General features: G+C 73.4%; 57 protein-coding genes and 2 pseudogenes (2 of these 59 running past the window's edge). 27 read left to right on the forward strand and 32 right to left on the reverse strand.

Going from position 1 to position 54,212, the window contains the following annotated elements:
* The 6 genes from ACFWMZ_RS06345 to ACFWMZ_RS06370 all read right to left on the reverse strand — a co-directional run.
* Positions 1-31 carry the 5' portion of a glycosyltransferase gene (locus ACFWMZ_RS06345; protein WP_383199767.1) on the reverse strand. Its footprint begins 734 nt before the window's first position, so only the first 31 of its 765 coding nucleotides appear in the window; it begins with the start codon at positions 29-31; its stop codon lies off the left edge, out of view.
* A 43-nt stretch (positions 32-74) separates the two neighbouring features.
* Entirely contained in the window at positions 75-677 is a 603-nt protein-coding gene (locus ACFWMZ_RS06350) for a DUF1707 domain-containing protein (protein WP_383199769.1), read from the reverse strand.
* A gap of 10 nt (positions 678-687) precedes the next feature.
* Positions 688-1,275, reverse strand: coding sequence for a hypothetical protein (locus ACFWMZ_RS06355; RefSeq protein WP_383181412.1), 588 nt, complete (start codon positions 1,273-1,275; stop codon positions 688-690).
* Positions 1,276-1,418: 143 nt separating this feature from the next.
* A complete protein-coding gene (locus ACFWMZ_RS06360) occupies positions 1,419-1,922 on the reverse strand; it encodes a nuclear transport factor 2 family protein (RefSeq protein WP_383181409.1) in 504 nt (167 codons plus the stop codon).
* Between the two features lie 130 nt (positions 1,923-2,052).
* Entirely contained in the window at positions 2,053-3,054 is a 1,002-nt protein-coding gene (locus ACFWMZ_RS06365) for an alpha/beta fold hydrolase (RefSeq protein WP_383181407.1), read from the reverse strand.
* A gap of 268 nt (positions 3,055-3,322) precedes the next feature.
* On the reverse strand, positions 3,323-5,377 hold the full coding sequence (locus tag ACFWMZ_RS06370; protein ID WP_383199771.1) for a BTAD domain-containing putative transcriptional regulator: 2,055 nt from the start codon (positions 5,375-5,377) through the stop codon (positions 3,323-3,325).
* A gap of 204 nt (positions 5,378-5,581) precedes the next feature.
* On the opposite strand from ACFWMZ_RS06370, the gene ACFWMZ_RS06375 reads away from it, so the two are divergent.
* Positions 5,582-6,487 carry an alpha/beta fold hydrolase gene (locus ACFWMZ_RS06375; protein WP_383181404.1) on the forward strand — a complete coding sequence of 302 codons (906 nt, stop codon included), beginning with the start codon at positions 5,582-5,584 and terminating at the stop codon, positions 6,485-6,487.
* Positions 6,488-6,698: 211 nt separating this feature from the next.
* A complete protein-coding gene (locus ACFWMZ_RS06380; protein ID WP_383181401.1) occupies positions 6,699-7,139 on the forward strand; it encodes an SRPBCC family protein in 441 nt (146 codons plus the stop codon).
* 40 nt (positions 7,140-7,179) lie between these two features.
* On the opposite strand, the gene ACFWMZ_RS06385 is transcribed toward ACFWMZ_RS06380, so the two are convergent.
* Entirely contained in the window at positions 7,180-8,046 is an 867-nt protein-coding gene (locus ACFWMZ_RS06385) for an alpha/beta fold hydrolase (protein ID WP_383199773.1), read from the reverse strand.
* 88 nt (positions 8,047-8,134) lie between these two features.
* On the opposite strand from ACFWMZ_RS06385, the gene ACFWMZ_RS06390 reads away from it, so the two are divergent.
* Complete coding sequence (locus ACFWMZ_RS06390; RefSeq protein WP_383181395.1) at positions 8,135-8,638, forward strand: MarR family winged helix-turn-helix transcriptional regulator; 504 nt, start codon at positions 8,135-8,137, stop codon at positions 8,636-8,638.
* 162 nt (positions 8,639-8,800) lie between these two features.
* Here ACFWMZ_RS06390 and ACFWMZ_RS06395 read toward each other — a convergent pair whose 3' ends face one another.
* Complete coding sequence (locus ACFWMZ_RS06395; RefSeq protein ID WP_383181392.1) at positions 8,801-9,013, reverse strand: hypothetical protein; 213 nt, start codon at positions 9,011-9,013, stop codon at positions 8,801-8,803.
* A 162-nt stretch (positions 9,014-9,175) separates the two neighbouring features.
* Between ACFWMZ_RS06395 and ACFWMZ_RS06400 the strand changes: the two genes are divergently transcribed.
* Entirely contained in the window at positions 9,176-9,976 is an 801-nt protein-coding gene (locus ACFWMZ_RS06400) for a hypothetical protein (protein ID WP_383181389.1), read from the forward strand.
* A gap of 29 nt (positions 9,977-10,005) precedes the next feature.
* Here the strand turns inward: ACFWMZ_RS06400 and ACFWMZ_RS06405 are convergent, their stop codons facing one another.
* A complete protein-coding gene (locus ACFWMZ_RS06405; protein WP_383181386.1) occupies positions 10,006-11,268 on the reverse strand; it encodes an aromatic acid exporter family protein in 1,263 nt (420 codons plus the stop codon).
* A 258-nt stretch (positions 11,269-11,526) separates the two neighbouring features.
* A pseudogene (locus ACFWMZ_RS06410) lies at positions 11,527-11,778 on the reverse strand (hypothetical protein); the annotation flags it as partial.
* On the opposite strand from ACFWMZ_RS06410, the pseudogene ACFWMZ_RS06415 reads away from it, so the two are divergent.
* Positions 11,740-11,856: pseudogene (locus tag ACFWMZ_RS06415) on the forward strand (DUF664 domain-containing protein); the annotation flags it as partial. The pseudogenes ACFWMZ_RS06410 and ACFWMZ_RS06415 overlap by 39 nt on opposite strands.
* Positions 11,857-12,110: 254 nt before the next feature.
* On the opposite strand, the gene gdhA reads toward ACFWMZ_RS06415, so the two are convergent.
* From gdhA to ACFWMZ_RS06430, 3 genes are all read right to left on the reverse strand, one after another.
* Complete coding sequence (gene gdhA, locus ACFWMZ_RS06420; protein ID WP_383181383.1) at positions 12,111-13,466, reverse strand: NADP-specific glutamate dehydrogenase; 1,356 nt, start codon at positions 13,464-13,466, stop codon at positions 12,111-12,113.
* Between the two features lie 339 nt (positions 13,467-13,805).
* A complete protein-coding gene (locus tag ACFWMZ_RS06425) occupies positions 13,806-14,024 on the reverse strand; it encodes a DUF397 domain-containing protein (RefSeq protein WP_383181380.1) in 219 nt (72 codons plus the stop codon).
* Positions 14,024-14,896 (reverse strand): helix-turn-helix domain-containing protein, encoded by an 873-nt coding sequence (locus ACFWMZ_RS06430; protein ID WP_383181377.1) that lies wholly within the window; start codon positions 14,894-14,896, stop codon positions 14,024-14,026. The genes ACFWMZ_RS06425 and ACFWMZ_RS06430 overlap by 1 nt, the downstream gene beginning before the upstream one ends.
* 340 nt (positions 14,897-15,236) lie before the next feature.
* On the opposite strand from ACFWMZ_RS06430, the gene ACFWMZ_RS06435 reads away from it, so the two are divergent.
* Together ACFWMZ_RS06435 and ACFWMZ_RS06440 are read left to right on the forward strand one after the other, a co-directional pair.
* Positions 15,237-15,575, forward strand: coding sequence for a hypothetical protein (locus tag ACFWMZ_RS06435; protein ID WP_383199775.1), 339 nt, complete (start codon positions 15,237-15,239; stop codon positions 15,573-15,575).
* On the forward strand, positions 15,572-15,967 hold the full coding sequence (locus tag ACFWMZ_RS06440; protein ID WP_383181371.1) for a DUF6415 family natural product biosynthesis protein: 396 nt from the start codon (positions 15,572-15,574) through the stop codon (positions 15,965-15,967). Before ACFWMZ_RS06435 ends, ACFWMZ_RS06440 begins: the two co-directional genes overlap by 4 nt.
* A gap of 267 nt (positions 15,968-16,234) precedes the next feature.
* Here ACFWMZ_RS06440 and ACFWMZ_RS06445 read toward each other — a convergent pair whose 3' ends face one another.
* Positions 16,235-17,359, reverse strand: coding sequence for a DUF5954 family protein (locus tag ACFWMZ_RS06445; protein WP_383181368.1), 1,125 nt, complete (start codon positions 17,357-17,359; stop codon positions 16,235-16,237).
* Positions 17,360-17,504: 145 nt separating this feature from the next.
* On the opposite strand from ACFWMZ_RS06445, the gene ACFWMZ_RS06450 reads away from it, so the two are divergent.
* From ACFWMZ_RS06450 to pstB, 5 genes are all read left to right on the forward strand, one after another.
* The gene (locus ACFWMZ_RS06450; protein WP_383199777.1) at positions 17,505-17,954 is read left to right on the forward strand and encodes an NUDIX hydrolase; all 450 of its coding nucleotides are present in this window, start codon (positions 17,505-17,507) and stop codon (positions 17,952-17,954) included.
* A gap of 174 nt (positions 17,955-18,128) precedes the next feature.
* Positions 18,129-19,256: a phosphate ABC transporter substrate-binding protein PstS gene (gene pstS, locus ACFWMZ_RS06455; protein ID WP_383181362.1), complete on the forward strand. Its 1,128-nt coding sequence runs from the start codon at positions 18,129-18,131 to the stop codon at positions 19,254-19,256.
* Positions 19,257-19,410: 154 nt separating this feature from the next.
* Entirely contained in the window at positions 19,411-20,499 is a 1,089-nt protein-coding gene (pstC, locus tag ACFWMZ_RS06460) for a phosphate ABC transporter permease subunit PstC (protein WP_383181359.1), read from the forward strand.
* Positions 20,496-21,572: a phosphate ABC transporter permease PstA gene (pstA, locus tag ACFWMZ_RS06465; RefSeq protein ID WP_383181356.1), complete on the forward strand. Its 1,077-nt coding sequence runs from the start codon at positions 20,496-20,498 to the stop codon at positions 21,570-21,572. Before pstC ends, pstA begins: the two co-directional genes overlap by 4 nt.
* 53 nt (positions 21,573-21,625) lie before the next feature.
* Positions 21,626-22,402: a phosphate ABC transporter ATP-binding protein PstB gene (gene pstB / locus ACFWMZ_RS06470; RefSeq protein ID WP_383181353.1), complete on the forward strand. Its 777-nt coding sequence runs from the start codon at positions 21,626-21,628 to the stop codon at positions 22,400-22,402.
* Positions 22,403-22,580: 178 nt separating this feature from the next.
* On the opposite strand, the gene ACFWMZ_RS06475 is transcribed toward pstB, so the two are convergent.
* Both ACFWMZ_RS06475 and ACFWMZ_RS06480 read right to left on the reverse strand, forming a co-directional pair.
* Positions 22,581-23,579: an anion permease gene (locus ACFWMZ_RS06475; protein WP_383181350.1), complete on the reverse strand. Its 999-nt coding sequence runs from the start codon at positions 23,577-23,579 to the stop codon at positions 22,581-22,583.
* Between the two features lie 5 nt (positions 23,580-23,584).
* Positions 23,585-24,205: a DUF47 domain-containing protein gene (locus ACFWMZ_RS06480; RefSeq protein WP_383181347.1), complete on the reverse strand. Its 621-nt coding sequence runs from the start codon at positions 24,203-24,205 to the stop codon at positions 23,585-23,587.
* Between the two features lie 290 nt (positions 24,206-24,495).
* Here ACFWMZ_RS06480 and ACFWMZ_RS06485 point away from each other — a divergent pair, with 290 nt between their 5' ends.
* Positions 24,496-24,948 carry a metal-sensitive transcriptional regulator gene (locus ACFWMZ_RS06485; RefSeq protein WP_383181344.1) on the forward strand — a complete coding sequence of 151 codons (453 nt, stop codon included), beginning with the start codon at positions 24,496-24,498 and terminating at the stop codon, positions 24,946-24,948.
* Between the two features lie 37 nt (positions 24,949-24,985).
* Here ACFWMZ_RS06485 and ACFWMZ_RS06490 read toward each other — a convergent pair whose 3' ends face one another.
* Positions 24,986-25,159, reverse strand: coding sequence for a hypothetical protein (locus ACFWMZ_RS06490; RefSeq protein ID WP_383181341.1), 174 nt, complete (start codon positions 25,157-25,159; stop codon positions 24,986-24,988).
* Positions 25,160-25,582: 423 nt separating this feature from the next.
* On the opposite strand from ACFWMZ_RS06490, the gene ACFWMZ_RS06495 reads away from it, so the two are divergent.
* Positions 25,583-25,738: a hypothetical protein gene (locus ACFWMZ_RS06495; RefSeq protein WP_383181205.1), complete on the forward strand. Its 156-nt coding sequence runs from the start codon at positions 25,583-25,585 to the stop codon at positions 25,736-25,738.
* 9 nt (positions 25,739-25,747) lie between these two features.
* Here the strand turns inward: ACFWMZ_RS06495 and ACFWMZ_RS06500 are convergent, their stop codons facing one another.
* A complete protein-coding gene (locus ACFWMZ_RS06500; RefSeq protein ID WP_383181202.1) occupies positions 25,748-26,494 on the reverse strand; it encodes a phosphatase PAP2 family protein in 747 nt (248 codons plus the stop codon).
* A 297-nt stretch (positions 26,495-26,791) separates the two neighbouring features.
* The gene (locus tag ACFWMZ_RS06505) at positions 26,792-27,958 is read right to left on the reverse strand and encodes an NlpC/P60 family protein (protein ID WP_383181199.1); all 1,167 of its coding nucleotides are present in this window, start codon (positions 27,956-27,958) and stop codon (positions 26,792-26,794) included.
* A 155-nt stretch (positions 27,959-28,113) separates the two neighbouring features.
* Between ACFWMZ_RS06505 and ACFWMZ_RS06510 the strand changes: the two genes are divergently transcribed.
* Positions 28,114-28,620 carry an FBP domain-containing protein gene (locus ACFWMZ_RS06510; RefSeq protein WP_383181195.1) on the forward strand — a complete coding sequence of 169 codons (507 nt, stop codon included), beginning with the start codon at positions 28,114-28,116 and terminating at the stop codon, positions 28,618-28,620.
* A gap of 129 nt (positions 28,621-28,749) precedes the next feature.
* Entirely contained in the window at positions 28,750-29,352 is a 603-nt protein-coding gene (locus ACFWMZ_RS06515) for a DinB family protein (RefSeq protein ID WP_383181192.1), read from the forward strand.
* Between the two features lie 27 nt (positions 29,353-29,379).
* Here the strand turns inward: ACFWMZ_RS06515 and ACFWMZ_RS06520 are convergent, their stop codons facing one another.
* From ACFWMZ_RS06520 to ACFWMZ_RS06530, 3 genes are all read right to left on the reverse strand, one after another.
* The gene (locus ACFWMZ_RS06520) at positions 29,380-30,726 is read right to left on the reverse strand and encodes a S8 family serine peptidase (RefSeq protein ID WP_383181189.1); all 1,347 of its coding nucleotides are present in this window, start codon (positions 30,724-30,726) and stop codon (positions 29,380-29,382) included.
* Positions 30,727-30,963: 237 nt separating this feature from the next.
* Positions 30,964-32,298 (reverse strand): hypothetical protein, encoded by a 1,335-nt coding sequence (locus ACFWMZ_RS06525; protein WP_383199779.1) that lies wholly within the window; start codon positions 32,296-32,298, stop codon positions 30,964-30,966.
* 192 nt (positions 32,299-32,490) lie between these two features.
* On the reverse strand, positions 32,491-33,000 hold the full coding sequence (locus ACFWMZ_RS06530) for a hypothetical protein (protein ID WP_383181183.1): 510 nt from the start codon (positions 32,998-33,000) through the stop codon (positions 32,491-32,493).
* A gap of 79 nt (positions 33,001-33,079) precedes the next feature.
* Between ACFWMZ_RS06530 and ACFWMZ_RS06535 the strand changes: the two genes are divergently transcribed.
* The 3 genes from ACFWMZ_RS06535 to ACFWMZ_RS06545 are packed head-to-tail and all read left to right on the forward strand — an operon-like array spanning position 33,080 to position 34,913.
* A complete protein-coding gene (locus tag ACFWMZ_RS06535) occupies positions 33,080-33,925 on the forward strand; it encodes a helix-turn-helix domain-containing protein (protein ID WP_383199781.1) in 846 nt (281 codons plus the stop codon).
* On the forward strand, positions 33,922-34,167 hold the full coding sequence (locus tag ACFWMZ_RS06540; protein WP_383199783.1) for a DUF397 domain-containing protein: 246 nt from the start codon (positions 33,922-33,924) through the stop codon (positions 34,165-34,167). Before ACFWMZ_RS06535 ends, ACFWMZ_RS06540 begins: the two co-directional genes overlap by 4 nt.
* Positions 34,164-34,913 carry an aminoglycoside adenylyltransferase family protein gene (locus ACFWMZ_RS06545; RefSeq protein WP_383199785.1) on the forward strand — a complete coding sequence of 250 codons (750 nt, stop codon included), beginning with the start codon at positions 34,164-34,166 and terminating at the stop codon, positions 34,911-34,913. Before ACFWMZ_RS06540 ends, ACFWMZ_RS06545 begins: the two co-directional genes overlap by 4 nt.
* Before the next feature lie 5 nt (positions 34,914-34,918).
* On the opposite strand, the gene ACFWMZ_RS06550 is transcribed toward ACFWMZ_RS06545, so the two are convergent.
* Both ACFWMZ_RS06550 and ACFWMZ_RS06555 read right to left on the reverse strand, forming a co-directional pair.
* The gene (locus tag ACFWMZ_RS06550; protein ID WP_383181171.1) at positions 34,919-35,473 is read right to left on the reverse strand and encodes a GNAT family N-acetyltransferase; all 555 of its coding nucleotides are present in this window, start codon (positions 35,471-35,473) and stop codon (positions 34,919-34,921) included.
* 199 nt (positions 35,474-35,672) lie between these two features.
* A complete protein-coding gene (locus ACFWMZ_RS06555; RefSeq protein ID WP_383181168.1) occupies positions 35,673-36,377 on the reverse strand; it encodes a GNAT family N-acetyltransferase in 705 nt (234 codons plus the stop codon).
* 305 nt (positions 36,378-36,682) lie between these two features.
* On the opposite strand from ACFWMZ_RS06555, the gene ACFWMZ_RS06560 reads away from it, so the two are divergent.
* Positions 36,683-38,779 carry a SpoIIE family protein phosphatase gene (locus ACFWMZ_RS06560; protein ID WP_383181165.1) on the forward strand — a complete coding sequence of 699 codons (2,097 nt, stop codon included), beginning with the start codon at positions 36,683-36,685 and terminating at the stop codon, positions 38,777-38,779.
* A 316-nt stretch (positions 38,780-39,095) separates the two neighbouring features.
* Here ACFWMZ_RS06560 and ACFWMZ_RS06565 read toward each other — a convergent pair whose 3' ends face one another.
* Positions 39,096-40,421 (reverse strand): cytochrome P450, encoded by a 1,326-nt coding sequence (locus ACFWMZ_RS06565; RefSeq protein ID WP_383181220.1) that lies wholly within the window; start codon positions 40,419-40,421, stop codon positions 39,096-39,098.
* Positions 40,422-41,247: 826 nt separating this feature from the next.
* Here ACFWMZ_RS06565 and ACFWMZ_RS06570 point away from each other — a divergent pair.
* Positions 41,248-42,210 carry a TIGR03885 family FMN-dependent LLM class oxidoreductase gene (locus ACFWMZ_RS06570; RefSeq protein ID WP_383181162.1) on the forward strand — a complete coding sequence of 321 codons (963 nt, stop codon included), beginning with the start codon at positions 41,248-41,250 and terminating at the stop codon, positions 42,208-42,210.
* A complete protein-coding gene (locus ACFWMZ_RS06575) occupies positions 42,207-44,117 on the forward strand; it encodes a glycoside hydrolase family 15 protein (protein WP_383199787.1) in 1,911 nt (636 codons plus the stop codon). The genes ACFWMZ_RS06570 and ACFWMZ_RS06575 overlap by 4 nt, the downstream gene beginning before the upstream one ends.
* 56 nt (positions 44,118-44,173) lie before the next feature.
* Here the strand turns inward: ACFWMZ_RS06575 and ACFWMZ_RS06580 are convergent, their stop codons facing one another.
* Positions 44,174-44,629 (reverse strand): ArsI/CadI family heavy metal resistance metalloenzyme, encoded by a 456-nt coding sequence (locus ACFWMZ_RS06580; protein WP_383199789.1) that lies wholly within the window; start codon positions 44,627-44,629, stop codon positions 44,174-44,176.
* 161 nt (positions 44,630-44,790) lie between these two features.
* On the opposite strand from ACFWMZ_RS06580, the gene ACFWMZ_RS06585 reads away from it, so the two are divergent.
* Genes ACFWMZ_RS06585 through ACFWMZ_RS06595 form a run of 3 tightly spaced genes read left to right on the forward strand, consistent with a single transcriptional unit; the run spans position 44,791 to position 46,740 of the window.
* Complete coding sequence (locus ACFWMZ_RS06585) at positions 44,791-45,186, forward strand: ArsR/SmtB family transcription factor (protein WP_383181153.1); 396 nt, start codon at positions 44,791-44,793, stop codon at positions 45,184-45,186.
* Positions 45,183-46,289, forward strand: coding sequence for an ACR3 family arsenite efflux transporter (arsB, locus tag ACFWMZ_RS06590; protein ID WP_383181150.1), 1,107 nt, complete (start codon positions 45,183-45,185; stop codon positions 46,287-46,289). The genes ACFWMZ_RS06585 and arsB overlap by 4 nt, the downstream gene beginning before the upstream one ends.
* Entirely contained in the window at positions 46,276-46,740 is a 465-nt protein-coding gene (locus ACFWMZ_RS06595) for an arsenate reductase ArsC (protein ID WP_383181147.1), read from the forward strand. The genes arsB and ACFWMZ_RS06595 overlap by 14 nt, the downstream gene beginning before the upstream one ends.
* A gap of 25 nt (positions 46,741-46,765) precedes the next feature.
* Here ACFWMZ_RS06595 and ACFWMZ_RS06600 read toward each other — a convergent pair whose 3' ends face one another.
* Positions 46,766-47,422, reverse strand: a complete 657-nt coding sequence (locus ACFWMZ_RS06600; protein ID WP_383199791.1) for an SRPBCC family protein — start codon at positions 47,420-47,422, stop codon at positions 46,766-46,768.
* Between the two features lie 169 nt (positions 47,423-47,591).
* On the opposite strand from ACFWMZ_RS06600, the gene ACFWMZ_RS06605 reads away from it, so the two are divergent.
* Positions 47,592-48,170, forward strand: coding sequence for an I66 family serine proteinase inhibitor (locus ACFWMZ_RS06605; RefSeq protein ID WP_383199793.1), 579 nt, complete (start codon positions 47,592-47,594; stop codon positions 48,168-48,170).
* Between the two features lie 81 nt (positions 48,171-48,251).
* Here ACFWMZ_RS06605 and ACFWMZ_RS06610 read toward each other — a convergent pair whose 3' ends face one another.
* Entirely contained in the window at positions 48,252-49,535 is a 1,284-nt protein-coding gene (locus tag ACFWMZ_RS06610) for an adenylosuccinate synthase (RefSeq protein WP_237897137.1), read from the reverse strand.
* A gap of 177 nt (positions 49,536-49,712) precedes the next feature.
* Here ACFWMZ_RS06610 and ACFWMZ_RS06615 point away from each other — a divergent pair, with 177 nt between their 5' ends.
* Complete coding sequence (locus ACFWMZ_RS06615; RefSeq protein WP_383199795.1) at positions 49,713-50,504, forward strand: diacylglycerol kinase; 792 nt, start codon at positions 49,713-49,715, stop codon at positions 50,502-50,504.
* Here ACFWMZ_RS06615 and ACFWMZ_RS06620 read toward each other — a convergent pair.
* The 4 genes from ACFWMZ_RS06620 to ACFWMZ_RS06635 all read right to left on the reverse strand — a co-directional run.
* The gene (locus ACFWMZ_RS06620; protein WP_383199797.1) at positions 50,417-50,935 is read right to left on the reverse strand and encodes a hypothetical protein; all 519 of its coding nucleotides are present in this window, start codon (positions 50,933-50,935) and stop codon (positions 50,417-50,419) included. The genes ACFWMZ_RS06615 and ACFWMZ_RS06620 overlap by 88 nt on opposite strands.
* A gap of 141 nt (positions 50,936-51,076) precedes the next feature.
* Complete coding sequence (locus ACFWMZ_RS06625) at positions 51,077-51,763, reverse strand: response regulator (RefSeq protein WP_383181132.1); 687 nt, start codon at positions 51,761-51,763, stop codon at positions 51,077-51,079.
* A complete protein-coding gene (locus ACFWMZ_RS06630; RefSeq protein ID WP_383181129.1) occupies positions 51,760-53,259 on the reverse strand; it encodes a sensor histidine kinase in 1,500 nt (499 codons plus the stop codon). The genes ACFWMZ_RS06625 and ACFWMZ_RS06630 overlap by 4 nt, the downstream gene beginning before the upstream one ends.
* 298 nt (positions 53,260-53,557) lie before the next feature.
* Positions 53,558-54,212: the 3' portion of an alpha/beta hydrolase gene (locus ACFWMZ_RS06635; protein WP_383199799.1), read on the reverse strand. 203 nt of this gene lie beyond the right edge of the window; the window shows 655 of its 858 coding nt (coding positions 204-858); its start codon lies off the right edge, out of view; its stop codon occupies positions 53,558-53,560.

Genomic DNA, 54,212 nt, shown 5'->3' on the forward strand with positions numbered 1-54,212 from the left:
CCGGCGTCAGCACGTCGACGCACGCCCCCACTCCAGCCTCCCCTTTCCCCGCCCTCCCTCTCCGGCTGCCCCTCCTACTGCCCCTTCTCCAGCCTCCGCCGCTCCAGAAAGTTCGGGTGGCGGACCGTGATGCCCGCCATGCCGCCGGTGCCCGTGATGCGGAGGAGGGGGGTTCCGGGGGTGCGGGTTGCGGGGTGGGTGGTTTTGTCGCGGAGGCCGCCTATGCCGGGGTCGACGGCGTCGGTGTCGACGGTCCAGCCTTCCGGGACGACGACGGTCACGCCGGCCATCTCGCCGTAGGCCTCGATCTCGATCTCGGGGAGGCGGCACTGGACGCGGGTGAAGTCGATGCGGACGCCGCCCATGCCGCCGTGGGCGGTGATCCGGGCGGGGACCTTCCAGCCGCCGGTGCGGGTGGCGCCGTGCATGCCGCCCTTGAGGACCAGGGGCGGGGCGGGGGTCAGGGCCGCCGGGACGGGGAGGTCCGCGGTGAGGGGGGCGAGGTCGCCGTAGGTCTTGGCGGTGAGGGCGCGGCTTACGCGGTCCTCCAGTTCGTCGAGGTCGAGGCGGCCGTCGCCCGCGGCTTCGCGGAGCCGTTCCACGACGGCGTCGCGCTCCTCGTAGGAGGCGCGGAGCTGGTCTCGGGGGACTGGGGTGTTCGAGGCGTCGGCCGTCATGGACCGCATCCTACGGACTGGGGTTCGAGGGGGCGACGCTCTTCCGGCGACGCCCGTGGTCACCGCCGCCGGGGGCCGCGGCGAGGGCCCAGATGATGAAGACGTCCAGGGCGATCACGATGACCGACCAGACGGGCTGGTAGGGGAGGAAGAGGAACTGGGCGACGAGGCTCAGCGCGGCGAAGAGGATGCCGGGCAGCCGGGCCCAGCGGGCGCGCCGGAGGATGCCCGCGCCGGTGGCGGCGACGGCCACGCCCAGGACGAGGTGGATGACGCCCCAGCCGGTGAGGCTGACCCGGTACGTGTAGTCGGCGACGTCCTCGTAGAAGGGGTCGCCGACCAGGCCCGCGATGCCCTGGAGCGCAGCCAGGACGCCCTGGCAGAGCATCAGGACGCCCGCGAAGACCAGGCCCTCGGTACGCCAGGCGCCGCGCGGGCCGGGAGCGGGCGCCGGGGCCGAGGGGCCGTCGAGGCGCTGCCAGGGCTCGTCCTCCTGCTCCAGACCGGCCACGCCGCTGCCGAACTGGGGCGGGGCGGGCGGTACGGGGCGCGGCTGGTCGGGGTCGCTGTGGGCGCCGGGGTCGGGCGGGGCGGGCATGGGGTGGCTCCTCGGCAGGGGCGGGGCCCGGGGCCTGCGGGTCCTGAGCGGGTCCTGTCCTGTGAGCCTTCGGGGTGGCGGGGCCGGGCACGATCTGGCGGGGGCCGTTGGGATGACGCCCGCCGCCGCTGAGCCCCGCTCCCCTACTTCTCGGGCTTCTCGGGCTCGGGCTTCTCGGGCTTCTCGGGCACGAGCCCCGCTTCCACCAGCCCCCGCAGGACCGCCTGGCCGAGCGCCTGGACGGCGGAGTGGGGGCGGACCATGACGGTGATCTCCTTGATCAGGCCCGCCTCGTCGAAGTGGAGCAGGTCCATGCCGTGGATCTCCTTGCCGTCCACGGTCGCGCGGAACAGCAGGACGTCCGCCGGGGAGGCCGGCGCTTCGGGGTCACGGCTGGTGGCCGCCTCGCCCGTGAAGGAGCCGATGTAGCGGAACTCCTCGAAGGTGCGGACGAGGACGCCGAGGAGCCCGAGCACCATCTCCTCGCCGTCGAACGGCTTGAAGGAGACCGGGCTGTACAGGCGGACGTCCGGGCGGAACAGCGGGGCGAAGCCCGTCAGGTCGCCGGTGGTGGTCGCGGTCTCGACGGCGGCGCGGAATCGGGCGGCGGTGGCGGAGGCGAGGGTGGAGGCGGCGGGGTCGGACACGGTGGCTCCTGTCGGCAGGCCCGCGCGGTGCGCGAGGGAGGGTTGCGGGCGTCCCGCGCCGCCCTGGACGCGGGTCGCCCGCATTCTTCGGGACGGGCCGTGCCGGGGACAAGGGCCGGCCGGCGCGCCCTCAGCCGGGCAACCCGTCGAGCCAGGTGGTCAGCAGGCGGTTCACCTCGGCGGGGCGTTCCTGCTGGAGCCAGTGGCCGGTGCCGTCGAGCAGGTGGGAGGCGACCAGCCCCGGCAGGGTGCGGGGGTAGGCGTCGATGGCGTCGGAGAGCCAGGTGGTGGAGGCGTCCAGGGCCCCGCCGAGGAAGAGGGAGGGCTGGGTGATCGGCGCCCCGTCGTACTCGGCGAGCTCCTCCCAGTCGCGGTCCATGTTCCGGTAGCGGTTGAGGCCGCCGGTCAGGCCGGTGCGCTCGAACTCGCCCGCGTAGAAGTCCAGGTCGTCCTCGGTGAGCCAGGCGGGCAGGGGGCCGGACGGGAAGCGGTCGCGCAGGGCGCCGCCCCGGGTGACGAAGTGCGGGTCCGGGGCGGCGGGGCCGGGCATGGTGTCGGCGGAGAGGGCGGCGTAGATCCCGCTGATCCAGCCGCGTACGTCGGGCTCGATCTCGGCCTCGGCGCGGCCCGGCTCCTGGAAGTAGGAGACGTAGAACTCGTCGCCCCGGCCCATCTTCGCGAACAGCTCGCTGGGGCGTGGCCCGCCGTGCGGCTCGTACGGGACGCTCAGGAGGGCGACGGCGCGGAAGACGTCCGGCCTGGTCAGGGCCGCGTCGGCGGCGATGCGCGAACCCCAGTCGTGGCCGACGACGACGGCGGTGCGTTCGCCGAGGGCGTGGACGACGGCGACGCTGTCGGCGACCAGCTCGGTCATGCGGTACGCGGCCGGGTCGGCGGGCCTGGAGGAACGGCCGTAGCCGCGTACGTCGATGGCGACGGCGCGGTATCCGGCGGCGGCCAGGGCCGGGAGCTGATGGCGCCAGGAGTACCAGGACTCGGGGAAGCCGTGCAGGAGCAGGACGAGGGGCCCGCTGCCCTGCTCGACGAGGTGGGTCCGGCCCGCCGGGGTGGCGACGGTGCGGTGGACGGGGGCGGCGGGCCGGGTGCCGGTGGCCTGGTCGGTGGTTTCCACGGGTCCTCCAGAGTGGGCGGCGCGGACGCGGTGCGGCGGGGTGGGACGCGAAGGGGGACAGCCCCGGTCCCCGCCCACGATCATGCGAGCCCGCCCGGCTTGGCCACCACCTTTGTTGCCGGTCCGGCAACCCGCCAGTCGGCCCGCCGCCGAGCCGGCCGATGTTTCACGTGAAACATCGGCACCGTCGACGCGGTGTCGGCCCTCGCCCGGCACGCTCCAGCCCTGTCACGTGCCCCGCGCCGGAGACCTGGGCCGCGCGTACGCCTCACGCGCCCCCGACCGCACCCGCCTCCGCCAGGTACCCCGCGACCGGCCCGAAGGCCAGCAAACCGCTCGCCGCGCCGGCCTGTCGGCCACGGGCCGGGGCGAGTTCGGCGGCCGCGCGGGCGGCGACGCGGGGCTCGCCGGTGCGGGCGGCCGCGCGGGCGAGGAGGCACCACATCGCCTCCGCCATGTGGTCGTGGGGCGGGCGGGGCGCGGTGCGCAGCGCCTCGCGGGCCTCGTCGGGGCGGTCCGCGCCGAGCAGGAGGAGGGGGCGCACCCAAGGGGCGTACGGGCCCCAGTCGGCCCCGGTGAAAGGCTCGGGCTCCGGGAGCGCGCCCGACCGTACGACCGGCGCCAGGCGGGTCAGCGCGGGCAGGCCCGTGGCGAAGCCGGGCATGCCGCAGCCGGCGAGCAGGGCGACGGCCTCGGCGTACGCGGTCTCCGCGGCGGCGGGGTCGGAGGGGTCGGCGAGGGTGGTGCGCAGGGCCCGGTACCAGGTGGTGAAGACCCGGGCCAGCGGGCGTTCGTAACGGTCGGCCAGCCGGTCGACGGCGGTGGCCTGGAGGTCGGCACCGGCCAGGTCGCCCAGCCCGGCGAGGGCCTGGACGCGGATCAGGCGGCCCAGCACCTCGGGGCCGACCAGGCCGTGGGCGCGGGCCAGTTCCACCAGTTCGGCGCCGACGGCGTCCCGGCGGGCGGCCAGGCCGCAGCGGGAGAAGCTCTGCAGGAAGGTGCCGTTGAGGGCGAAGGCGAGGAGCGCGGCGTCGTGGAGGCGGCGGGCGGCCGCCTCGGCCTCGGCGGCGGCCTGGGCGGCCCGGCGCCGCCAGGGCTCGCGGGCGGGCGGGGCAGCCGCGCGCTCCACGGCGCCCTCGGCCAGGGCGTCGCCGCGGGACTCCACGGCGACGGAGGCGAGCAGGCGGGCCCGTACCGTCTCGGGGGCGTCCCCGGGCAGCCGGGCCAGGACGCGTTCGGCTGCCTTCACCACCGCGCGGGCGGCGTCGGCGTCGTCCACCCGGGACCAGACGGCGGGGACGTCGTAGACGCCGATGACCCGGGCGGCCAGCTCCGCGTCCCCGGTGCGTTCGGCCGCCGCCACCGCCGCCGCGCGGTGCTGCCGGGCCGCGCCCAGCCCGCCCGCGCCGGTGACGGCCAGCTCGCGCAGCAGGCCCGCGGTCGCCTCCAGCCGGGCGGGCGAACGGGCCGGGACCGCGCCCTCGTAGGCGGCGGCCGCCCTGCTCCACACCTCGTCGCCGGTGACCGGTGCCACCGCTTCGGGGTGGTCGGCCTGGAGCAGCACCTCCCGCTCCAGCCGGGCCAGGCCGGGGCCCGGGTCGGCGCCGAGCTGGTCGGCGAGGACCTGGCGGGCGCGGCGCAGCACGGTGAGCGCGTCGCCCTGGCGGCCGGAGCGGTGGAGCGCGGTCGCCAGGAGCTGCCAGCCGTCCTCGCGCCAAGGATGCTCGGCCACGTGCGCGTCGAGGTCCCAGACGGCCTCGCGGGCGGCGCCGGAGCGGATCAGCGCGTCGGCCCGGCGCTCGACGGCGTGCAGGCGCAGTTCGGTGAGCCGGGCACGGTCGGCGCTCGCCCACGGGGCCGCGGGGAAGTCGGCGTAGGCGGGCCCGCGCCAGGTGGCGAGGGCGGCGTCGAGCACGGGGGCCGCCTCGGCCGGGGCGAGCGCGGCGGCCCGCGCCACCTCGGCCTCGAACCGCCAGGCGTCGACGGCGCCGGGTCCGGGCCGCAGGACGTAACCGGGGCCCTCGGTCGCCAGGAGGCGGGACGGGGCGCGGGGGCGGCGGCCGGGCTCGACGGCGCGGCGTACCTCGGCGACGAAGGTGCGTACGGCGCCGACCGCACCCGGGGGCGGCTCCTCCCACAGGTCCGCGACCAGCCGGTCCACGGGCACCACCCGGCGCCGGGCGACCAGCAGGCGGGCCACCACCTCCCGGTGGCGCGGCCCGCCGAGGCGTACGGGCCGGCCCTGGCCGTCCTCGCACCCGACGGGACCCAGTACCGCGAACCGCACCGCCTCGCCCGCCTCCGCCGCTTCTGTGGGGCTCATCCGCCGGTCCTTCCTCCCGCGAGGCGCGCCAGGACCGGCCGCGCCCCGGCCCGTACGCGCCTCGGTACGCCCGCCCGCCGCGCACTCATCCGTTGCTGATCCGGCGCCCGGAGGCTGGAGGTGTTCCCGGTCGGGGCCGCTTCGCCCCGCCTCCGCTCCCCCGCACCAGACCGTGGCCACCCTGCCACGAGAGACGGACCCGCCATGACCTCCCGCACCGCGCGCCACCCCGACCTGACCGACCTGCCCGGCTTCACCTCCCGGCGCGTCGAGGTGGACGACGGGGTCCGCCTGGACGTGGCCGTCGGCGGCAGTGGCGCCCCCGTCGTCCTGCTGCACGGCTTTCCGCAGACCCGGCTGATGTGGCGGCACGTCGCGGCCGACCTCGCCGCCGACCACACCGTGCTCTGCCCGGACCTGCGCGGTTACGGCGCCAGCGACAAGCCGGCCGAGACCGGGCCCGACGTCTACGCCAAGCGCACCATGGCCCGCGACGTCGTCCGGCTCGCCGCCGCGCTCGGCCACGAGCGGTTCGCCCTCGCCGGGCACGACCGGGGCGCGCTGGTCGCCTTCCGCGCCGCCCTCGACCACCCGGAGGCGGTCAGCCGGGTCGCCCTGCTCGACATCCTGCCCACCCTCGACATGTGGGGGTCGCTGCGCGGCACCTCGGCCGCCGTCGGCTTCCACCTGTACCTGATGGCGCAAGCCCCTGGCCTGCCCGAACGCCTGATCTCGGGCAGCGCCGACGCCTTCTTCGGCCACTTCCTGGACGTCTGGACGCGGGACCCGGCCGCCCTGCCGCCCGAGGTGCGCGCCGCCTACCTGGACGCCTCGGCCGCCGCCGTCCCGTCGATCGTCGCCGACTACCGCGCCACCGCCGGGATCGACGTCGCGCACGACACCGCCGACCTGGACGCCCGGAACACCCTCCGCGTCCCCGCCACCGTCCTCCAGCAGGACTGGGGTGCCGCGCTCGGCTACGACGCCGAGGCACTGTGGCGGGCCTGGGCCCCCGACCTGCGCCACCGCACCGTGGGATGCGGGCACTTCATGGCGGAGGAGGACCCGGGGCTGGTCGCGGAGGAGATCCGGAGGCTCTTCGCGCGGTGAGGGCGCTGGAGGGGGGCCGGAGGCGGACGGGTCCGCCCGGCCCCGCCCCCGTTCGGGTGAACCGGGGCCCGCACGCCTCCGCCTCGCCGGCGGCCGGGTTAGACACGACGGCAGCGGGTCGCCGCGCCGGGCCGGCCCCGTTCTCGGGCACCCGCCAGGGGCCCGCCGCGATGTCCCGCCCCGCCTGTGCCCCGGCCCTCAGGAGATGCCCGTGCCGATCGAGCCCCCGCAGCACCAGCGCGTCGAAGCCCGCGCCGACCGCACCATGGACCGCCCGGCCGGAGCCGTCTGGCGCGAGATCGCCGACTTCCCCGCCCTCGCCGCCTGGCACCCGGCCATCGCCTCCAGCGCCCCCCACCCCGACGGCCCGCACCTGCGCGCCCTGGTCACCACCGACGGCACCGAGATCACCGAGGAACTCCTCCTCGACGACGGCGCCCGCATGACCCAGGAGTACGCCTTCACGGCCCACCCCTTCCCGGTCACCGACTACCGCGCCCGCATCGCGGTACGCCCCGAGGGCGACGCCCGCTGCTCGGTCACCTGGACGGCGACCTTCAGCCCCCTGGAGGGCGACGGGTCCGAGCAGCGCGCCCAGTTCGAGGAGGGCGTCTTCGCGCCGGGGCTGGAGGCGCTGGCGGAGCGGGGGTAGTACGCGGCCGGGAACCCGTCCGTGAAGGCGTACGGGCCGGTCACCGTGGCGAGTCGCCGGCCCCGGCCTCCGCCAGGAAGGCGTCCACCGCCCGGACGAACTCCCCCGGCCGTTCCATCGGCGCGAAGTGCCCGGCGTCCGGGAAGGTGACCGTGCGGCCGCGAGGGGCGGTCTCGGCCACGTGGCGGGCCTGGGCGGTGAGTTCGGGGGCGTCGAGGGCGCCGTTCACCGCGAGGACGGGCACCGTCAGCTCGGCGGTGCGGACGGGAAGGCCGGCGACGGGGACGTGGTGATCGGTCTCGTCCGGGGTGTGCTTGCCGAGCGTACGCATCCCGGAGGCGCGGATGCGGGCCAGCAACTCCTGGTCCACGTCGGCCGGTTCGCGCTCCGGGCCCACGGCCCAGTACGAGAAGTACTCGGCCCACGCGGCGAGGTCCCCGGCGGCGAGGGCGGCCCCTTGCCGGGCGGCGTTCTCCCGCGCCCAGGGCGTGCGCAGGTCGGCGTTCTGGCCGGTGCCGCCCGCGCTGACGACGAGGGCGCGGACCAGGCCGGGGTGTTCGAGGGTGGTGGAGACGGCGATGTCGGCGCCCATCGAGCAGCCGATCAGCACGGCGGGGCCGGTGCCGAGGTGGTGGAGGAGGGCGGCGAGGTCGTCGGCCTGTCGGAAGGGGCGCGTGGCGTTGGCGGAGGCGCCGTGGCCGCGCGCGTCCGGCGCGACGACCCGGTACCGGTCGGCCAGCAGCGGCACGACCTCGCTCCACAGGGTGTGGTCGGTCCAGGCCGGGTGGAGCAGGACCACGGTGGCGGCGTCGGGTCCGGCGCCGGAACCTGTGTCGAGGTAGGCCAGGTCGCCGTCGCCGGAGGGGAAGAGCGCGGGAGGGCCGTCGAGGGACGTGTATCGCGTCATGACAACCAAGGTGTCATGACGCCGTGACTTTGACAACTAGGTTGCCACTTTCCCCTCTGTCGCGACCCCCCGGTGCCACCATGGCCAGGTGACCGACACCCCCCGCCCCACCGCCACCGACCCCCTGCCGCCCGAGCAGCTCGCCGACCGCCTGATGGAGGTCTTCGCCCTGGTCGGACCCTTGTACCGGCGCGTCCAGCGCAAGATCGAGCAGGACAACGCCGCCCAGGGCGTCTCGGTCGGCGTCCGCGCCGTCCTCGACCTGCTGCACACCCACGGCGACCTCACCGTCCCGCGGATGGGACGGCTCCAGTCCCTCAGCCGCCAGTTCGTCCAGCGCATGACCAACGACGCGGCGGCCCAGGGCTGGGTCGCCACCGTCCCGAACCCGGCCCACCAGCGCTCCCCCTTGATCCACCTCACCGACACCGGCCGCGCCACCATCGAGGCCATCACCACCCGCGAGAAGGCGATGCTGGCGGAGATCCCCGGCGGCATCACGGCGGCGGAGGTGGACACGTGCCTGCGAGTGCTGGGGCGGATGGTGGCGGGGTTCGCGGAGGTGGAGCAGGGCGGCGCGGGCACGGGCTGAGCCGATCGGCCCGCCCCGGCCGGCCCAGCCGCCCAGCGCCTCCCACGGCAGGGCCGCCCAGCCGTACGCCCCGGGGCGCCTCGCCGACGGCCCCGGGGCCGGGCAGGCGGAAGAGACCGCCGCTCACCGGGCCTCACCCACCCGCGCGCGGCTCACGCACACTCAATCCTTCGCCTGCTCCAGGGCCTTGACGGCGCGCTCGTAGAAGTCCGGCGAGACGAGATAGGCCCGTCGCCGCCCGCGCACCGTGAGCGCGCTGCGCGTACCGCGCTCCAACGCGTCCTCGATGAGGCGGGTGAGGAGACGTCGCGTGTGCGTGAGCGGCACTTCCTGGACACCGTCGGGCGCGGTCTTCACCTGCGGGTCTGCCGTCATGGTCAGAGTCTAAGCCGTGGCCATAGTTTTCACATTTACCTTTGTTGCCAAACTTTAAAGTTGACGCCATATTAGGACATGGCAGCCACTGCGTCCCGCGCTCGGCCGCCGATGCCAGGAGTCGGCGCTCCGCCGACCTGCCCGCACGGAAGAAGTGCCGCGATGCCCAGCGACGACCAGCAGAACCCCCGCCCCGGCAGCGTCCCGAACGCCTTCGGCAACGCCCTCGCCTGGCGGTGGACCCGAGAGATGCCACCCCGCCTCAAGGGGGGTTTCCTCACGGCGCTCTACGCGTTACGCGCCATGGCCGCCCCCTCCGGCGAGCTTCGCTTCGCGGGCGACCGGACACCCCTGCGCATCCAGGATCTGGCCCGCGCCGCCGGTTGCCGGGAGCAGGACGTACGCCGCTACCTCGATGCCGCCATCCTCGCGGGCGTCCTCACCTCCGACGGCCCCCGCAAGCGCGGCCGGGCGACCCTCTACCGCCTCGTCGTCACCCCCTGGCCGGACTGGCAGGCGGCCCTCGACCACGTCGCCGCCACGGCCCGGCCACGGAACCCGTTCCCCCGCCCCGCAGCGGCCGACCGCACGGGCCACGACGGCCCGAACCCGACCGATGGCGCGTTCGGCCCACCCCGAGCCGAACCGGAGATGCCGGCAGATCGGGCCGCCGTGGCCCCCCGGAGTTCGGGCCCCACCGGCTCGACGGGTTCGGGCCGCAGCGGTCCGGACACCCCAGGGGTCACCCAGGAGGAGACCCACGAGATGGCGGCTGTTCGTCCTCAGCCACCGCAGCCCCCGGGCCCGCGAGCGAGTACGCCCCGCCCGGCACCGGCGGAGCCCGAAGCGCTCCCGCGCTGCGCCACCTGCCCCGTCCCCCTCCTCCGCCCCGGCCGCACCCACTGCCACGGCTGCGAGCAGCGCCTGACCGCGCCGTCAGGCCCCCGGCGGCGAGACGCGTGACGCCCTCCCGGCCGTCGGCCGCTGAGCGCTCACCCCGGCTCCCCCAGATGCAGCCGCCTGCGCGCCCCCTGCCGCGCCCCGCGCCACTTCTTCCACAGCCAGCGCTGGGCCCGGGCCAGCCGTGGATAGCGCTCGCGCTGGCGGCGGGCGGAGCGGTCGAGTTCCTCGGCGAGGCGCATCGAGCGCCTCTCCACGTCGAGTTCGTCCAGGACGCGGTCGATGTCGGTGAGCAGGGCGCCGTGCAGCTGCCACTGGCGGGGGTGTTCCTGGACGTGTTCGAGGAGGAGCCGGGCGACGTGTTCGCGGCTGGTGCGGGCCGCCGACAACTCGGTGAGCAGGAAGGTCTCGGCCTCGTCGGCGTCCTTGCTGACCTGGGCGGTGATCAGGGTGGCGAAGCTGTCGATGGCACCGGCCGTGTTGATGAAGACGTCCTGGAGCGCGGTGGCCGTCTCCTCCGGGAAGAGCGTCTCGTCGGGGCGTTTGCGGGCAAGGTCGGTGAGGGTGCGGGCGGTCACCCGCAGCACCACCGCGATGATCTCCAGCGTGTCCAGACCGGTGCGCAGCACGACCCGGGAGAGCAGCCCCTCCCGTACGCGCGGGTTGAAGCGGAGGCTGTCCACCGCGCGGTCCAGGGACTCGTCCACCTCGGAGATGTCGTGGTTGAGGTCGCGCGCCTCGTGGAGCCGGGCGGCGGCGCGCTCGACCGGGGTCTGGCCCGCCACCTCCTCCCCGATGTCGATCAGCAGGTCCCGCATCCGCGCGGCCAGCTCCTCGATCGACTCGCTCGCCGAGGAGACCCAGACCGGCGGGACGAAGACGAAGTTGAAGAGCAGGCCGACCCCGGCGCCCACCAGGGTCTCCAGGACGCGGGAGAGGGCCAGGTCGGTGGCGTGTGAGACGCCGAGGACGAGCATGGCGGAGATCGCCACCTCGCGGACGAACTCCTCGACCCGCACCAGGTGCCCCAAGGCCAGCGCCGAGATGATCAGCAGCCCCAGACTCCACCAGCTCAGCCCCACCAGCGCGCTGAACCCGACCGCGATCAGCACCCCCGCCACCACCGCGTTCACCCGGCGGACGCCACTGGTGAGGGTGGCGAAGAGGGTCACCTGGACGACGAGCAGGGCGGTCAGCGGGGCGAGCAGCGGCGGCGGCCTGTCCCCCAGCAGCCACACCGCCACCACGTAGGCGAAGGTCGCCGCGGCGGCGGACCGGACCGTCTGCACGATGGTCGGGTCCTTGCGCCACTTGTCGAGTGCCGCCACAGGTTTGTAGGAGGTGAGAGGGCGCATCCCGTACGTCTTCCCGCCCCAGGCCGCCCCGAGCTTCGGCCAGTCGGGTGGAGCGGGGGTGCGCGGCCCGGCGCGGGGTGCCCACCTCGGCCCGCCCGTACGTGACGGGGGTTGAGCGCCCGGCTCAGATCTTCCGATGCCCAGGGTGTTCTCGCCCGGCAGGAGGCAGGAGGCCGGAGCCGATGGCCGCCAGCCAGCGGGGTTCCGGAGCTTGGTCAGGGGGCCGCGTTCGCCGTCGGTCAGCGCCCGCCACGGCCCGGCCGCCACTTCGTCGGTGCGGCGCTCGGCCTCGGCGCGCAGCGCCCGGCCCGCCTCGGTGGCCGCGCCGGACGCGTCGACCAGGCCGCGTGCCGCCAGCCGCGCCCGGGCCGCCTCCCACTCCGCCGGGCTCCACCCGCGGCTCGCGAACACCTCGACCGGGGCGGCGCCCACCGCCGCGAAGGAGACCAGCGCCTCGACCGGGTCGAGCCCGGCCAGGACGCCGTCGCGATCCGCGAACTGATGGTCCACCGCATCGACGAGTACGCCCGCCACTGCGGCCACGCCGACCTCCTGCGGGAGTGCGTCGACGGGCGGGTGGGGCAGTAGCGGGCGCGCTCAGCTTGGCGTGGGGCGGGCGCGGCGACGGCGGGGGCGCTGCTCCGCGCCCTCGTCCTGCTGCGCCGCCGCAACCACACCACCGAGAACGCCGACGGCCTCCGCACGGAGGAGGAGCACCGCCGATACGCCCACGCCGCCCGGCTTCACGTACCGCATGCCGTTCGCCGACGGCTCGTTCGGGGGCGGCCCGGGCCCCCGGCGGCACTGACCGGCCGGGCACGGGGGCGGGCGGCGAACGCCCTCTAGATGACCCCCTGCTCCACCATCGCCCCCGCCACCCGCTCGAACCCGGCGATGTTGGCGCCCGCCACGTAATCGCCGGGGGCGCCGTAGCGTTCGGCGGTCTCGTGGCAGGTGTCGTGGATGGCGGTCATGATGGCGGCCAGTTCGTCCTCGACGCGGGCGGCGGGCCAGGTCGTGCGGGCGTGGTTCTGGCTCATCTCCAGGGCGCTGACCGCGACGCCGCCGGCGTTGGCGGCCTTGCCGGGGCCGAAGGCGACGCCGGCCTGCTGGAGGAGGTGGACGGCCTCCGGGGTGGTGGGCATGTTGGCGCCCTCGGAGACGGCCTTGACGCCGTTGCGGATCAGAGTGGCGGCGTCGGCCTCGGTCAGTTCGTTCTGGGTGGCGGAGGGGAGGGCGACGTCGGCGGGGACCTCCCAGACGCTGCCGCCGGGGACGAAGCGGGCGGAGGCGCCGCGCCGCTCGGCGTAGTCGGCGACGCGGCCGCGCTCGACCTCCTTGATCTGCTGGAGCAGTTCGAGGTCGATGCCCTTCTCGTCCACCACGTAGCCGCTGGAGTCGGAGCAGGTCAGGGCGTTGGCGCCGAGGGCGGTGAGCTTCTCGATGGTGTAGAGGGCGACGTTGCCGGAGCCGGAGACGACGGCGGTCTGGCCCTCCAGGTCCTCGCCGCGCTCGCGGAGCATGGCGGCGGTGAACAGGACGTTGCCGTAGCCGGTGGCCTCGGGCCGGATCGCGGAGCCGCCCCAGAGCGCGCCCTTGCCGGTGAGGACGCCGGCCTCCCAGCGGTTGGTGATGCGGCGGTACTGGCCGAAGAGGTACCCGATCTCGCGGGCGCCGACGCCGATGTCCCCGGCGGGCACGTCGGTGTGCTCACCGATGTGGCGCGCCAGCTCGGTCATGAAGGACTGGCAGAACCGCATGACCTCGGCGTCCGAGCGGCCGTGCGGGTCGAAGTCGCTGCCGCCCTTGCCGCCGCCGATGCCGAGCCCGGTCAGCGCGTTCTTGAAGATCTGCTCGAAGCCGAGGAACTTCACGATGCCGAGGTTGACCGACGGGTGGAAGCGCAGCCCGCCCTTGTACGGGCCGAGCGCGCTGTTGAACTCGATCCGGAACCCGCGGTTGACGTGGACGCGCCCCCGGTCGTCCTGCCACGGCACCCGGAAGATGATCTGCCGCTCCGGCTCGACCAGCCGCTCGACCAGCCCGGGCTCGGCGTACTCGGGCCGGGCCGCCAGCACCGGGGCGAGGCTCTCCAGCACCTCCCGGACGGCCTGGTGGAACTCCGGCTCGGCCGGATTGCGGCGCTCGGTCTCGGCGAGGAGCGAGGCGAGCTGGTCCTTGGTGTCGTTACGGGTCACCGGGGGTCCCTTCTGGCGCGGGGGCCGGTCACGGGGACCGGGCCAAGGTCGCCGGGCGCGGGGGACGAGCGCCGCCGGTACCGGCACGCGCGCGCACCGGTACGCCCGGTGGGGTGCGCTCGGCGCCGTTGCCTCGCACAGTGCTGGGGTCGCCGTCCGCGGAAGGACAGAGACCCACTTCGACCCTAAGTGTTACGGGTGGGTTAACAACCTGACCAGACCACCCCCTCTTTTGACCACCCTCTGAGACGCAGATCCACACATTACGCCCATTAATGCACCCCGGGCATGCGAACGAACCGGCCCGGGCGCTTCCCCGGACCGGCTCGTCGCCGCAGATCAGACGGACTCGCCGCCCTCCTTTACCGCACCGAGGAAGGCATGCCAGGCAGGCGCCGGGAAGACGAACGCGCCGCGCTGGCGGTCCTTGGTGTCGCGGATGGCCATCTGCCCGCAGTCCAGAACAGCACCCTCAACGCACTCGCCACCCTGCCCGTTGCTGTAGCTCGACGTGAACCAGCGGGCATCGGACAGCGTGGCGGGCGTGGTCGTGCGCATCAGAACTCCTTGATTGCTTCTTTGATCATGTCGAGGGACTCCTGTGGCCCCACGGCAAGTATCTGGAGGTCGGTGAAGGCTTCTTCATACTGAGCAACGTCCGCCCGCCTACGCATGACAGAAGCGCCGACCAAGTTCTCCAGGTAGACGATGGGAGGCGCGTCCTCGAACTTCAGCAGGGTGAACGCACCGTCCATCCCGGCGTGGATGCCCGCCTTGAACGGCACAACTTGCACGCGGACCGTGGGCTGACTCGCCATCGCAACCAGGTGTTCTATCTGGGCGCGCATGACAGCGGGACCACCGACCTGGCGGCGAAGAACCGACTCATTGATGATCGCGGCAAACTTCAGAGGCTGACTGGGACGGCGCATCGCTTCCTGTCGCGTCATGCGCACGTCCACCATGCGATCGATCTCGTCGCCCGGGAGCACATCGGACGACAGCTGATGAACGGCTCGGGCGTATCCCTCAGCCTGGAGCAGACCAGGGACGAACTCATTCTGATAGGTCTGCAACGCCTCCGCCGTAGCCTCCAACCCCAAGTACGCCTTGAAGGTCGGAGAGATAGCGGGCCGGTACTCCGGTGACTGCCACCAGTCCTTCTTGGTCTTGGTCACCGCTGCATAGCCGACGAGGACTTCGCGGATCTCCGGGGGTGCCCCGTATATCTCGCAGAGCGCCATCACGTCGGCCGGCTCCACGACGGCGTTCTCGCCCGTCTCCAGCCGGGTCAGCTTGGAAGGGCTACAGATCAGCTTGCGGACGACCTGCGTAGAGGTCAGTCCTGCGGCAGCGCGTAACTTCCGCAGCTCCCGGCCGAGTTGAAGACGGCAAAGAGCTGGTGTCGCACTCTCCACGTCCGTGATCATTTTCGCGCCTCCCAGTGGGCATAACCCAGTGTGACCGAGAAAGTCACGCCACCACAAGGAGCTTTCTGCCCACGAGCAGAAGGCTCCACCCGGGAGCACGGCGCGTCCGATTCGAGTCGACGCATCACGCAGAAACACGCTCGCAGAATTCCACTGTCGCACTTCCGGGGCAGCGATGCCGCTGTCACGATTACTACCAGTTGCCAACTCGGCGCACAGGGCGATGAAGGAAGACGAGCCATCCAGACGTGCGCACCTCCCCAAGCTTGCAGGTCAGGAGCGTCACATGACAGATCTCGAACGCGTGATCCCGGAAACCCCAGAGCGCGTCACGCTTGACATGGCACGCGCTGCCGCCGACGAAGCGCTGTCGCTCCAGCTCGGCACCACGACGCGTGTCCAGATCGAGGCCATGACCACCAGGCTCATCGGCCACATCGAGTCGGCCCTGGCCGAGCTTCCCCGCGACGCCCCCGGCAAGCCCGCACCGACGCAGAAGGAAGCGGCGGCCCTGCTGGCGGCGGCCCGCACCGGTGGGGCGCTCGCCCACTCCGCGTATCACGCGATGCGTGATCTCGCCTTCGTCCTGCGGCACTTGGCCAGTCGGTGCGAGAAGGAACGGGCGGCTGCCGGAACGTCCGGCGCCGGGGTTCCGCCCGGCTCCCTGACGCACGGATGATCCTGTTCGTCATCGAGGCCCCGTCACCGCGGCTGGACGAGGGCGATCTCGCGCGTATCGCTGACCGCCTGCGGCAACTGCGGCCACTCGACTCGATCCTGGACGACATCGGCGACGTGATCGCCGACCAGGCCCCACCGACCGCCGAGGCCCCGGAGCTGGCCGAGCGGCTGCGCGGCGACCTCGTGCGGCTGGAGAACGTCGCGGTGGCTGCCAGCGATCGGGACCCGCAGGTGGCCAGCCTCGTCAGGCAGGCCCGCACGCTGCGCGCCACCAACCTGCCGACCACCGCCCGCCCCGCGACCGTCGCCCACCTGCGACGGCTGGCCGGGGTCGCCGAGGCGCTCCTGGAACGGCTGGCCGAGACCGGAACCCTGCGCGCCTGCGCGTGAGAGGCCGCACCGGCTCCGCGCTTCCCTCTCCCCCTCGTGAAGGAGTCACCATGTCCACCCTCCGCAGCCACCTGGAATGGAAGGCCGAACAGATCCTCGGCCAGCTCCGGGACGGCTACTCGCTCGCCCGGCTGAGCGCCGTCTACGAGGTGCCGGAAGAGCACCTGGCCGCCCGCGTCCCGGAGTGGCGCCAGAGGTACGCGCCCCCGGGAGCCGAAGCCGTAGCGGCCGTCCGGCCTCCCCGCGCGGAAGGCCGGACGGCTCCGCTCACACCCGGTCCGCCTCGCTCCCCTCGGCCTCCGCAGCCTCGTCCTCCCACTCATGGTGGATCACCCCGTCCTCGTCCAGGCGCGGCCTGATCTGGCAGGGCTCCTGGACGTTGACGTCGGAGGGGCGGGGGCCCTCGGGGCCGTCGGGGCCCCAGCGGACCAGGCGGCGGGCGCGGGCGACGCGGTGGAGGGTGCCGAGGACCTCGACCTCGTTGAGGCGTTCGGCCCGGACGCGGTCGGCGGCGTCGGCGTACGCCTCCGGGGCGGCGGCCACCTCGAGGGTGGCGGCGGCCATGCAGCTGCGGGCGTCGTCCTGGCGGTTGCCGAAGTCCCAGGCGATGAGGCCCTTCTCGCGCGGCTCGAACCAGCTGAGGCTGAAGACCAGGGACTTGCGGGCCCAGTACGGGGCGGCGTGCAGGGAGCCGCCGAGCTGCCAGTTGCCGCCGTTGCGCTGCACCAGCCGGAAGGTGACGGGCAGGATCAGCACGTCCGGGTGGGTGGAGATGGCCCGGCGGGCGTCCTGGCGGAAGTCGTCCGGGAAGGTGGCGGCGGTCTGGACGAGGCCGGTCATCAGGAGCCGCTCGGCGGCCTGGCTGGGCGTGAGGGGTGCGTCCGGGTCGAGGATCACGTCCTCGTCGAGCCGGCCTTCGCTCTGCTGCTCGCCGCTCTGGAGGACGGGCTCGGGGTCGGTCGGGCGGGGCGTCTCGATGCCGTGGGGGCCGACGGCGGCGTACTCGTCGGCCCGGACGACACGGAAGCGGGTGCCGAGGACCGTCAGCTCGTCCAGGCGCTCGCGCTCCAGCCGGGCGATCCACGGCAGCAGGGTGCGCCGCTCCTCGCGGGTGGCGGACTCCTCCTTCGCCCGCAGCCAGAGCATGTCCATGAGGGCGTCCCGGGCCTGCTGCGGGCAGCCCTCCTTGGCGGCCGAGACGACCCGCCAGCGGGAGTCCTCGCCCTCGGTCTCCTGCGCGGCCACGCCGAAGAGGGGCCCGCGGATCAGTGCCGTGTCGACGTCGAGCGGCGCGTCGCAGGCGTCCGCCTCCGTGACCGCCTCCACCGGGTCCTCCGGTGCGCGCACCACGATCCTGCGCGGGCCGGGCCACGCCTGCATTCCGTCATTCATGCCCGCATCCTGCCGATCCGGGCGGGCCTGTGACCGGGTTTCCGGCATTCCTCCCCTCCCCCATCCAGCCCAGCCACCGGGCCCGATGTCCGGCCCGGCGGCCCGGGTGGCCGTCGACCCCGCCCCCGCTCGGCACACTGGTGCCATGTCCGATGCCAAGCCCGTCCCGATCCAGGCCGCCGGCTGCGTGCTGTGGCGGCGCGCGCCCGAACCGGACGGACACCCCCTGACCGTCTGCCTGGTCCACCGCCCCAAGTACGGCGACTGGTCGCACCCCAAAGGGAAGCTGGAGCCCGGCGAGGACCCGCTGACCGCCGCCGTCCGCGAGGTCCGCGAGGAGACCGGGCAGGACTGCCTGCCGGGCGCGCCCCTGTCGACGCTCGGCTACGAGGCCGACGGGCGCCCCAAGGTGGTGCGGTACTGGGCCGCCGAGGCGACCGGAGGAACGTTCACGCCGAACCACGAGATCGCCGAGGTGCGCTGGGTCCCGCCGGAGGAGGCCCTGCTCCTGCTCACCCAGCCCCGCGACCGCGACCTCGTCGCCGAACTGCTGCGGCTCCTCGGCCCACCGGGCCCGGCCGGACCGGACACCTGAGCGGCCGGACAGCCGGGCACCCCGGACGCCGGGGGAACCAGTCCGACAGGGGAGGTTCACCCCCCGTTCACTCCCGCCAGCAGACGGCGTCACCTGATCTGCCTAATTTCGGCCTTACGCGAGCGAGCCGCGAGCACCGCGGACTCGGACGGTTTCTGGAAGGAATCCCCGACAGTGAAGCTTCAGCGCAACAACAGGGCTCGCGCCCTGACCCTCGGTGCACTCGCCCTGTCCGGCGCCCTGGCGCTGACGGCCTGCGGCTCGGACGACACGGGCGGCACCACCGGCGGCAGCGGCCAGGCGAGCGCCTCCGCGGCCGACGTCGAGTGCGGCAAGGGCGGCCAGCTCCTCGCCTCCGGCTCCAGCGCGCAGAAGAACGCGATGGACGTCTGGATCAAGAACTACCGCGCCGCCTGCCCGGACACCCAGATCAACTACAAGCCCGACGGCTCCGGCGCCGGTGTCACCGCCTTCCTCCAGGGCCAGACCGCCTTCGCGGGCTCCGACTCGGCGCTCAAGCCCGAGGAGATCGAGAAGTCCGCCGAGGTCTGCAAGGACAGCCAGGCCATCGACCTGCCGATGCTCGGCGGCCCGATCGCGATCGGCTACAACGTCCCCGGCGTCGACAAGCTGAACCTGGACGCGGCCACCCTCGCGGACATCTTCAACGACAAGATCACCACCTGGGACGACGAGGCGATCAAGAAGCTCAACCCGGACGCCGAGCTGCCCGACACCAAGATCCAGGCGTTCCACCGCTCGGACGAGTCCGGCACCACGGACAACTTCACCAAGTACCTGAAGGCCGCCGCGCCCAAGAGCTGGCCGTACGAGCCGGGCAAGGCGTGGGAGGCCAAGGGCGGCCAGTCCGCGCAGGGCTCCTCCGGCGTCGCCCAGCAGGTGAAGCAGACCGCCGGCGCCATCTCGTACTTCGAGCTCTCCTACGCCACCGACGGCATCAAGACCGTCGACCTGGACACCGGCGCGGGCACCCCGGTCGAGGCCACCGTCGACAACGCCTCGAAGGCCATCTCCGAGGCCAAGGTCGTCGGCCAGGGCAAGGACCTCGCCCTTGAGCTGGCGTACGACACCAAGGCCGAGGGCGCCTACCCGATCACCCTGGTGACGTACGAGATCGCCTGCGAGAAGGGCAACAAGGCCGAGACCCTCGACGCCACCAAGTCCTTCCTCACCTACATCGCCGGTGAGGACGGCCAGGAGCTCCTGAAGGACGGCGGCTACGCGCCGCTGCCCAAGGAGATCGCCGACAAGGTCCGCGCCGCCATCGCCGACCTGGGCTGACGCCCACCGCGGGCCGGGCACCCTCCCAGGGGCCCGGCCCGCACCGCCCTCCGCCGAGGGCACACCCCATCCGCTCGATTCCGGTGCACCGCCGCCGCCAGGGCACGAGAACCGGCCACCGCAGCCCCCTCGCGCCCGCAGACCGGAGAAATAGATGGACATGTCCATACACACCCCACCGGGAGCAGGGGCCCCGCACGACCACGGCCCCGGCCCCGGCACCGGCCCCGACCGCCCCGACCGCCCCGACCGGTCCACCGGCGGCCAGGTCCCGCCCCACGACCACGGCCCGGGCACCGCCCCGGCCCGCCCCCGCACCGTCACCCACCTCGGCGACCGGGTCTTCGCCGGCCTGTCCCGGGGCTCCGGCATCGCCCTGCTGGTGATCATGGCGGCCATCGCGGTCTTCCTGACCTACCGCGCGGTCGGCGTCCTGGCGATCAACGACGGCAACTTCCTCACCTCCTTCGAGTGGAACGCCAACGCCAGCCCGCCGGACTTCGGCATCGCCGTGCTGGTCTACGGCACGGTCGTCAGCTCCGTCATCGCGATGGTCATCGCCGTACCGATCGCCGTCGGCATCGCGCTCTTCATCTCGCACTACGCGCCCCGGCGCCTGGCGACCCCGCTCGCCTACGTCATCGACCTGCTGGCCGCGGTCCCCTCGATCGTCTACGGCCTGTGGGGCGCCCTCGTCCTGGTCCCGCACCTCGGCGGGCTCTACGAGTGGTTCGACGACTTCTTCGGCTGGACCGGCGTCCTCTCCTACCAGGGCGGCGCGGCCCGCTCCCTGTTCACCGTAGGCATCCTGTTGGCGATCATGATCCTGCCGATCGTCACCAACGTCAGCCGCGAGGTCTTCCTCCAGGTGCCGAAGATGCACGAGGAGGCGGCGCTCGCGCTCGGCGCCACCCGGTGGGAGGTCATCCGCATGTCGGTGCTGCCCTTCGGCCGCTCCGGCATCATCTCCGCCTCCATGCTGGGCCTGGGCCGCGCGCTCGGCGAGACCATGGCCGTCGCCACGGTCCTCTCCCCCAGCTTCACGATCATCGTCAGCCTCCTCGACCCGGGCGGCGGCACCTTCGCGCAGAACATCGCCAGCAAGTTCAGCGAGGCCAGTGAGCAGGGCCGGGACGCGCTCATCGCCTCCGGCCTGGTCCTCTTCGTCATCACCCTGCTGGTCAACGGCGGCGCCCGGGCGATCATCGCCCGCCGCAAGGAGTACTCGGGGGCCAACGCATGAGCACCGCGACCACCACCAGCCCCGCCCCCGCCCCGGGCGGCCCGGCCCCCCGGCTCAGCGCCGCGCGCCTGCCGCGCTGGACCCCCTGGGTCGTCGCCGTCGGCTCCGTCGCCGCCGGTTCGGCCGTCGGCCTCGCCGCCGGACTCAGCAGCAAGGTCCAGTGGGGCCTGATCGCCGGCCTGCTGTACGTGGCCGTCAGCTACGCGCTGACCGCCCGCGTCGAAGGCCGCCGCCAGGCCAAGGACCGCCTCGCCACCAGCCTGGTCTACGCCTCCTTCGTCCTCGCCCTGGTCCCGCTGCTCTCCCTGCTCTGGGTGACCCTGGCACGGGGCGTGAAGGTCCTCGACGGCTACTTCCTCGGCCACTCGATGGGCGTCATCGGCGACGCCGAGACCGGCGGCGGCATCTACCACGCGATCATCGGCACCCTGGAGCAGGTCGGCCTCGCCACCGTGATGGCCGTCCCGATCGGGCTGCTCACCGCGGTCTACCTGGTCGAGTACGGCACCGGGCGGCTCGCCAAGGCCGTCACGTTCTTCGTGGACGTCATGACCGGCATCCCCTCGATCGTCGCGGGCCTGTTCATCTTCAGCTTCTGGATCATGATCCTCGGCTTCCAGCCGTCCGGCTTCGCCGGTGCGCTCGCCCTCGCCATCCTGATGATGCCGGTGGTGGTCCGCTCCACCGAGGAGATGCTGAAGCTCGTCCCCAACGAGCTGCGCGAAGCCTCGCTGGCGCTGGGCGTCCCCAAGTGGCGCACCATCCTCAAGGTGGTGCTGCCCACCTCGGTAGGCGGCATCACCACCGGCGTCATGCTCGCCGTGGCCCGCGTCGCCGGTGAGACCGCCCCGGTGCTCCTGCTGGTGTGGGGCAACCCCCTCATCAACATGAACCCCTTCGAACAGGGCCAGTCCTCCCTGCCGCTCTACGTGTACCAGCAGTACGCGGCGGGACAGTCGGCCTCGATCGACCGCGCCTGGGCGGCGGCCCTCGTCCTCATCGCCTTCGTGATGATCCTGAACCTGGCAGCCCGCGGCATCGCCCGCTGGAAGGCCCCGAAGACCGGCCGCTGAGGCCACGACAACCGGCTCCGTCCGCGGGGCCACGCGGGAAGTGTGAGAAAACCATGGCCAAGCGAATCGACGTCAGCGGCCTGACCGCCTACTACGGCTCCCACAAGGCGATCGAGGACATCTCGATGACTGTGGAGCCCCGCTCCGTGACGGCCTTCATCGGCCCGTCCGGCTGCGGCAAGTCCACCTACCTGCGCACCCTCAACCGCATGCACGAGGTCACCCCCGGCGGCCGCGTCGAGGGCAAGGTCATGCTGGACGACGAGGACCTGTACGGCTCCTCCGTCGACCCGGTCGCGGTCCGCCGCACCATCGGCATGGTCTTCCAGCGCCCCAACCCCTTCCCCACCATGTCGATCTACGACAACGTGGCGGCCGGGCTGCGCCTCAACGGCAACACCAAGAAGGCCGACCTCTCCGACGTCGTCGAGAAGTCGCTGCGCGGCGCCAACCTCTGGAACGAGGTCAAGGACCGGCTCAACAAGCCCGGCTCCGGCCTCTCCGGCGGCCAGCAGCAGCGCCTGTGCATCGCCCGCGCCATCGCGGTCGAGCCGCAGGTCCTCCTCATGGACGAGCCCTGCTCGGCGCTGGACCCGATCTCCACCCTCGCCATCGAGGACCTGATCGGGGAGCTGAAGGAGCGGTTCACCATCGTCATCGTCACCCACAACATGCAGCAGGCGGCCCGCGTCTCCGACCGCACCGCCTTCTTCAACCTGGAGGGCGTCGGCCGCCCCGGCAAGCTCGTCGAGATGGACGACACCGAGCGGATCTTCTCCAACCCGTCCGTCCAGGACACCGAGGACTACATCTCCGGCCGCTTCGGCTGACCCGGCCCGGGGCCGCCTGGCGCGCCCCGGCCGCCCCCGACCCCCCGCGGTGCTGCATGGCGGTGCCACCGCGGGGACCCGCCCGGGCCCGCCCGGCGGGGGTACGCGAACGGGCCCGCGCCCCTCTCCCAGGGGTGCGGGCCCGTTCGCGTACGGCTTCGGGGGCGGTCGCCCGGCGCTACAGGAAGGCCAGGTTGACCGCGTAGAAGCAGACCGCGGCCACCAGGGCGGCGGCGGGCATGGTGATGAACCAGCCGAGGATGATGTTCTTGGCGACGCCCCAGCGGACCGCGTTGACCCGCTTCGTCGCGCCGACACCCATGATCGCGGAGGTGATCACGTGGGTGGTCGAGATGGGGGCGTGGAACATGAAGGCCGAGGCGAACATGATCGAGGCACCGGTGGTCTCGGCGGCGAAGCCCTGTGGCGGGTCCAGCTCGATGATCTTCCGGCCGAGGGTCCGCATGATGCGCCAGCCGCCCGCGTACGTACCGAGCGAGAGCATCAGCGCGCAGGAGATCTTGACCCAGATCGGGATCTCGTCGCCGGCCTGCTGGACGTCGGCGATGACCAGCGCCATCACCACGATGCCCATGGTCTTCTGCGCGTCCTGCAGACCGTGGCCGAGCGCCATGCCGGCCGCCGAGACGGTCTGCGCGATGCGGAAGCCGCGCTTGGCCTTGTGCGGGTTGGCCCGGCGGAACATCCACATGATCAGGGCCATCACCAGATAACCGGCGACGAGGCCGATCACCGGCGACAGGAACATCGGGATGACGATCTTGTCGAGGACGCCGGTCCAGATGACGCCGATGCCCCCGGCCAGGGCCGCGCCGACCATGCCGCCGAAGAGGGCGTGCGAGGAGGACGACGGGAGCCCGAAGTACCAGGTGATGAGGTTCCAGACGATGGCGCCGACCAGCGCGGCGAAGAGAATCCACATTCCCTTGTCGCCGTGGGGCGTCTCGATGAGCCCCTCGCTGACGGTCTTCGCGACGCCCTGCCCGAGGAAGGCGCCCGCGAGGTTCATGACGGCGGCCATGGCGAGCGCCGCCCGGGGCGTGAGGGCCCGGGTGGAGACCGAGGTGGCGATGGCGTTCGCCGAGTCGTGGAAGCCGTTCGTATAGGTGAAGCCGAGCGCGACAGCTATCGTCACGACCAGCGCAAACGTGTCCACGAGAGTCAGGACTCCTTGACCGCGATGGTCTCCACTGTGTTGGCGACGTGCTCGAACGCGTCGGCCGCCTCTTCCAGCACATCGACGATCTGCTTGAGCTTCAGCACATCCATGGCGTCGTACTTGCCGTTGAAGAGGTGCGCGAGGAGCTTGCGGTGGACCTGGTCCGCCTGGTTCTCCAGCCGGTTGACCTCGATCCAGTACTCCGTGAGGTTCTGCATCGTGCGGAGGTTCGGCATCGCCTCGGCGGTCAGCTCGGCGGCGCGCGAGAGGACCTCGATCTGCATGTCGACGCCCTTGGGCAGCTCGTCGATCTGGTACAGCACGACCAGGTCGACGGCCTCCTCCATGAAGTCCATGATGTCGTCGAGGGAGGACGCCAGGGTGTAGATGTCCTCCCGGTCGAACGGGGTGATGAAGGAGGAGTTGAGCTGGTGGAAGATCGCGTGGGTCGCGTCGTCCCCGGCGTGCTCCGCCGCCCGCATCCGCTCCGCGATCTCGGCCCGAGCGGAGGTGTCCGCCCCGAGCAGTTCCATCAGGAGCTTCGAGCCCGTGACAATGTTGTCCGCAGAGGCGGCGAACATGTCGTAGAAGCTCGTCTCCCTGGGGGTCAGACGAAAGCGCACGTGGGGTCCTCGGGGTGCTCTGGATTCGGTCAGGGTGATGCTAGGCGCATCATCCGGCCACGGCTAACCGGCAGCCCCTCAGTGTTGCCTATCCCGCACCACGCGCGGCCGGACCGCCCTGCCAAGGCAGGACGGCGAAAGGCGAAGTTCGGTACCATATACCCACCTGGGGTATACGGGGAGGGTGGTTCCGGCTGGTTCCGGACAACCGTCCGGCCCCAGGCCGACGATACGACTTCTCGCTTCCGTACCCCCGCCCCGCCCCCCGACACCCCCACCAGGAGGACGCGATGACGACCACCGAGGCCGGAGCTCCGACCCCCGCCGCACCCTCCGCCGACCAGCGGGGGATCACGCCCGGCGACGCCGCGGACACGCAGGCGCACCAGGGGGCGGACGTGACGAACGAGACAGCAGGTCAGGCAGCTGACGCCGAGATCGTCACCGACCACGACCGCGGCGTCCACGGCTACCACCACAACAAGGCGGAGCACCTCAAACGCCTGCGCCGCATCGAGGGGCAGATCCGCGGGCTCCAGCGCCTGGTCGAGGAAGACGTCTACTGCATCGACATACTCACCCAGGTCTCCGCCAGCACCAAGGGCCTCCAGTCCTTCGCCCTCCAGCTCCTGGAGGAGCACCTGCGCCACTGCGTCGCCGACGCCGCCCTCAAGGGGGGCGACGAGATCGACGCGAAGGTGGAGGAGGCGACGAAGGCCATCGCCCGCATGCTGCGGACCTGACGGGGACCGGCCCCTGACGGGTCTGGGTGGGGCTGGACTACTCCTCGCCCCGGCACCCGGCGCCGACCGGAACCCGGGACTCACGGACCCGGAGGACCTCGTCGATGACGGCGAAACTGAGGCGGTCGCCGGCGGCCGTGGAGGCGACGATCATCAGCTCGCCGCACAGCTCTATCTCTGCGAGCGCCACCGCGTCCTGCACCCCGCCCATCCCCACCTCACCCCTTCCCGCGCCTCCGTCGACCCCCCAGCGTAGGCAGCCCCCCACCCACCCCGACATGACACAGAGGGACCATTTCCCCCTCCCCCCAAGTGACCCCATGGGGGGGGCGCCCCCTGAACCTTTGGCCTCAATCGCCGGCCGGGCTTCGGGTGGCCTCAAACGCCGGCCGGGCTTCGGGTGGCCTCAAACGCCGGCCGGGCTTCGGGTGGCCTCAAACGCCGGCCCGGCTCCCTATAGCCCGGCCGGCGCTAGAGGCCACCTATAGCCCGGCCGGCGCTTGAGGCCGAAGATCAGCCCGGCCGGCGCTAGAGGCCACCTATAGCCCGGCCGGCGTTTGAGGCCGAAGATCAGCCCGGCCGGCGTTTGAGGCCGGCTCGGCCCGGCCGAGGGGAGGCGGGTAGCGTGGGAGGCGTGGCAGAGCCAATCGCACCCCCCGCGCCCCACACCACCACCACCGTGGAAAAGGGCCGCTTCTGCACAGCCCACTGCACCTGCGGCTGGACCGGCCCCGCCCGCCGAGCCCGCTCGAAGGCCCGCTCGGACGCGGAGACCCACGAGTCCCACTGACCGGACCGGTCAGGCGGCGAGATCCCGGTCCCGTCGCCGCCCCAGGCCGACCTCGCCGGACTCGTCCCGTACCTCGTCGTCCTCCGAGGAGGCGGCCTCCTCGGAGACGGCCTCGTCCCGGGCGCCCGAGGGCGGCGCCCACGCCAGCCACCCCAGCCCCGCCGTCCGGCCGGCCAGCCGGACCAGGGGCGTGAGCAGCGCCGAGGCCGGCGGCGAGAGCAGCAGCGCCACGGCCGTGCCGAGGGCGAGCCCCCCGATCACGTCGGTCGGATAGTGCACCCCCATGTACACCCGGCTGAACCCGAGCAGCGCGGCCAGCGCGATCCCGGCCAGCCCGGCCCGCCGGTGGGCGATGAACAGCCCGACGGCCAGCGCCATGGCCAGCGTCGCGTGATCGCTGACGAAGGAGAAGTCGGTCTTGCCGCCGACCAGCTCTTCGACGCCCCGGTGCTGCTCGGCGGGGCGGGGTCTGCCGACGAAACCCCTGATCGGGATGTTGACCAGGAGGGCGATCCCCGCGGCGAGCGGCGCCCAGACGACGGCGGCGACCGCGCCCGCGGCCTCCTCGCGGCAGGCCGTCCGCCGCACCCGCCACCACGTCCACAGGGTCAGCAGGACGAGCGCGAGCACCAGCCCGTACTCACCGGCGAAGGAGACGACGCGGTCGACCCAGTCGGGGGCGGTGACGGCGAGGCCGTTGATGTCGTAGAGCAGACCCACGTCAGGGTTCGACCCGGTGGTCTCCAGTCCAGCCATCGCGGTGCGGCCCCTTGTCTGCTCGCCTGCCGGCACACCCTGACGTGTGCCTCTTCTGCCTTCGCAACCCCCGTGGTCCGAAGCGACGGAACCCCCACCACTGTGGTGACGGTCCGTCCGGTGCGTTCTGCTGCGTGGTCAGTGCGGCGTGCTGCCCCCGACCAGGAAACGCCTCTGGGCCCGCGCGCCGTTCCACCCTCCACGGAACGATCACCCTCCTGTTATCGAAGAGAGATCCATCCTCGCAGCTCAGAGCCAGATTCTGACACAGAGTTCAAGCCACCTTACCGTGCGCGTTCAGGACGTGGGGGCCCTTGACACCGCCGGGCCCCCGGCCTGGTCCGAACGGCCCTCACCGTCCTCCCGCCGCGCCTCCCCTGACGCCCTGTCCGCGTCGGACCCGCCCTGCCCGTCGGGCTGCTCCTCGGACTGATCCCCGGGCTCGCCCTCGTTCGCCTCCTCGGCGGGAGCGGTGGGCAGCGCCTCGGCCCCCGCGGCGGTCACGCGGGTGGCGCCGAAGTAGTCGGGGGTGTCGATCCGGTCGAAGCGGATGACGGCACCGGGGCGCGGCGCGTCGATCATGTACCCGCCGCCCACGTAGATCCCGACGTGCCGGATGGCGCGCGAGTTGGTGAGGTCGTCGGAGAAGAAGACGAGGTCGCCCGGGAGCAGTTCGTCCCGCGCGGGGTGCGGCCCGGCGTTGTACTGGTCGTTGGCGACGCGCGGCAGCGTGATCCCCGCCGTCTCGTACGCCGCCTGCGTCAGCCCCGAGCAGTCGAACCGCCCGCCCTGCTCGGCGGTCCCGGTCCCGCCCCACAGGTAGGGCGTCCCGATCTTCTGCTGGGCGTAGTGGATGGCCTGGGCCGCCTGCTTGGACGGCTCGACCCGCGTCACCGGCCGGGCGAAGCTCTCCGACAGGTCGGTGATGGTCTTCACGTAGTTCTGCGTCTCGCTGTACGGCGGTACGCCGCCGTACTTGATGACGGCGTACGGCCCGGCGTTGTACGCGGCGAGCATGTTGTGCGTCGGGTCGCCCGGGGCGTCCTTCACGTACTTGGCGAGCTCGCAGTCGTAGTAGGCGGCCGACGGGATCGCGTCACGCGGGTCCCAGACGTCGCGTACGCCGTCCTTGTTGCCGTCGATGCCGTGCGTGGCCCAGGTCCCGGGGATGAACTGGGCGATGCCCTGTGCGGCGGCGGGGCTCTGCGCCTTCGGGTTGAAGCCGCTCTCCTGGTACAGCTGGGCGGCGAGCAGGGCCGGGTTGATGGCCGGGCAGAGGTTGCCCCACTGCTGCACGAGGGCCTGGTACTGCGCGGGTACGGCACCCTTGGCCAGCCCGACGGCGCCGCCCGCCGCCCCGCCCGCCATCGACCCGGCCGCCGCCAGCGTGCCGACGAAGAGCAGCGCGACGAACCCGAGGCACGCCGTGATCCCGATCCCGCCTGCCACCAGAACCTTTTTCACGCCCCCAGGGTCCCCCATCCCGGGCGGCGCGGAACAGATTTCCCGCAGACATGACGCAGACCACGCGTGTCCGGCCGGTATATGACGTCGCCTCAGCGCGTCGGGGGCGGAAATCTCCGTGCACCCCCCACCCACTCCCCCTAAGGTCGACCCCCGTGGACCCGCTGACCGAAAAACAGATCCGTGGCTCGTTCGTGAACGGCACGAAGGGTGAGGCGTCCCGCCTCCGCCTCCCGCTGGACTTCGCCGAGCTGCCCTGGCCCGATCTCGACTTCCTCGGCTGGGTCGACCCGGGCGCCCCGCTCCGCGCCCACCTCGTCGTCCCGCGCGAGGCCGAGGGCCCGCTCGGCATCTCCCTGCGCGTCCCGGCCGTCGGCCGCACCAGCGCGATGAAGTCCAGCCTCTGCCAGATCTGCCTGACCGGACACGCCTCCTCCGGCGTCACCCTCTTCACCGCCCCCTTGGCGGGCCCCCGCGGCCGCCAGGGCAACACCGTCGGCATGTACTTCTGCGCCGACCTGGCCTGCCCCCTCTACGTACGCGGCAAGCGCCAGCCCCCACTCCGCTCCGGCCGCCAGGAGGAGTCCCTCACCACCGAAGAACGCGTCACCCGCATGATGACCAACCTCGACGCCTTCGCGGCCAAGGTGCTCAACGGGTGAGGCCCCTCACCCCGCCCGGCCAAATCCCAAGCCCGGCCAAATCCCAAGCCCGGCCAGCCGAACCCCAGCCCGGCCGGCGCTTGAGGCCACCCCCTGGCGCCCCCCGCAGGGGCAGGGCACACTCCGCCCATGACCCACCCCAGCCCCAAGGCCGACCTGATCCGCTACCTCCAGGAGTCCAGAGACGCCCTGCTCTGGAAAGTGGACGGCCTGTCGGAGTACGACGCCCGCCGCCCCCTCACCCCGACAGGCACCAACCTCCTCGGCCTCGTCAAACACCTCTCCGGAGTGGAACTGGGCTACTTCGGCGACACCTTCGGGCGCCCGTACTTCACCGAGCAGCCCCCGCCCCCGTGGTGGTGGACGCGGGCCACCGACGACCACGCGGACATGTGGGCCACCCCGGCCGAGTCCCGCGAGGAGATCACCGGCCTGTACCGGCGGTCGTGGCACCACGCCCAAGCCACGTTCGACGCCCTGCCGCTCGACGCCGTCGGCCACGTCCCGTGGTGGCCCGAGGAGCGCCGCGCCGTCACCCTCCACCACGTCATGGTGCGGGTCACCGCCGACACCCAGCGGCACGCGGGCCACGCCGACATCCTCCGCGAACTCATCGACGGCTCGGCCGGGATGCTGGAGGGCAACGACTCCCTGCCGCCGGGCGACGCCCAGTCCTGGGCCGCCCACCACGACCGCGTGGAGCGGGCAGCCAAGGAGGTGGACGCCCGCTGACCCACGCCCGGCGCGAGGCGGCCCCGCTCACCTCCGCGTCAGCGCCGGTACGAGCAGCGACGCGTCCAGCGTGCCCAGGCCGCTGGCCAGGTCGTAGCCCCGGGTGGCGCGGTGGCCGTCGTCGCCGTTGGTGCCGTTGGTGAGGTCGAGCAGGCCCGCCTTGCGGCCGGTGTCGACGTTGCGCCCCAGCTCGTACAGGTGGTGGTGGAGCCGCCCCACCCGGTCCCCCGCCTCCTGGTCGGCGACGGCGACGATCCCCGCGAAGAGCGGCGCGGCCAGGCTCGTCCCGGCCATCGGCACCCAGGTCGGTGTCTTGCCGTCCTCCGTGAAGTGGATCATCGTCGAGCCGTCCCCGGAGGCCGTCATCGCCAGGTCGGGCACGCCGCGCTTCCCGCCGACCACCGACTCGACCCGGTTCTGGTAGGAGGGCCGGGCGAACACCTCGGAGACCCCGCCGCCCGACGCGCCCGCGCGGTCGTCCCAGACGGCGTCCGGGTCGGTGCGCTGCCCCTCGTCGGAGAGACCGAGCCGCGTCCCGCCCACCGCGAAGACGCTCGGGTCCGACGCGGGCCACGACACCCCCTGTACGGGCTTCCCGCCCTCCTCGGTCGGCGCGGCCCCGTCGTCCCCGGCAGGTGCCACGACCGTGATGCCCTTCCGGGCCGCGTCGAGAAACACCGGGGCCATCTCCTTGAGCTCGTCCCGGAGTTCGCGCCCCATCGGGCCCTTCTCCGGCACGACGTAGCTGACCGAGAGCACATCGGCCGAGTCGTCTTCGATCACCTGCCGCGTCACGTCGGCCAGCCGCCGCGCCCCGGCCGCCGTCAGCCCCTCGTCGGCCTCGCTCCGCGCCGCGTCCACCTGGTGCAGCACGACCTTCGCCTCCGGCGCCATCGCGTGCACCGCCTGCACGGCCAGGGTCGCGTCCTTGGCCTGCGCCACCATCACGTCGCTGTCCCAGTCGAACGGCGCGGCCTCCCCCGACTCGGGCCCGTGCCGCACCACCTCCACCTGCGGCGCCGCCAGCCGCGACTTCTCGCTGAACGCCCGCAGATCCGCCTCCAGCACCGGCGACCCCACCGGCATCACCACGGCCACGGTCTGCCCTTTGCCGGTCGCCTCCAGCTCCCCCAGCCCGTAGACGGTCCGCAGCTGGTCGAAGGTGTAGCAGGCGGTCCGCTGCTCGTTGCGGCACGCCTCCTGCGCCTGGAGCACCGACGGGTCGGGCTCGGCCGCGACCGGCGTCGCCGACGCCTCGTCCCCCGGCACCTGCCGCCCCGTGCGCGCACTCTCGGTCCGCCCCGGCTCCTCCTCCGCCCCCGCGCCCTGGCACCCCGCCGCCAGCATCGCCCCGGCCACCACGGCAACCCCCACCCGCGTCCTCGCTCCCCTGCCCATACTCCGGCCCTCCACGACGACACCCCCGGACGACCCGGGGCCATCCCACCCTCCGCCGCCGTGGGAGGGGCGGCGAGCTCGAGGGGGCCGGTCGGGTGACGGGGCCGAGGCCGTACGCCCGTCCCTCACCGCCGCAAGGTGAAGCTCTTGCCGGCCGGGCGGGAGACGATCTGGTACTCCGGGCACCTCGCTTCATGGCTCATGGTCCATGGCTCACGCTCCGGGCCCGGCCCACCCCGGCGCCCGCACCGCCTCCTCGTACACCGTGCTGCCCGGCAGCGGCACCCCTCTGAGCTGCGAACCTCTCGCCGGGCCGTTGATGTGGAAGGCGGCCCGTACGGCGGCGGCGCCGGTGATGGCGGTCTCCGGGGTGACGGAGTAGTCCGTGGGGTCGGGTGGGAGGTCGCCGTACAGGGCCAGTTCGCGGTGGCAGGCGTTGCACAGGCCCGGCTGGAACATGATCGCGTTGCAGTTGGTGCAGGTGGGCCGGGCCACCGGGCGGGGTTTCGGGGCACGCGGGGCGGGCTTCTTGCGGCGTAGGCGGTCGGCGACGAGGGCGGCGGCCGCGTGGACCCGGGCCGGGAGGCCGCTGGTCAGCGCGTGGAGGACGGACGCCTCGTCGGCGCCGACCGCGAACCACTCGTCCAGCAGGGGCGCCAGTCGGCGGGCCTCCTCGGCGCCGAGCGTCAGCCGCCGGTCCCGCCGGCCGAGGCGGGAGAGCAACTCGGCGCTCCCGGTGAGGGGTTCTTCGCGGCGAGGGCGCTGGGGCGCGTCTGCCGGGTCGGGAGGCGGCGCCGCACCCTCGACCGCCTCCGAGCCGTCCCAGACGATCTCCGGGGCCTCTGGGGCCCCTGGTGGCGCTGCGGGGGCCTCGGGTGCCGGTGCCGTACGGCAGCCTTCGTCAGGCTTACGCGGCCCGGGGACCTTGACCGCCGACGGAGCCGGAGCCGGAGCTGCGGCCTCAGCCCTCGCCTTCCCGCCGGTCCCGCCACGAGACGCGCCGCTCACCCGGCGGCCTTGCTCCGCCGTCTCGTCGCGCTTCGTCCGGCGGCGCTTCGCGAGGCGTTCGCCGTCGTCGCCGCCGTCCCTCTCGGGGGAGGGGTCTCCCAGGGTGGGGGGTCTTGTAGCTCCCGTTTTAGTCCCCGTATGGGGATGGCCGGGGCCGCCGACGGACGGTTCACCGGCGTCCGGGTTTCCGGACATTGTTTCGCGTGCGCCCACCGGTTCCGGCACGTACGGCTCGCCCGACTCGGCGACGTACGGCATGTCGAAGACCTCGTAGTGGGTGGTGAGGCGGCCGGTCGCGCCCCGGCTCTTCACCCGGCGCAGGTACTTGGCCTCCTCCAACTGGCGCAGGGCGGCGGCCACTCGGTCGCGACCCTCGGCACGCTGTGCGGCGAGCTGGCGCACGGAGGTCCTGCTGCCGTCGGGGAGCCCGAGGAGGTAGGTGAGGATGCCCGCGGCGGTCCACGAGAGGCGCTTGTCGCGCGCCGTGGCGTTCGGCAGGGTGGTGAAGGAGCGCTTCGGCGCGCTACGGTAAATGCGCATTCGGGAAGGTCTTGCTTCCTGGTGTCGTGACGGCAGGGAGCGGCAACTCCCGTGTACGTCTGCCCCCGTGTGCTTCGCACCGGGGGCTTTTCCTATGAGCGGGCATATGCGCCGCTCGACGGCGACTCTATGTGCGGCCGAAAGGACGAAGGCAAGCCCGAACAGGCATTTTGGGCCCGCACAGAACGATATTCACTCTCCCGAGTGAAGCGCGGACGACGGAGGGTCTGAGTCCACTTCTCCGAGCCCACCCAAGTCACCCGCCGCCCAAGCGAGCAGAGTGCTGCGCAGCAGCAGCGGATGCACCAACTCGCCCGTCGTGCCGGGCAGGTGCCGCCACTTCAACGGCCACGTCCACCCGCCCATCGCCGGAACCGGAATGAACGCGATCCGCCCCGACTCCCCCGTCAGCCGCGTCACCCCGTCCGGCCAACTCCGGTGTCCTGTCGAGCCGACCGGCACCAGGAAGTACACCGACCGCCGCCCTCTCACCTCCTCGACCACCGGGCCCGGCTCCCCGAGGGTCATCTGCGCCATCGCCTCGGCGACCACCCGCCCGGCACACCCGTCCACCCGGACGGCGTCGAACCGCACTCCGGCCTTGCGCAGTTGAATGCCGCAGGTGGGCACCCACTCCAGTTGCGTCGCGTGACTTTCCGTATTCATAGGACCAGTGAAGTACCCCGGCAGTACCGTTTCCATGACTCTCTGTCGATGATCGCCAACACTGGGAAGTCGGCGGGTGCGCCACGAGACCGTTTGAGTTCGTTTGAGTTCAGAGGTGACCGCATTGGGGCGAGAAGAGACCACCAACGAGGACCGCCCGACGAGCGGTTTCGTCGCCGAGATCGTCCGCATCCAGCGCAGGAAACACGGCCTCACACAGGACGGGCTGGGCGACCTCATCGGCTGGACCGGTTCCGCCATCAGCGCCGTGGAGACCCGCGCGCAGCCGATCAGCGACGAGATGCTGGCTGCCTTGGAGCCGGTCATCGGGGACGGGCTGGGCTTGTTCACCTCGGCCCGCAAGTACGTCCTCAGGGAGAAGTTCCCGAAGCGGTTCCGCAGCTTCTCGATACTGGAGTCGGAGGCGCTGAGCATCTCGACGTACGAGGACTTCGTGGTCGGCGGCCTGTTCCAGACCGAGGAGTACGCGCGGGCGTTGATCGGAGGCGGCCACCCCTCACCTCTTGATGAGAAGCGCGAGGAACTGGTCGAGGCGCGCAGGAGTCGGCGGACCCTTTTCGACCGCGAGGAGTCGCCCCTTCTTGAGCTGGTCCTGGACGAGTCAGTGTTGCATCGCCCCTTCGGCAGTAGGCAGATTCTTCGAGACCAGCTCCTCTCCTTGGTAGAGGACGCGAAGCGCCCCAACGTGAGCGTTCAGGTAATTCCGTTGGACCGCGGACTGCGAGGCAGCCATGCTGGTGACCGTGGCCCCATGCACCTGGTGGAGACCAAGGACCATGAGCGCGTCGTCTACATGGACATCGAGGATCAGGGCATCCTCGTCAGCGGTCTCGGTGAGGTGTCTCAACTCATGCACCGCTATGCGAAGATCCGGGCGCAGGCACTGAGTCCGGACGACTCCGTGGAGCTCATCGAGCGGTTGGCAGGAGAGATGGCATGAACAACACCCTCCACTGGTTCAAGTCCAGCTACAGCAACAGCGGCGGCGGCGCCTGCGTCGAGGCGGCCTTCGCCTGGCACAAGTCCTCTTACAGCGACGGCGGCGGCGGTGACTGCGTAGAGGTCGCCCTCTGCGCCTGCCCCACCCCCGCCACCATCCACATCCGCGACTCCAAGAACCCCTCTGGCCCCACGCTCACCCTCAGCAGCACCGCGTGGGCGGCGTTCCTCGCCTCCGCGTGACGCAGGTCGATGAGGTCGCGGCTCTCGTCCGCGAGCTGGTGGCCGGGGGCGACCTGGTCGGCATGTACCTGTACGGGTCGGCCACGGTCGGCGGGCTGCGGCCGTACAGCGATCTCGACGTGTTCGTGGTCGTGCGGCGGGGGCTCGCGGACGGGCAGCGACGGGGGCTCACCGACGGGCTGCGGGGGATCTCCGGGGCGCCGGGGCGGCCCGTGGAGCTGACGGCGGTGGTGCTCGGCGAGGTGGTGCCGTGGCGGTATCCGCCGCGCCAGGAGTACCAGTACGGCGAGTGGCTGCGGGACGCCTACGAGCGCGGGGAGGTCCCGGCGCAGCGTACCGACCCGGATCTGGCGCCGCTGATCAGCATGGTCGTCGCGGACGGCCGGGCGCTGGCGGGGCCGTCGCCGGGCGAGGTGCTGCCGCAGGTCCCGCCCGCCGACCTGGCGCGGGCGGTCACCGCCGGGGTGCCGGAACTGCTGGCCGGCCTCGCCGACGACACCCGTAACGTCCTGCTCACCCTGGCCCGCGTCTGGGTCACGCTCGCCACCGGGGCGATCGTGCCGAAGGACGCGGCGGCCGAATGGGCGCTCGCCCGTATGCCCGAGGAGCACCGGGGTGCGCTGGCGCACGCGCGGGAGGTGTACCTCGGGGAGGCGGAGGAGAGCTGGGGACGGGTCGGGCCGGGCCACGTCGCGGACTGTGCCGCGTATCTGGCGGGGCAGGCAAGGGGGTTGGCGGCGGGCTGACCGGGTCACTCCCCGCGCTCGCCCCACTCCTCCGCCAGGACCGCCCACAGCTCCATGTCGAGGTGCCGGCCCCGGTGGACGTAGGCGGAGCGCAGGACGCCTTCGCGGGTCATGCCGAGGCGGCGGGCGACGGCGATGCTCGGCGCGTTGTCCGTGGCCACGTGCCATTCGACGCGGCGCAGCCCGCGCTCCGTGAACGCCCAGTCGATGATCGCGCGGCAGGCGCGCGTCACGAGCCCCTGGCCGACGGCGGACGGCTCCAGCCAGCACCCCGCCTCGGCGATCCCCCGCGCGGCGTCGAAGGTCCGGAAGAGGACGCCGCCGACGAGCGTCCCGTCCCGCCAGATCCCGTACAGCCGCCCGGCGTCGGCCGCCTGCTTCTCCGCGTACGCCTGGAGGAAGGCGCGGCTCTCCACCGGGTCGCGGACGACGTCCGGCAGCCCGTTGCGGGCCCCGGCGTACTCCCGCGCCCGGTCCATGTGCGCCAGGAACTCGTCCGCTTGCCAGGGCTCCAGGGGACGGAGTTCGGCGCCTTCGACGCCGAGGGGGTGGGTGAACATGCGGGCCTTCCGGTCGCCGGAGTGGGTGCGGAGCGCCGGGGGATGCTCTCACGGGAGCGGCCGGCCCGCAGGCGCTTTTGTGCGTCCCCGCTCGGGACCACGGGGACGCTGTTCGTGGCGGCGGGGGCCGTGGTGCTGGTGGCCGGGGAGGCGCGGCGGGCGGACAGGGGCGCGGGGAGGCGGGCGTACGGGAGCGGGTTCACGCCCCGCGGCGCGCGTCGCCGGGTGCCCACGCACCCCGTTCGATCCGCCACACCACGTCCGTGCCGCTGTCGCCCGGGGCCCGTGGGGGCGGGGTCGGCTGGCGGCGGTGTTCCGTGAAGCCGAGGCGGCGGGGGACGGCGGCGCTGGCGGTGTTGGCGGCGTCGTGGGCGATCTCGACGTGGGCCACCCCCGGGAGGGTGGTAAAGGCTTCCGTGACCAGGGCGGCGGCGGCCCGGGTGGCGAGGCCCCGGCCGGTGGCGGCGGGGTGGAGCCAGTAGCCGAGCAGGCGGGCTGCCGGGCTGCCCTCGGGGGCGCGGTAGAGGGAGCAGCTTCCGGTCAGGGTGCCGTCCGGGGGCGTGGTGATCGCGTAGTTGTAGGCGTCGCCCGCCTCCCACAGGGGGTCGCAGTCGGCGAGGAAGGCGCGGGTCCGTTCGGGGGACTGCTCCGAGGCCCACGGCATCCACGGGCGGAGGTGGTCCAGGGAGGCGTCGATGAGGGCGAGGAGGGGGGTCAGGTCGGTCTCGGCCCGCCAAGGGCGGAGGGCGAGGGCGCCGCCGCAGTCAAGGCGGGTGCGGGGGCCGGGCGCGGGTGGGGCGGGGAACGTGGTCGCGAGTGGGGCGGGGGACGTGGCGGGGGCGGTGTCCGGCGAGAGGGCGGGGCCGCGCGGGGAGCTGGGTGTCGTGGGTGGCGTGGGTGTCATGGGTGGGATGGTTCGCGGGCGGTGGCAAAGGGGCAACCGGCTTTTCAGGGGGCCCCGGTTGTTCGCGGGGTTCGGGGGTGAGCCCCAGCCCCGCCTCCAGCTCCCTCTCTCAGGACAGGCGCCCCCGCCCCTTTCCGCGCAGAATGAGGGGGTCGGCCACCCCTGGCGCGGGGCGCCCGTGGGGCGTGCCGAGGGGCGCCCCGGGTGTGGAGCGCGGAGGCCTCGCGGCGTACGAGGGGTGCCCCGGCGGTGTGGCGAATGCCGTCCGTCGTCGCGGGTCCGGGGGTCTGGTCAGAAGGAGGCTCATGCAGCGCGGCCCCGCAGCACAAGGCGAACCTGATCCGCGGGCCGAGGCGCCCGGCGACCCGCTCTCCGCCGCCCGGGTGGCCCTGGCCGTCAACGGCATGGGCAGCTTCACCTGGGACCTGGCCGACGGCAAGCTTCGGTACGACCGGGGCAGCGTGGCGGTGATGGGTTTCCGGCCGGGCGAGTTCGACGGGCGGCTGGAGACGCTCGGTGAGCGGATGCTGCCGGTGGAGCTGCCGGCCATCGAAGAGCAGGTGGAGCGGGCGCTGCGGGAGCGGTCGAGCTTCAGCCTGTACTTCCGGGTCCGGCATCCGAACGGCGCGCTGCGCTGGACGCACGTCCAGGGGCACGTGATCTGCGACCGGCACGGCGAGCCGGTGCGGGTCATCGGGATCATCCGGGACGCCAGCCAGGAGCTGCGCGCCGTCGACCAGACCGAGGAGCTGCGCCGCGCGAGGAGCGAGCGGCGCCGCCAGGCCGACATCGTCGGCCACGTCAGCGACACCCTGGTGCCGACCCTCACCCTGGACGACCTCGCCGAGGCGCTGACCACCGGCCGGCTGCTGGAGCAGATCGGCGCCTCCAGCATCATCGTGGGCATGGTCGACGAAGGCCGGATGCGGCTGATCGGCGCCAACGGGATACCCGCGGAACTCCTGCGCGACTTCCACCTCTCCCGCCTGGAGCAGCCCCTGCCGCTCACCGAGGCGGCCCGCACCCGCGAAGCGGTCTTCATCACGGGCCGACCCGATTTCGTCGCGCGCTACCCGGCCCTCGAACCCTACGTACGGGAGCTCCCGCAGGCCGCCGCCGCGGTCTACCTCCCGCTGATCGCCCAGGACACCGCGATCGGCGCCGTCGGCCTCACCTACGAGGGCCGGGCCAGCTTCCCGCAGGACGAGCGGACGGTGCTGCGCGCCCTCGGCAAGGTCATCGCCCAGTCCTTGCAGCGGGCCCTGCTGTACGACCAGGAGCACGAGCTGGCCGCGGGGCTCCAGACCGCCATGCTCCCCGGTCGCCTCCCGGACGCGCCCGGCCTGGAGCTGGCCGCCCGCTACCGGCCCACCCGGGCCCGGGGCGGGATCGGCGGCGACTGGTACGACGCGCTGCTGCTGGCCGACGGGCTGGTCGGGGCCGTCATCGGCGACGTCCAGGGACACGACGTGACGGCCGCCGCCATCATGGGGCAGCTCCGCATCGCCCTGCGGGCGTACGCCGCGGAGGGGCACCCGCCGACCACCGTCATGGCGCGCGCCTCGGTCTTCCTCAGCGAACTCGACACCGAGCGCTTCGCCACCTGCCTCCTCGCCGTGCTCGACCCGAGCACCGGCATGACCACCTTCGTCCGCGCGGGCCACCCGGACCCCGTGCTGCGCCGCCCCGACGGCAGCACCACCTGGCTCGGCGTCCCCGGCGGGCTCCCGCTCGGCCTCACCTCACCCGAGGCGATGCCCGTCTACCCCGGGTACGAGACGACGCTGGAGCCCGGCGCGACGCTGCTGCTGTGCACGGACGGGCTCATGGAGTCCCGCACCGAGGACATCGACACCGGGCGGGCCAGGCTCCTCGACGCGCTCCGTACCGGACCCGGGCGGCCCGAGGAACTGGCCGACCACCTGCTGCACGCCATGGCCCCCTACACGGGGGAGGAGGACGACGTGGCCCTGCTGGCCCTGCGCCGTCCCCTCGGGAGGACCGCCCCGGCCCAGCGGCTGGAGGCCGTCATCAGCCCCAACGACCCGGAGGCCCTGCGCGCCGCCCGGCACGCCCTGCGCACGGCGTTGAAGAACTGGTCGCTGGAGGCCCTCGGCGACACCGCCGAACTGCTCACCTGTGAACTCGTCACCAACGCTCTCCTGCACACCGGAGGCGACACCACGCTGACGGCCGGCCCGGTCCAGCGCGGCGAGGGCCGCGCCCTGCGCCTCGCCGTCAGCGACTCCTCCGCCGCCTCCCCCCGGCGTCGTGCCGCCACCGAACAGCACACCTCGGGCCGGGGGATGCTCCTCGTGGAGGAGCTGGCCAGTGCGTGGGGCGTGGAGCCGCGGGGGAACGGCAAGACGGTCTGGTGCGAGGTGCCGCTGGTGGTGCCGTAGGGCGCCGGGCCAGCCCGATCAGCAGCCCGAGCGGCAGCAGGGTGACGGCCCCCAGCCCGGCGCCGGTGAGGAGATAGGCGAGCGCCCGCCAGGGTTCGGCCGAGGTCAGATAGGTCAAGGGCGGCTGGGCCAGCGTGGCTCTGACGGACGGGGTGCTCATCCCGCCCACCTTAGGGAGTGGGCCCGGGCGAGGGTGTCGATCACGGAATCGGGTGGCGGGAGGCCGGGCCGGAGCCGCCAACCGGACATCGGGCGATGTTTCACGTGAAACATCGCCCGAGCCGGACGTACGGTCCCGGCGGCCCCGTGGCCCGGGTCACTTCAGGCGGACCGGCAGCGAGTCGACGCCGTAGACGATCGACAGCTTGCGGAACGCCAGGTTCTGGGGCTCCACGGCGAGGCGGAGGTCGGGGAAGCGGTCGACCAGGAGCGGGAAGGCGGCGCGCAGTTCCATCCGGCCGAGTTCGGCGCCGACACAGCGGTGGATGCCGTAGCCGAAGGCGAGGTGGGAGGAGGCGGGCGGGCGGGACGGGTCGAAGGTGTCCATGGCTGGGCCGAGCCGCTTGTCGCGGTCGGCGGCGCTCAGGGAGACGATGACGATGTCCCCGGCCGAGATCGCCTGGCCGCCGACCACGGTGTTCTCGCGGGCGAACCGGGGGAACGCGGTCTGCACCACGGTGAGGTGGCGCAGGAGCTCGTCGACGAACGGGGTGGCGACGGCGGCCGGGTCGTCCGCCTCGCGCATCGCCGTGAAGTGGGCGCGGTCCTGGAGCATGACCAGGGTGCCGAGCGCCAGCATGCTGGCGGTGGTCTCCAGGCCGCCGGTGAGCACGCCGTCGGCGAGGCCGGTCAGCTCCTCGTCGGTGACGGAGTCGCCGTGCTCGCGGATGATCATGCCGAGGAGGCCGTCGCCGGGCCGGCGGCGCTGCTGCTCGATGACGCCCCGCAGGTACTCGCGGGACTGCGAGATGGCGCCGAAGGAGGCGCCGAGGCCGCCCAGGACGTCAAACCGGGCCACGGAGAACTGCTGGAAGGCGTCGCGCTCCTCGTAGGGCACCCCGAGGAGTTCGCAGATGACCAGGGCCGGGACGGGCAGCGCGAAGTGCTCGACCAGGTCGACCCGGCCGTCCGCGTCGGCGGCCGCGGCGAGCGCGTCGAGCCGTTCCTCGGTGATCGCGTGGATGAGCGGGGTGAGCCGCGAGAGGCGCCGCATCGTGAACTCGGGGGTGAGCAGGCGGCGCAGCCGGGTGTGGTCCGGCGGGTCGGCGAAACCGAGGCCGCCCGGCTCGTGGTGTTCGGCGACGCCGTTGTGGCCGACGAGATGGGCGAAGTCGTTGCTGAAGGCGCGGGCGTCGCCCAGGACTTCCTTGGCCTCGTCGTATCCGGTGACCAGCCAGACCGGGACGGCGGGGACGGGGAGCCGGCTGACGGGCTCGCGGTCACGCAGGGCGCCGAGCTCGGGGACGGGGTCGAGACCGTGGCGGCGGAGCGGCAGCAGGGCCGGTTCCGGCAGCTTGGAGAGGGCGCTCAGGTCGAGTGAGGTCCCCTTGCGGCGCATGCGGCCGAGGTAGCGGCGGGTGAGCCAGGTGGCTATGGAGGAACGGGCGGTACGTACGGTCCGTATGGGTGTGGCTATGGGCATGACAGGTGCTCGCATCTGTGAAGGGTGGCGGACAGGTGGGGCGGGGCCGTTCCCGTGTCCGACGGCCGGACTCCGGTGGGGAGTACGCCGACGGGCCCGGCGGCGGTTCCGGCCGACGGCCTCTGACGGGAGGTCGGGGCGGCGGTTCCGCCTGGGCACCGGCGCCCCTGTCCCGGGGCGTGCGGCTGGGTCGGTGATCGGAGGATGAGCGCTGCGGGCCAGGTGGCAGCGAGCGGTGGCCGTGGCCGGGCGCTGCGTCCCGGCACGACGCTGGTGGCGTACGGACCGGGGCGGCGGGTGGGGGTGAGGCCGGGTCAGGGCGCTGCTTCGGTACGGGGGGCGATTCCTCCGGTTCGGTACGGGGACGGGCGGTGCGGCCGGACGGCCGGGACGCGAGGCGCCCGCCGGGCGTGGCGGTGGCGTCCTGGTGTCTCAGACGGTGCGGGGGACCGGGTGGTTGAGCGGTCGATGATGACATGGCCGCCTTGAGGCAGGTACAGGGAGTACCGGCCAGTCCGCTTCGCCCCACTCCGGCCGAGGGACCCGGTTGTCAGTGGCGGCGATCACGTCGGTGACAGTGCGCCCCGGTGGTCGCGGCAGGCGGCGGCGCGGGCCCACGGCGGGCCGGACGAGGAGGTGCGGGACGCGGGACGGGCGCCCGCGCGGCGACATCCGGCACGCCCGGCCCGAACGGCGGAAAAGGGATAGAGCGCTTACGTTGGCAGAAGACGGTGAGGCGTACGGCACGGGCCCGGGCCCGGGCCCGCCGCGGCCCGCGGTTTCGGGTACGGAAACGGCCTCGGAAGCGAAACGGGAGAGACCGGCTTTGACCGCTTACGGCTACCACGCGTCACACGAGCAGTTCCCTCCGGCCGAGCTGCTGGTCCTGCTCAAGGCGGCCCAGGACGCCGGTTTCGCCTCCGGCATGTGCTCCGACCACTTCGCGCCGTGGAGTTCCCGGCAGGGCCACTCCGGCCACGCCTGGCCTTGGCTCGGGGCCGCGCTCGCCTCCACCGAGCTGTCGATGGGGGTGGTCACCGCGCCGGGCCGGCGGTACCACCCGGCGGTGCTGGCGCAGGCCGCCGCCACCCTCGCCCAGATGTACCCGAGTCGGCTCTGGGTGGCACTCGGCACGGGGCAGGCGCTCAACGAGCACATCACCGGAGACCGCTGGCCGTCGAAGGGGGAACGCACCCGGCGCCTGGAGGAGTGCGTCGAGGTCATGCGGGCGCTCTTCGCCGGCGAGGAGGTCTCCCACGACGGACTCGTCCGCGTGGACCGGGCCAGGCTGTGGTCCCTGCCGGAGCGTCCGCCGATTCTGCTCGGTGCCGCCGTCACGCCCGCGACGGCCCGACGGGCCGCCGGCTGGGCCGACGGCCTGATCACCATCAACCAGCCCGAAGAGGCCCAGCGGGAGACCCTCGCCGCCTACCGCGAGGCCGGCGGCCGGGGACCCGCCGTGCTCCAGGCGCACCTGTCCTGGGCACCGACCCGGCGGGAGGCGCTCGCCGCCGCGCACGACCAGTGGCGCGAGGCGGTCCTCGGCAGTGACGTCGGCTGGGAGATCCCGCTGCCCGAACACTTCGAGCAGGCGGCCAGGATGATCGAGCCGCGCCACCTGGAGCCCTACGTCGTCGTCTCCGACGACCTCGGGCACCACGCGGAATGGCTGGCCCGGCAGGGGGCCCACGGCTTCGACGAGGTGATGCTGCACCAGGTCGGCAAGGAGAACCAGATGGCCTTCATCGACGCCTTCGGCGCCGAGGTGCTGCCGGAGCTGAACTCGTGACCGCCGGGTGGCCCGGCCTTCCCGGCACGGCGGACGACTGGCCCCCGCTCGGCTCGCTGGCCTTCCTCTCGGACTGCCGTACCGCCGCCCTGATCGGGCCGGACGCGGCCGTGGAATGGCTCTGCGCCCCCCGGTTCGACGGCCCGTCGGTCTTCACCCGGCTGCTGGACCGGCGCGTCGGCGGCGCCTGGGAGGTGCGGGTGACCGGGGCCGGATCTCCCGACAGGCGGTACGCCGACGCGACGCTGCTGGTGGAGAACGGCTGGACCACCCCGCAGGGAGAGGTGGTGGGTGAGGACTTCCTCGCCGCCCACGGCCCGGGATCCGACGACATCCACGAGGTGGCCCCGCGGGGCATGCTGGTCCGCGTCCTCACCTGTGTCCGCGGCCGGGCGAGGGTCGGCCACCGCGTCGACGCGCGCCCCGACCACGCCCGTGCCGCTCCCCGCTGGACGGAGGACGCCGACGAGGGCGGCGTCCTCCGGGAGGCGGGGGCCGGCCTCTGGCTCGGCACCGCCTCCGACCTGGCCCAGCCCCCGCGCGCCCGTCTCACCGACGACGGCGTGGTGACCCTCGACGCCGACCTGTGCGAGGGGGAGAGCCTCGCCGTCCTGCTCGGCTACGACGGGAGCCCGCCGGAGCCGCTCACCCTGGAGCTGGTGCGCCGGACACGCGAGGAGACGGTGGCCGCCTGGCGGGCCTGGGACGCGCGGAACAGCTACAAGGGGTTCGGTGCCGACCGCGTCCGGCGCAGCGCCCTCACCGTCCGCGGGCTGATGGCCACGGACACCGGCGCCCTGCTCGCGGCGGCCACCACCTCGCTGCCGGAGTGGATCGGCGGCGAGCGCAACTGGGACTACCGGTACCTCTGGCACCGCGACGCCGCCCTGGTCGTCCTCGTCCTCATGCGCCTCGGGCACCGCGCGGAGGCGGCCAGGTACCTGCGCATCCTGCTGGACCACAGTGTCCGGGCCGACGGCGTCCTGCACCCCATGCTCGACATCGACGGCCGCCCCGAGGGCGAGGAGGCCGTCCTCGGACACCTCTCCGGCTACCGCGACTCGCCCCCGGTCCGCCACGGCAACACCGCCTTCACCCAGCACCAACTGGACGTCTACGGGCAGGTGCTCGACGCCGCCTACGTCTACCAGCGAGCCGCCCTCGACTCCGGGGAGGCGCTGGGGGCCGAGGAACTGGCGGCCGTGTACGCGGTGGTGAACGCGGCGGCCGGCAGATGGCGGGAGCCCGACGACGGGATCTGGGAGGTGCGGAACAAGCCGCGGCACTGGACCAGCTCCAAGCTCTACGCCTGGGTCTGCCTCGACCGCGGCGTCCGGCTGGCGGAACTGATGGGTGACGAACGCCCCGACCTCGGCCGGTGGCGGCGTGAACGCGACGCGGTCCGCGAGGAGATCCTCATCCGAGGGTGGAACGAGACCGTCGGAGCCTTCACCCAGTCCTACGGCTCCACCAACCTCGACGCCTCCCTGCTCGCCGTGGCGCTGCTCGGCTTCCTGGACGGCACCGACCCCAGAGTCGTCTCGACCCTCGACCGCATCGACGAGGAGCTGGGCGAGGACGGCTGGCTGGTCCACCGGTACGACCCCGTGGCGACCGACGACGGCATCAACACCCCCGAGGGCGGCTTCCTGCTCAGCTCCTTCACCATGGTCTCGGCGCTGGTGCTGGCGGGCCGGACCGAGGAGGCCCACCGCCGGTACGAGGAACTCTGCTCCCGGATCGGCCAGTTCGGGCTCTTCGCCGAGGAGATGACCCGCGACGGCACTTTGCTCGGCAACTACCCGCAGGCCTTCACCCACCTCGGCCTGATCGACGCCGCGATGAACCTGGACGCCGCCGGAGAGGAAGAGGTGCTGCACGCCTGGGCGAACCGCAAGGGGCCCTGAGCCCGCCCGAGGGGCGGCGCCCGGACCGGACCGTCCGGCGCGCCGCCCGCCGGAGCTCACCCCGCGCAGCAACCGCTCCCCGCCGTACGGCCCGCCTCCCCGCGACCGCCCTCCGCCTCCGGCGCGGCCCCCGGCCCCATCCCCTCGGCGTCCGCCTTGACCACGTACACCTCCCAGGGCTCGCGGCCCGGGCCGTGCACCCAGACCTTGTCCTGGAGGGCGTAGCAGCAGGAGGTGTCGTTCTCCTCGAAGGTGGCGAGGCCCACCTCCTTGAGCCGGGTGGTGGCGGCGGTGACCTCGTCGGTGGTGCCGACCTCGACGCCGAGGTGGTCGAGGCGGGTCTCCCCGCCGGGCTCGCCCTGGATGAGGACGAGCTTCAGGGGCGGCTCGGTGAGGGCGAAGTTGGCGTAGCCGGGCCGGAGTTTGGCGGGCTCGGCGCCGAAGAGGCGGGAGTAGAAGGCGACGGAGGCGTCCAGGTCGGGGACGTTGAGGGCGAGTTGGGCGCGGGACATGGTGGTCTCCCGAGGTCGGGGAGCCGAGCCGCGGCCCGCCCTGCCGTGCCGCGCCGACGCAGAAGGCGGAAGCACGGCCGGCAGGGACGGCACGGCGGGGCTGGATCGATGGATTTCGATGCAAGGTTGCGGGCTGCATCGAGGAATGTCAACATAGACGCATGTCGAAACAAGAGCTTGCGGTGCTCCAGCCCGACGGCACCGGGGACGGCGCCGCCGAGAGCTGCTGCCCCACCCTGCTGACCGCCCCCCTCGACGAGGACCAGGCCGCGGAGCTCGCCCCCGTCTTCAAGGCGCTCGGGGACCCGGTGCGGCTGCGCCTGCTGTCGATGATCGCCTCCCGGGCCGGCGGCGAGATCTGCGTCTGCGACCTCACCCCGGCCTTCGCGCTCTCCCAGCCGACCATCTCGCACCACCTGAAACTGCTCCGCGAGGCCGGGCTGATCGCCTCCGAACGGCGCGGCACCTGGGTCCACTACCGGCTGCTGCCCGCCGCCACCGACCGGCTCGCCGCCGTCCTCACCCGGCCCGCCCCGGACGCGGCGCCCGCCTCATGAGCGGGCCCGTCGCCGGCCGCCTCTCCTTCCTCGACCGCCACCTCGCCTGGTGGATCCTGCTCGCCATGGCCGCCGGACTGGTCCTGGGCCGGGCGGTCCCCGGTCTCGGCGACGCGCTGGCGGGGGTCAGCGTCACCGGGGTCTCGCTGCCGATCGCCCTCGGCCTGCTGGTGATGATGTACCCGGTCCTCGCCAAGGTCCGGTACGACCGGCTGGGCACCGTCACCCGCGACCGGCGGCTGCTCGTGCCCTCGCTGGTCCTCAACTGGGTGCTCGGCCCGGCGCTGATGTTCGCCCTGGCCTGGCTCTTCCTGCCCGACCTGCCGGAGTACCGCACCGGCCTGATCATCGTGGGGCTGGCCCGCTGCATCGCCATGGTCGTCATCTGGAACGACCTCGCCTGCGGCGACCGCGAGGCCGCCGCCGTGCTGGTGGCGGTCAACTCGGTCTTCCAGGTGGCGGCGTTCAGCCTGCTCGGCTGGTTCTACCTCTCCGTCCTGCCCGGATGGCTCGGTCTCGCGCAGACCTCGCTGGACGTCTCGGTCTGGGAGATCGCCCGCTCGGTCCTGCTCTTCCTCGGCGTCCCGCTGGCGGCCGGATTCCTCACCCGCCGCGTCGGCGAACGCGCCAAGGGCCGCACCTGGTACGAGGCGAGACTGCTCCCGCGCCTCGGCCCCTTCGCCCTCTACGGGCTCCTCTTCACCATCGTGGTCCTCTTCGCGCTCCAGGGCGAGGCCATCACCTCCCGTCCGCTGGACGTCGCCCGGATCGCCCTGCCGCTGCTGGTCTACTTCGCCGTGATGTGGGCGGGGTCGCTGGCGCTGGGCCGGGCCGTCGGGCTCGACTACCCGAGGGCCGCCACGCTCGCCTTCACCGCCGCGGGCAACAACTTCGAACTCGCCATCGCCGTCTCCATCGCCACCTTCGGCGCCACCTCGGGCCAGGCCCTCGCCGGAGTCGTCGGCCCGCTCATCGAGGTGCCCGTCCTGATCGGCCTGGTCCACGTGGCCCTGCGCACCCGGCGGTTCTTCCCCGCCCCCACGGAGCCGGACGGCCACCCCGCCCTCACCCCCGAGGAGAACACCGCCCGTGCCCGCGCCTGAACCGGCCCCCGCCGCCACCCCGGCCGCCCCCGCTCCCGCCCTCCCCTCCGTGCTCTTCGTCTGCGTCCACAACGCCGGGCGCTCCCAGATGGCCGCCGCCTTCCTCACCCACCTCGCGGGCGGCGCCGTCGAGGTCCGCTCGGCCGGATCGGCCCCCGCCGACACGGTCAACCCCGTCGCCGTCGCCGCCATGGCCGAGGTCGGCCTCGACCTGACCCACGCCCGGCCGCGCGCCCTGACCCCCGACGCCGTCCGGGCGGCCGACCTCGTCGTGACGATGGGGTGCGGCGACGCCTGCCCGGTCCTGCCGGGCACCGCCTACCGCGACTGGGCCCTGGACGACCCGGCCGGGCAGGAGCTCCCGGCCGTACGCCTCGTCCGGGACGCCGTCGAGCGGCGCGTACGGGAGCTGCTCGCCGAGCTGGAGGTGACCCCGGTCCCGCTGCCGTGAGCCAGGTGGCCCCGCGCCCCGGCCCCTACTCCCCTGCCCCGCCCGGCAGGAAGCGCTGGTCCGCGAAGGCCACCACCGCGTCGACCCCGTCGGCGTCCAGCTCCCAGTAGGCCCCGGCCGCGTCGCCCCACGCCCGGTGGCTGAGGCGGGCGTAGGCACGGGACTCGGGGCCCCCGGTCCAGGCGGCGCGGTCGAAGGGCGCGCCGGAGAGGACGTGGTCGAGGGCGAGCAGGGCGACGTCCCAGCCGGCGCCGACGCCGACGGGGCCGACCGGGCCCTGTTGGCGTACCAGGGAGTCGACGGTGGCGGCGGCCGAGGTGTGTTCCAGCTCGAAGGCGGTGGAGTGGCCGGGGGCGTCGGTGAGGCGTACCTCGATCTCGGTGACCGAGTCGGGGCCGTACTCCCAGGTGGCCTTGACCAGGTTCGGGGACTCGCAGCGCAGCACCTGGCCGGAGGCCAGGCCCTCGGCCTCGTAGCGGTTGCCCGGGTGCAGGTCGCCGGTGACGGGGGTCAGCCAGCGGGCGATCAGCTCCGGGTCGGTGCAGGCGGCCCACACGTCCATGACGGGCGCGTCGAAGCGGCGGCGCAGCAGCACCGACCTGCCGTCCCCCTCCTGGAACGGCAGGTCGCCGATCTCCCGGTGCACGGCGGCGATCCGGTCCTGGATGTCGATCTCGCTCACGGTTCTCCCTCGCTCGTCGGGCACTCCGCCGCCGTACGGCGGGGGGCCTCCTCACGCATACCCCGCGAGGCGGGAGACCTGGGGGACGCGGGTTACCAACGGGGCACGGCGTCGTTGAGTGAACCGGTCCGTCACCGGCATTTCCCCCACGCCTTGAGGAGTACCCACCATGACCCCCGCCGAAGGCACCGCCCGCCGGACGTTCCTGAGGACAGGCGCGGCCTCGCTCGCCGCGCTGGCCGCCGGAGCCGTCCTCACCCCCTCCGCCCACGCCGCCGAGGACGCCCGCGACCAGCCGATGTCGCCGCTGACCCTGTGGCTGCGCGGCGCCCCCGCCTTCGTCCGGGACGGGCGGCTCTTCACCGACCTCGTCGGCGACCAGCGCCCCGAGCAGTGGCTGCTGTCGGCCCAGCCCCAGCACGGCCCCGACACCTTCGTGATCGAGAAGGCCGACCGCTCCGGCGTCGGCCTGGTCACCCCGGAGGAGGCGGGCGAGCCGGTCGCCGTCCGGCCGCTGATCGTCATGCCGTCGTATCCGCCCCGGTTCCCGCAGACCGAACTGTTCCGGATCACCCCCGTCGACGCCGAGCGCCGCGCCTACCTGGTCACCTCCGCCCTGTCGGACGGCGCCCCCCGCCACCTCGCCCGGGCCCGGATGGAGGACTTCTCCCTGCGCCCGAAGCCGGTCTTCGCCCGCCCCGCCCTCGGCGACGGGGGGCCCGAGCCGGTCGAGATCCGCTTCGCCTGACGGACGGCGCACGGAAGGGCGGCGGGGCCGCGGGGTCCGTCTCCGGTCCCCGCGGCCCCGCCGCGCTCACACCCAGGTCGGTCAGACGAAGGAGTTGATCTGGATCGTCTCGGTCCGGCCGGGACCGACCCCGATCGCGGAGATCGGCGCGCCCGACATCTCCTCCAGCGCCTTCACGTACGCCTGCGCGTTCTTCGGCAGGTCGGCGAAGGTCTGCGCCTTGGTGATGTCCTCGGACCAGCCCGGCAGGTACTCGTAGACGGGCTTCGCGTGGTGGAAGTCCGACTGGTTGTACGGCAGCTCCTCGACGCGCTTCCCGTCGATCTCGTACGCCACGCAGACCGGGATGCGCTCCCAGCCGGTGAGGACGTCGAGCTTGGTGAGGAAGAAGTCGGTGAGGCCGTTGACCCGGGTCGCGTACCGCGCGATGACCGCGTCGAACCAGCCGCAGCGGCGGTCGCGGCCGGTGGTGACACCGCGCTCCCCGCCGATCCGGCGCAGCGCCTCGCCGTCCTCGTCGAACAGCTCGGTCGGGAACGGGCCCGCCCCGACGCGCGTCGTGTACGCCTTGAGGATGCCGATGACCCGGCTGATCTTCGTCGGCCCCACTCCCGCGCCCGTGCAGGCGCCGCCCGCGGTCGGGTTGGAGGAGGTCACGAAGGGATAGGTGCCGTGGTCCACGTCGAGCAGCGTGCCCTGGCCGCCCTCGAAGAGGACCACCTTCTCCTCGTCCAGCGCCTGGTTGAGGATGAGCGTGGTGTCCGCGACGTACGGGCGGATCGCGTCCGCGTGGACCAGCATCTCCTCGACGATCCGCTCGGCCTCGACGGCCCGGCGGTTGTAGACCTTGGAGAGCAGCTGGTTCTTGACCTCCAGCGCCGCCTCGACCTTCTGGAGCAGGATCGACTCGTCGTAGAGGTCCTGGACGCGGATACCCGTCCGGTTGATCTTGTCGGCGTAGGTCGGACCGATACCGCGCCCGGTCGTCCCGATCCGGCGCTTGCCGAGGAATCGTTCCGACACCTTGTCCATGATCACGTTGTACGGCGTGATCAGGTGGGCGTTGCCGCTGATCAGCAGCTTGGAGGTGTCGACGCCGCGCTCGTTCAGTCCGCTCAGCTCGGAGAGCAGGACCGACGGGTCGACGACGACACCGTTCCCGATGACGGGCACGCACCCAGGGGAGAGGATTCCGGAAGGGAGCAGATGCAGCGCGTACTTCTGGTCGCCGACGACGACCGTGTGGCCGGCGTTGTTGCCGCCCTGGTAACGCACCACGTAGTCCACTGAGCCACCGAGCAGGTCGGTGGCCTTTCCCTTGCCTTCGTCACCCCACTGAGCACCGAGCAGCACGAGTGCGGGCACAGGCGTACACCCCTTCCGGGCGGGGCATGTCCAAGTCCAGGGCGCACACGCGTACGCGCACACGCCGACCGCCGTTGGCCGAGAACTGTCGGACCGGATGCCCCCGAATAGACGAAGCCCCTGGCGCAAGAGCGCAAGGGGCCTTTGCACAAAGATGCTACCCGAGGAAGGACCGAGGTGTCGGCTCCAGAGCCCGCCACGACCACCACGCCGTCGCTGCTGGTCATCGTGGACCCCACTGCCCGCCGCCTCGACGGGGAATCCGTCCGCATCGCGAAGGACGTGCTCAGCGCCGGCGCCCCGGTCAAACTCTGCCTCCCCGAGAGCCCCCGGGAGTACGCCCGCGCGCTGGCCCGGCGCGGCTCGCGGCGCCCGGTACTGATCGGCGACGACCGCTCGCTGGTCCGCGCCGTCACCCAGCTGCACCTGGAGCGGGAGCTGGCCGAGGCCGACCTCGCCATGGTGCCCATCGGCGCGGGCAGCGCCCTGCGCCTCGCCCGCCATCTCGGAGTGCCCGCCTCCGCCGTGGCGGCGGCCCGGGCGGTGCTGGACGGGGAGCCGCGCCGCCTGGACCTGCTGGTCGACGACAGCGACGGCGTGGTCCTCGGCGAGCTGCACGTCCCGGCGCCGCCGCGCCCCGCGGGCCGCGTCTCCTGGCTGCGGCGCACCGCGGCCGCCCGCCCCGGACCGATACCCCTGCGCGTGGAGGCGGACGGCCGCCTCGTCGCCGACCTGGACCGCCCGGTCCACTCGGTGACCCTGGCGCCCGGCACCGACGGGAGCGTGCGCACCGAGGTGCGCGCCGCCGCGGCGGGCGACGAGGCGCCTCCGCCCGGGGACACGTACGCCGGGGTGGTCACGGTCTCCGGGCCCGACTTCCACTACCGGGCCGACGGCCGGACGCTCGGGCCGGTGCGGACCCGCACCTGGCGGGTGCGGGGCGCGGCCTGGTCGCTGGTCCTGCCGTGAGGCGGGGCGCCCGGAGCGGCGCCCCGCCCCCTGGCCCGGCACCTCCTCAGTGGCCGAGGTGGTGGCCGAAACCGGTGGCCTTGGCCGGCAGGGCGAGGGAGGCCGGGCTGAAGCTGAGCGGGGACGGGGGCGGTGCCGAACGCGTCGCCCTTCTCATCGGTGCCCCCGACGCCGGGGCTCGCCTGGCTGATCACCTGGTGCTTGGCGGTGACCGGGCCCTTGGCGGAGCCGGGGACGACCGTGAGGCAGCCGCCCTTGCCACCGCCCGGAACACCGACCACCGACTCGGCGTAGCCGTCGCCGTTGACGTCGTACGGGAGGGCGGGGACGCCGGGCTCGGGCGCCGCCGTCGCGGCCGGGGCGAGGACCAGCACGCCGCCGCCGGCGGCCAGGGCCAGCACCAGAGCGGTGGCCAGGGGTCTTGTACGCACGTGAGCCTCCAACGGCCCGTCAGTCGCCGTGCGCCGGGCCGCTGCTGAGATGCCCGGCCAGGCGGACAACGGGGTTGACCGGCCGCGGAGGACGGAGGTTGTACGGCGCGGGCGGAGGGTCGGGCTCCGCCCGCGCCGGGGTCAGCGCGGGCCGCCCGGCGTGGGCGTCACCAGCCCCGCCTCGTAGGCGTAGACGGCGGCCTGCGTGCGGTCGCGGAGGGAGAGCTTCACCAGGATGCGCGAGACGTGCGTCTTCACCGTGGACTCGGCGACGAAGAGCCGGTCGGCGATCTCCGCGTTCGACAGGCCCTGCGCGATCTGGACCAGCACCTCCGTCTCCCGCTCGGTCAACTCCCCGAACTGGCCCGGGTCGGGGACCTGCGGCCGGTCCGCGAGCCGGGAGAACTCCGTGATCAGGCGGCGCGTGACGCCCGGGGCGAGCAGCGCGTCGCCGCTGGCCACCACGCGGACGCCCTCGGCGAGCTGGCGGGCCGAGGCGTCCTTGAGCAGGAAGCCGGAGGCGCCCGCGCGCAGCGCCTGGTAGACGTACTCGTCCAGGTCGAAGGTGGTGAGGATGAGCACCCGCGCGGCGGCGTCGGCGGCGACGATCTCGCGGGTGGCCTCGATGCCGCTCAGCTCCGGCATGCGGATGTCCATCAGGACCACGTCCGGGTCGAGCGCGGCCACCTGGCGGACCGCCTCCCGGCCGTTGACCGCCTCGCCGACCACCTCGATGTCCGGCATGGCGCCGAGCAGCACGGAGAACCCCTCCCGCACCATCATCTGGTCGTCGGCGATCAGCACCCGGACAGGGCGGGTTCCGGTCAACGGTCCTCCTTCTTGATCAGGGTGAGGGGAGTGGTGGGCGCCTCGGCACCGCCGGAGGGCCCGGCTCCCGGGCGGTCGGCTCCGGGGCGGTCGGCTCCGGTGGGCGCGGTCGCGGCCGGGGCGGCGGGGTCGGCCGGCGGCGCCTCGTCGGGGGAGGGCAGCGGGGCCGGGAGGAAGGCGGCGACCTCGAAGCCGCCGTCGTCGCTGGGCTCCGCGTGCAGTTCGCCCCCGAGCACGGCGGCGCGCTCGCGCATCCCGGTCAGGCCGTGGCCCGCACCGGGCGAGGGGTCGGCGGGGCGCTCCGGCGGGTCGTTGACGACGCGCAGGCCGAGGCCGACCGGGACGTAGGACAGCTCCACGCGCGCGCTGGCCCCCGGCGCGTGCCGCAGCACATTGCTCAGCGCCTCCTGCACCATCCGGTACGCGGACAGCTCCACCCCCTGCGGCAGCTCCCGCCGCCGCCCGGTGACCAGCTTCTCCACCGGTACGCCCGCCTCCCGGACCCCGTCGAGCAGCCGGTCCAGGTCGGCGAGGACGGGCTGCGGGGCGTCGGGGGCCTCGTAGTCGTCGGCGCGGACCACGCCGAGGACCCGGCGCAGCTCGGTCAGGGCCGCCACGGCGTTCTCGCGGATCGCGGCGAACGCGTCGGCCAGCTCCTGCGGCGGGTCCTCCACCCGGTACGGGGCCGCCTCCGCCTGGATCGCCACGACCGACATGTGGTGGGCCACCACGTCGTGCAGCTCGCGGGCGATGGTGGTGCGCTCCTCCAGCCGCACCGCCCGGGTCCGCTCGGCGGCCGTCGCCGACCGCTCGGCACTCACCTCGCGGTGCGCCTCCCGGACCGTCTCCCGGGCGGTCCGCCGGAAGTGCCAGATGCTGACCACGCAGAGGCTCAGGCCCAGGAAGAACAGCAGAGGGATCGTGGTGCCCGAGCCGACCCCCATCATCCCGCCGACGAAGAGCGAGAAGGCGGCGGTGACCAGCCACATCCACAAGGCCGCCCGCGGCCCCTGCCAGGCGGCGGCCACCGCCGACACGATCAGCGTGACCAGGAAGGAGACCGGGCCGAACGGCAGATCCTCGCCGTACCCGGTGAGCACCGAGGCGAAGCACCCGACGGGCAGCGCCAGCCACCAGGCGGCCACCGGCCGGGTCGCCGCCAGCACCGCCGGGGCGACCGCGAGCAGGCCGATCACCATCTGCTCGGGCAACGCCCCGGCATTGCCCGTGGCGAGGCTGACGAAGAACGCGAACAGAGCGGCACCGAGGACCAGCAGGTGCGGCGCGCGGGAGATGAGGAACCGCATCCCCGGCAACCGCGTCGTGTCGTTCTCCACCACCCTCAGCACCGGAAGCGGCCGGTACGCCCAGGCCCCCCGCACCAGGTCCTCACGGAACCCCCGCAGCCCTGCGGCGATGAACTGGGCCTCCGGGCCCTTCCGTATACCGGACGAGCGAGGGGGCGGTGGCGAGGTGATCCGCGTGGTCTGCGTCATGCCACCACGGTAGGCACCCGGGGGGCGGGTGGCGTCCGCTTGGTTACGGATAGCTGGGGGTCCGCCTTGAGGGGGAGGTCCGCTCTCAGGAGGGTGGGGGCGGGCACGCCCGGGCCTGGGGGCCACTGAGGGCCAGGAGGGCCAGGGGGTGCGGGCCGATGGCGCCGCACTCCGGTGGGTCCTGCCCTGCAGGCGGCTACCGGAGCGGTCCGGCTCCCCAGGCGCGTCAGTCGTCGGAGGGATACGGCACCGCGGAACGGGCCGGCCTCCAGGGGACGCCCGCTCTGGACGGGGTCTCTCACCAAGCCAGTTGGGTGATCTCCTCGGCTGCCAGGGCGCAGGCGGCTGCTGACGGGTCGATGAGGGGGAAGTGGCCGACTTCGTCGATGAGGGTGAAGCCGGGCATCTCGCCTGCCGCTGTCGCCGCGTCCGCGTACGCCTCGGTGACGGCGGGCGGGACCTCTGTGTCGGCGCTGCCCTGGACCAGGGTGGTGGCGATGCCGGTGGGCAGCAGGGCGGCGGGGTCGGCGTGGGGCAGGCGCTGCTCGTACTCGTCGCCGAGGAGCTGGGCGGCCGCGCCTCCGCAGACGTCGAGCCTGGCGGCGGTGGCGAAGTCGGCGACGGGGGCCAGCGCCACCACACCGCGCACCGGCGGCGGTCCGGGGAGCCGCCACGGTGACCCGGCGGGCAGCACGTGCCGGGCCGCGGCCCAGAGTGCGAGGTGGCCGCCGGCGGAGTGGCCGGTGAAGACCGTACGGCCCGGCACCACCTCGGGCACGGCGGCGGCCGCCAGCTCCGGCAGCGCGTCGAAGGCGGCGGCGATGTCGTCGAAGGTGTCGGGCCAGCGCCCGGCCACCTCCCCGCCGCTCCCCCGCCGGTACTCGACGCTCGCCACCGCGAACCCGCGTCCCGCCAGGAACGCGGCGAACGGCGAGATGTGCCGCCGGTCGTAC

Origin of the sequence: Streptomyces sp. NPDC058373 (assembly GCF_042723275.1) — a bacterium.
Classification (GTDB): domain Bacteria; phylum Actinomycetota; class Actinomycetes; order Streptomycetales; family Streptomycetaceae; genus Streptomyces.

Excerpts from the sequence above, each read along its gene's own strand:
- ACFWMZ_RS06350 (WP_383199769.1), bottom strand. The coding sequence starts at position 677 with ATGACGGCCGACGCCTCGAACACCCCAGTCCCCCGAGACCAGCTCCGC.
- ACFWMZ_RS06355 (WP_383181412.1), bottom strand. The coding sequence starts at position 1,275 with ATGCCCGCCCCGCCCGACCCCGGCGCCCACAGCGACCCCGACCAGCCG.
- ACFWMZ_RS06370 (WP_383199771.1), bottom strand. The coding sequence starts at position 5,377 with ATGAGCCCCACAGAAGCGGCGGAGGCGGGCGAGGCGGTGCGGTTCGCG.
- ACFWMZ_RS06375 (WP_383181404.1), top strand. The coding sequence starts at position 5,582 with ATGACCTCCCGCACCGCGCGCCACCCCGACCTGACCGACCTGCCCGGC.
- ACFWMZ_RS06385 (WP_383199773.1), bottom strand. The coding sequence starts at position 8,046 with ATGACGCGATACACGTCCCTCGACGGCCCTCCCGCGCTCTTCCCCTCC.
- ACFWMZ_RS06395 (WP_383181392.1), bottom strand. The coding sequence starts at position 9,013 with ATGACGGCAGACCCGCAGGTGAAGACCGCGCCCGACGGTGTCCAGGAA.
- ACFWMZ_RS06400 (WP_383181389.1), top strand. The coding sequence starts at position 9,176 with ATGCCCAGCGACGACCAGCAGAACCCCCGCCCCGGCAGCGTCCCGAAC.
- ACFWMZ_RS06405 (WP_383181386.1), bottom strand. The coding sequence starts at position 11,268 with ATGCGCCCTCTCACCTCCTACAAACCTGTGGCGGCACTCGACAAGTGG.
- ACFWMZ_RS06425 (WP_383181380.1), bottom strand. The coding sequence starts at position 14,024 with ATGCGCACGACCACGCCCGCCACGCTGTCCGATGCCCGCTGGTTCACG.
- ACFWMZ_RS06430 (WP_383181377.1), bottom strand. The coding sequence starts at position 14,896 with ATGATCACGGACGTGGAGAGTGCGACACCAGCTCTTTGCCGTCTTCAA.
- ACFWMZ_RS06435 (WP_383199775.1), top strand. The coding sequence starts at position 15,237 with ATGGCACGCGCTGCCGCCGACGAAGCGCTGTCGCTCCAGCTCGGCACC.
- ACFWMZ_RS06440 (WP_383181371.1), top strand. The coding sequence starts at position 15,572 with ATGATCCTGTTCGTCATCGAGGCCCCGTCACCGCGGCTGGACGAGGGC.
- ACFWMZ_RS06445 (WP_383181368.1), bottom strand. The coding sequence starts at position 17,359 with ATGAATGACGGAATGCAGGCGTGGCCCGGCCCGCGCAGGATCGTGGTG.
- ACFWMZ_RS06450 (WP_383199777.1), top strand. The coding sequence starts at position 17,505 with ATGTCCGATGCCAAGCCCGTCCCGATCCAGGCCGCCGGCTGCGTGCTG.
- pstC (WP_383181359.1), top strand. The coding sequence starts at position 19,411 with ATGGACATGTCCATACACACCCCACCGGGAGCAGGGGCCCCGCACGAC.
- pstA (WP_383181356.1), top strand. The coding sequence starts at position 20,496 with ATGAGCACCGCGACCACCACCAGCCCCGCCCCCGCCCCGGGCGGCCCG.
- pstB (WP_383181353.1), top strand. The coding sequence starts at position 21,626 with ATGGCCAAGCGAATCGACGTCAGCGGCCTGACCGCCTACTACGGCTCC.
- ACFWMZ_RS06485 (WP_383181344.1), top strand. The coding sequence starts at position 24,496 with ATGACGACCACCGAGGCCGGAGCTCCGACCCCCGCCGCACCCTCCGCC.
- ACFWMZ_RS06490 (WP_383181341.1), bottom strand. The coding sequence starts at position 25,159 with ATGGGCGGGGTGCAGGACGCGGTGGCGCTCGCAGAGATAGAGCTGTGC.
- ACFWMZ_RS06500 (WP_383181202.1), bottom strand. The coding sequence starts at position 26,494 with ATGGCTGGACTGGAGACCACCGGGTCGAACCCTGACGTGGGTCTGCTC.
- ACFWMZ_RS06515 (WP_383181192.1), top strand. The coding sequence starts at position 28,750 with ATGACCCACCCCAGCCCCAAGGCCGACCTGATCCGCTACCTCCAGGAG.
- ACFWMZ_RS06525 (WP_383199779.1), bottom strand. The coding sequence starts at position 32,298 with ATGCGCATTTACCGTAGCGCGCCGAAGCGCTCCTTCACCACCCTGCCG.
- ACFWMZ_RS06530 (WP_383181183.1), bottom strand. The coding sequence starts at position 33,000 with ATGGAAACGGTACTGCCGGGGTACTTCACTGGTCCTATGAATACGGAA.
- ACFWMZ_RS06540 (WP_383199783.1), top strand. The coding sequence starts at position 33,922 with ATGAACAACACCCTCCACTGGTTCAAGTCCAGCTACAGCAACAGCGGC.
- ACFWMZ_RS06550 (WP_383181171.1), bottom strand. The coding sequence starts at position 35,473 with ATGTTCACCCACCCCCTCGGCGTCGAAGGCGCCGAACTCCGTCCCCTG.
- ACFWMZ_RS06555 (WP_383181168.1), bottom strand. The coding sequence starts at position 36,377 with ATGACACCCACGCCACCCACGACACCCAGCTCCCCGCGCGGCCCCGCC.
- ACFWMZ_RS06560 (WP_383181165.1), top strand. The coding sequence starts at position 36,683 with ATGCAGCGCGGCCCCGCAGCACAAGGCGAACCTGATCCGCGGGCCGAG.
- ACFWMZ_RS06565 (WP_383181220.1), bottom strand. The coding sequence starts at position 40,421 with ATGCCCATAGCCACACCCATACGGACCGTACGTACCGCCCGTTCCTCC.
- ACFWMZ_RS06580 (WP_383199789.1), bottom strand. The coding sequence starts at position 44,629 with ATGTCCCGCGCCCAACTCGCCCTCAACGTCCCCGACCTGGACGCCTCC.
- ACFWMZ_RS06585 (WP_383181153.1), top strand. The coding sequence starts at position 44,791 with ATGTCGAAACAAGAGCTTGCGGTGCTCCAGCCCGACGGCACCGGGGAC.
- arsB (WP_383181150.1), top strand. The coding sequence starts at position 45,183 with ATGAGCGGGCCCGTCGCCGGCCGCCTCTCCTTCCTCGACCGCCACCTC.
- ACFWMZ_RS06605 (WP_383199793.1), top strand. The coding sequence starts at position 47,592 with ATGACCCCCGCCGAAGGCACCGCCCGCCGGACGTTCCTGAGGACAGGC.
- ACFWMZ_RS06630 (WP_383181129.1), bottom strand. The coding sequence starts at position 53,259 with ATGACGCAGACCACGCGGATCACCTCGCCACCGCCCCCTCGCTCGTCC.